Raw genomic sequence first — 57036 nt, 5'->3', positions numbered from 1 at the left:
CCGAGTGGCTGAGTCACGGCAAGGCCAGCGTACTGGGCATCGCGACCGGCGCAGTTGCCGGCTTGGTCGCCATCACCCCGGCATCCGGGACGGCCGGTCCGATCGGCGCACTGGCGATCGGCGCGGCGTCGGGCATCATCTGCTTCTTCGCCTCGACCAAGCTGAAGCGGGCCCTTGGCTACGACGACGCGCTTGATGTCTTCGGCGTGCATGCCGTGGGCGGGATTGTCGGGGCACTCCTGACCGGCGTCTTCGCCGCCGCGACTTTGGGCGGTGCCGGCCTGGCCGAGGGCACGACCATCGGCGGCCAGCTTTGGATCCAAACCAAAGGCGTCCTGGTGACTCTGGTCTACACGGCGGTTGCGAGCTACATCATCCTCAAGCTGGTTGATCTGACGATCGGTCTACGTGTAACGGAGGAGCAGGAAACCGAGGGCCTCGATCTCTCCCAACACGACGAGCGCGGTTACATCCTCTAACCTCGCCGACGACCGAGGCGGGTCCACCCGCTTCGGTCGTCCCTGTGCGCTCGAACCTCTTGGAGTTTCTCCCGTGGAAGAAATCACTCAGTTAAGCTACGCGCTCGATACCTTTTATTTTCTCATCTCCGGCGCGCTGGTCATGTGGATGGCCGCCGGCTTCGCGATGCTCGAGGCCGGGATGGTCCGAGCCAAGAACACCGCCGAAATCTTGACCAAGAACATCGCGCTCTTCGCGATCGCCTCGATCATGTACATGCTGGTGGGATACGGCATCATGTATCCGGCCGACGGCAATGGCTTCATTCCCGCCATCGATTGGGGCTTCATGTTCGGCGGCGACAACAGCGTCGAAGAGGTGATGGGAAGCGACGGCGAGACGTACTATTCGAAAATGGCCGATTTCTTCTTCCAGGTCGTCTTCGTCGCCACCGCCATGTCGATCGTTTCGGGTGCCGTGGCCGAGCGGATGAAGCTCTGGGCCTTCCTTCTGTTTGCGGTCGTGATGACCGGCTTCATTTACCCGATGCAAGGCTACTGGAAGTGGGGCGGCGGGTTCCTCGACGAGCTCGGCTTCCTCGACTTCGCAGGCTCCGGCCTCGTGCATCTGGCCGGCGCCTCGGCCGCACTCGCAGGCGTTCTTCTGCTGGGTGCACGCAAGGGCAAATACGGCAAAGACGGATCGATCAACGCCATCCCGGGTGCGAATATGCCGATCGCTACACTCGGCACCTTCATCCTTTGGCTTGGCTGGTTCGGCTTCAACGGCGGGTCGCAGCTAGTGATCTCGAATATCGAGGATGCCAATGCGGTAGCGGCAGTCTTCGTCAACACCAACATGTCCGCGGCCGGCGGTACCATCTTCGGTCTGATCACGGCCCGGCTGTTGTTCGGCAAGGCCGATCTCACGATGGCCCTCAACGGTGCCCTCGCCGGGCTGGTCGCCATCACGGCCGAGCCGCTCACCCCCTCGCCCTTGCTCGCGACCATGATCGGGGCGATCGGCGGCGTGATCGTCGTCTTTGCCATCGTGACCATGGACAAGCTGCGGGTCGATGATCCGGTCGGCGCCATCTCCGTGCATGGGGTGGTTGGAATGTGGGGTCTGATGGCGGTGCCCATCACAAACAGCGAGGCCAGCTTCGCCGCTCAGGGAATCGGCCTCGGCACCATTCTGGGCTGGGTCTTCGTGACCTCCTTCATTGTCTGGCTGATCCTCAAGCTCGTCATGGGCATCCGAGTCAGCGAGGAAGAGGAGTACGAGGGTGTCGACATAGGGGAGTGCGGCCTGGAGGCCTATCCCGAGTTCGTCGGGGCCCGCGGAGCCTCCTGATCGTCTGCTTTGCGCTGTTGTGAATTCTTCGGGGCCCGCTGGGCCCCATTTTTTTGGCTTGGAGCTCGCGCTCTGCCCAAGCGACGCGGTTTAGTCGGCGGTCAGCGCCAAGGCCCGACGGAAGAACTCGGGTTGCGCCAAGGCGGCGCGATGGATCTCGGCGTTGTAATAGTGTGTGTCGAAGGCCTTCCGAGCAGCGTCTTCGGCACGAAAATCCCCGAGCGACAGGTCGGTGCCCGCCATCGTCGCGCTCCACCAGCCCGAGGGATAGATCGCTTGGGGGAAAAAGAGCGTGCGGGTGTCGCGGAAGCCGGCACTGCGCATCGCGGTGTGCATCTCGGTCAGGATGCGCATGTGATACAGCGGGGATTCGCTCTGCTGAACCAGGATGCCGCCCGAGCCCAAGGCACGGCGGCAGTCTGCATAGAAGTCGCTGGTGAAGAGACCGACCGCGGGCCCGACGGGGTCAGTACTGTCGACGATGATGATGTCCAGACTGCCGGGATCCGCCTCCTGGATCCAGCGCACCCCGTCTTCGAACAAGAGGTGCGCGCGCGCATCTCCGTTGGAGGCCGTGAGCTCCGGAAAAAACATCTCGGCGAGACGCGTCACCCGCTCGTCGATGTCGATCTGAACCGCCTGCTCCACACCGGGGTGCTTCAACACCTCGCGTAAGGTACCGCAGTCACCGCCCCCGATGATGCAGACGCGCTTGGGATCCGGATGCGTAAAGAGCGCCGGGTGCGACATCATCTCGTGATAGAGAAAGTTGTCGCGGCTCGAGAGCATGGTGCAGCCGTCGATCACCATGAGATGGCCGAAGCCCTCGGTCTCGTAGATCTCGATGTGCTGATAGGGGCTTTGCTCCTCGTGGAGCTTCGAGGAGATCCGCAGCGAGAAGGCCGCGCCGTCCGCGGCGGCGACCTCGGAGAACCAGGTGTTGGGATCGAGCATGGGGGGAGCGTCCTGAGTGGGATGGGCGGCCATTATCTTAAACACGGCCCCGGGCCGCGAGTCCCGATTCAGCCCGGCATCCACGCAGACCTGTTGCTCGGCGCGGACGCCACGCAGGATACGCGGCCTATTTGGGGAATCGGTCGTCCAGGTTCGCCGGGCACAGGACGTCGCGCATGATGCCGATGAGGTCGAGCAGCTGATCGTTGCGGATCCGATAATAGATCCGGTTGGCCTCTTTGCGGGCGACGACGATATTCTTGTTGCGCAGTTGTTCCAGGTGCTGGGAGATGTTGCTTTGCGAGGTCCCGGTGCGATCGACGATCTCGCCGACGGAGAGCTCCTTGTCGCCGAGCGAGCAGAGGATCTTCCATCGCAGGGGATGGGCCATCGCCTTCAGGGCGTTGGCGGTCAGGGTCGTGTTTTCATCGTCTTCGGGGGTCTCGGGGACCATCGGTTCAATCATGCTTGCTCCTCCCTAGGGGCTTCAATCTTATCGTCTCGTTGCTTATCCCCCTGTCGGCAGGGCACTCGCGCTCCCGTTCTTCTCGACCCGCACGTAGCCGGTCATATCCTTGGCGATACAGATGATATCGCTGATCCGCCCTTCCGTATCCTTGACTGCGGTTCGCGAGAAGAGGATCGGGACCCGGCGCCCGTCGCGAGCGATGAAGCGCGCCTCGATCCGGCTCAGGGCGCCTGTGCGGATCAGCGCCTCCAGCCAGGTCCCCATGAAGGCGCCGGCCTCGGCGTCGCCTTCCTCTTCGAAGACGTCTCCGATCGACATACCGCGTAGATCCTCCCCGCGGTAACCGAGCATCTTCCACGCCGCCGGATTGGTGTGCTTGATGGTGCCGCTCGGATCCAAGACCAAGAGCGCTTCGCCCATATGGGTGATGATGTTCTCCAGGTATTGCCGTGCCTCGGCGAGCTCCCTCGTGCGCTCCGCGACCGTCTGCTCCAGTGTGCGGTTGAGCTCGCGCTCCTTTTCGATCAGCCTGAAATAGGTGCTGATCTTGTTGATCAGAAGGTTGTCGTCGATCGGTTTGAGCAGATAGTCGACGGCGCCGACGGCGAATCCGCGTTGCTGAAACTCTTCGGATTTGAAGGCCGCCGTCAGGAAGATGATCGGGATATCGCGCGTGCGCTTGCGCAATTTGAGCATGGACGCGGTCTCGAAACCGTCCATCTCGGGCATCTGCACGTCCAGGATGATGAGGTCGATGTCCGGATATCGGTGGGTCAGGTCGATGGCGTCCTGCCCCGAGGTTGCCTCGAGAACCTCGACATCCATCTCGCTCTCGATCAGGGTGCGGAGCGTGAAGAGATTGTGAGCGTGGTCGTCGACGATCAGCAGTTTGAAGCCGGCGTAGCGGGTCATGTCGTCTGCCCTTGTGCGCCCGGAGCCGCAGCGAGCTGGACTCGGCGGCTCAAACGATCGGTTCGCGGATCGCTGCGGATGTTTCCGGGGGGCGTCTGTCCGGAAGCACCTCGGCGAGCAGCGCCGTGAGTTGATCGGGATCGATGGGTTTGGATAGAAACTCGACGGCACCCGCACCCAAGCAGTCGGCAACCCGGGTCTTGGCCGATCGATCGCCGAGCACGGCAACGGCCGGGTGAGGCCCCGTACTGCGGCTCAACAGTGTCCGAATCGTAGCACAGGTCATTTCGTCGGACATCCCGGCGGCCAGCAGCACCAGCTCGCAGCCTTCGCCCTCCTCCTGCAGGGTCTCGAGCGCCTCGTCGAGATCGGCTGCCGTTTGAACGCGCAGGTTGCGCCGAGACAGCTCGGAGGCGAGCTGAACGAGGGTCTTGACATCGCGCTCGACGATCAGCACCCAGCCGCCGCTCGCGCCTGCGCCGGCACCCCGTGCCGAGGTCGGGCGGAGCGCGCCGGGCGAGTCCTCGGGCGGAAGCGGCGTGACGTGTGCGCTCGCGGGTGCGGCCGGGGAGACCCCTTCCGGCTCGACGGCAACGGCGGCGACGGGCATGAAGAGGGTGAAGCAGGCGCCGGCTCCGGGTGCGCTCTCGACTTCGATCCGTCCGCCGAGCAACAGCGCAAGCTCGCGGCTGATCGAAAGCCCCAGGCCGGTGCCGCCGTAGCGGCGACGCGTCGACCCGTCGGCCTGCTGGAAGGCCTCGAAGATGATCTCTTGTTTGTCGTGCGGGATCCCGATTCCGGTGTCGGCGACGCTCAGCACAACCTGCCGTTGTGGATCCTCTCCCGCTTCGACCGCCAGGGCGATGCGACCCTGCTCGGTGAACTTCACGGCATTGGAGAGAAAGTTCTTGAGGATCTGCCGCAGCTTGTCGCGATCCGTGTAGACCCGCGTTGCGGCACGCGGGTCGATCTCGAGATCGAGCACGACCGGTTTCTCCACCACCATCGGTTGGACCAGCTCGATCAGCTCTTCCAGCATCGGACGCAGCTCGACCCAGTCGGACGTCACGGCGACATGCCCGGCCTCGATCCGCGAGATGTCCAGGATGTTGTCGATCATGGTTCGCAGGTCGCGCCCGGCCTCGTGGATGACCTGTGCCTGGCGTCGCTGCCCCGGATTGAGTCCGCTGGTCTCGGCGGCCAACATCTTCGAGAGCAGGAGGATCGAGTTCAGCGGTGTGCGCAGCTCATGGCTGACGTTGGCCAGGAACTCGGATTTGTAGCGGTTGGATCGCTCCAGCTCGCGGGTATGGGCTTGCGCCGCCTGCAGGTGCTCGGCGTGGGTCTGCGCCAGCGCGGTGAGCTGCTCGCCGAGCTCGCGAATCTCGCGCGGCCCGCGCCAACTGAAGCGCAACGGCCGACCGTCGCGGAGGACCTTGCCGATCCCGCCCCTGAGCTCCTCGCCGAAATGCTCGGCACGGGCCGCGATCCATCGCGCCAGCACCATCACCACCAGGACCAGAAGGAAGATAATCGAAAGGACGCGCACGATCAGGGCGTCGCGAAACTCCTCGATCGGCGAGGGATCCACTGCCCGACCCACCCAGAGCGGCACCCCGTCTTCGGTCAGAAACATGGGCACCCAGAGCAGCTGGCGGCCCTGACGGCCCTTCCAGACGGCGAGGGTGCCGCCGGCAAAGATCTCGGCCAAGCCGGGGAAGGCGTCGAACGCCTCGGGCTGGCCGCTTGCCGGCTGACCGGGACGCAGATAGCTGCCGTCGTGATTCACCCAAAGCGTGTCTCGATAGAACTGGGCCAGTCCGCCGACATCGATGGTCATGACGACCACCCCCCGCGGGTCTTCCGGCGTCTCCCCGCCGATCCGGCTGACCAGGCTCAGGGTCATGAGCTGGCGCGGATCCTCGACGCCCGCCAAAGGGTCGATGCGGATTCGGCTCACCATCACGGCGCCGGATTGCAGATCGCTGCCGGCCGTCAGGAATTTCCGATTCGGGACCTGCGGGGGCGAAGCAGTCGGTCGCCATTCCTGCGTGCGGGCATCGCGAGCCAGCCAGAAACGCTCCTGACCGTCGTCGCCGACGAAGAGGATCTGGATGATGTCGCGTTGATCGGCGACGATTTGATTGATCCAGGCGGTGTAGCGGGCGCGTGCGACATCGATCTGATCCGCATCGCCCTGCTCGCCCAGGATCAGGCCGGGCTCGGGGAGCTTCGAGAGCAGCCGGATCATCTCGTGTCGACTGGCCAGATGTTGGTCGAGATCACGAAAGTCGGCACGCAGGTTCTGCAGATACGCGCGCTGGTAGAACATCGCGGTGCGATCCAGCACCAGCGGGAGGTTGATCAGCACGGCCAACACCAGCGGGGTCAGGCCGAAGATCAGGAGGAAGATCAGGATATAGGCTCGCAGCTTCACGCTTCGCGAGGTCTCCGAGCGCGACTCGGGGTCGAGCGTCGGCGAGGGTGAGGCCGCGCCGGAACACGAACCGGACGCGGATCCCGGCTCGACCGATGAGATCGGGCTTGTCTCTTCGGTCGGCGGCGAGAGCATTTCGACTGCCGCTCCCGGTGGCGTATCAGAGGGCCTGGACCAGTTCCAGAATCTGGGCGGCATGACCCTTGGGCTTGACGTCGTAGAGTGCATGTCGGATGACGCCGCTCTTGTCGACGACGAAGGTCGAGCGAACGATCCCCATGCGCTTCTCGCCGTGTGCCTCCTTCTCGCGCCACACGCCGTAAGCCTCGCACGCCTCGCCCTCGGTATCGGCGAGCAGTTGGACGGTCAAACCGTATTTGTCGCGGAAGGCGCCGTGACTGGTGCAGGTGTCGCGGCTGATGCCCACGACATCGGTCTCGGCGGCGTCGAAGTCGGCTTGCAGGTCGGTGAAGTCGAGCGCCTCCATCGTGCAGCCCGGTGTGTCGTCCTTCGGGTAAAAGTAGATCACCAGGTTGCGTTGCCCGAGGAGCCGATCGAGGCTCACCCGCCCCATGTCCGCGTTGGGGAGTGTGAAGACGGGCGCGTGATCGCCAGGTTGCAGCATCGCGAAGGGCTCCGGGTGGTCGAGCGGATTGATGGATGTCAGGGCGGAATTTAGGCACCCTCGCACGGCGCGTCAACCGCCTTGCCGTTGCGAAGCGCAAGGGCGGGCTCGAGCTCGAGCGGCGGCAAGCGAACGCTCGCGACGGTGCCGCCGCCGCGACGCGTGCCCAAATGAAGTTCCATCTGGTTCGACAAGGCGAGCTGGTAAGCCACGGCAAGACCCAATCCCGTGCCGCCGGTCAGGCGGCTGCGCGAGGTTTCCAGGCGGTAATAGGGACGAAAGACGGCCTCGCGCTCGGCTTCCGGGATCCCCGGCCCGCGATCGAGCACGAAGATCACGGGCGTTGCCGTCTTGCAGTCGATATGGATCTCGACCAGATCCTGGCTGTAGCGCAGTGCGTTTTCGAGCAGATTGCTCAGGATGCGGCGCAAGGCCAAGACGTCGACTCGATAGCGGCACGACCGACTGCGCTGCCAGATGACCCGCGGCCGACCGGCGACCAAATCGTCGATCAAGGCGGTGAGGTCGACCTCCTCGCGATTTCCTGTTTCGAGGCTCTTTCCGAAATCGATCGCCTGGGTGATGAGCGCGTTCATCTCCTCGATGTCGCGCTCCATCCGGGCGACGAGCGCCGGCGCGGTGCCGCGCGGCAGCATCTCCACGGCGAGACGCAGGCGCGTGAGCGGCGTGCGCAGATCGTGCGAGATCCCGGCGAGCAGGAGGGTGCGGTTGGCGATCAGCTCGCGAATGCGTCGACTGGCGGCATTGAACTGACGCGCGAGGTTCGCGAGCTCTCTGGGGCCGCTTTCGGACAAGACGGCGGGCGAGTAGCCCAGCGCGACCTGCTCGGCGGCCTTGGAGAGGCGGTTGAGCGGCTGGGTGACGCGCCCCGCCAGGATCAGCGCGCTGCCGACGATCAAGAGCACCGCAACGCCGATGATGACGGACAGGCCCTCGATCGGGCGACTCTCGACCCGGCTGCGAGGGAACCCCGCCCAGACCGTTTCCCCGCTCGCATCGAGGGCGACCCAGAACCACCGCTCGCTGTTGGCGACACTGGTCACGATCTCCACCTCGCCGCCGAGTCGCTCTTCCAAGGCGAGTTTGAGCTGGCCGATGTAAGGGAAGAAAAACTGGTTGACGTCCGTGAGCGGCCGTTCCTCGGCCAGTCGGATCTGGTACTCCCGCGCCAGCCTGGTGCGATAGTCGTCACGCATCTCCGCGGGGAGCTGACGCAGGGTCCGAGCGGACAGCACCATGATGCTCGCCAGGTCCGAGGCGGAGCGCTGCGCGACCGGCGTCAGCGCGTAGGAGACGATCACCCAGAAGGTGATGAGGCCGAACAGTCCGAAGGTGACGACCAAGGTGAGCAGTGCACGCCCGAACAGGCTTGCCGGAACCAGCTTGGCAAAGAGCCTCATGCGTCCCCGGCGGGCGTGAACATGTAGCCCTTGCCCCAGATGGTGCGGATGTAGCGGGGACGCTTCGTATCCGGCTCGATCTTGGCGCGCAGGCGCGCGATTTGCACGTCGATGCTGCGATCGAACGGCGAGCGCTCGTAGCCCTTGAGCAGGTCGAGCAGTAGATCGCGATCCAGGACGCGGTCCGGATGCTCGGCAAGGATCCGCAGCAGCTCGAGCTCCCCCGAGGTGAGCACGACCGACTCATCGCCGCGTCGCAGCTCGCGTTGGCCGAGGTCGAGTCGATAGGGTCCGAAGCGGATGACGCCGTCGTCCTCGCGGGGCTCGGGTGGCGCGCTCGGGGCTCGGCGGCGCAACACCGCACGGATTCGCGCCAGAAGCTCCCGCGGATTGAAGGGTTTGGGCATGTAGTCGTCGGCTCCGACCTCCAGGCCGACGATACGATCGATATCGCCGCCGCGGGCCGACAGCATGATGATCGGGGTATTCGCACGCGCGCGCAGTCGGCGCGCCAGGCTCAATCCATCCTCGCCGGGGAGCATCAGGTCGAGAATCACCAGGTCCGTTTCGTGCTCCGCCAGCCAGGCATCCATTGCCACGCCGTCCTCGGCTCCGGCCACGCTGAAGCCCTCCCCGGCGAGATAGTCCCCGAGCAGGGCGCGCAAGGCCGAATCGTCGTCGACAACCAGGATTTGGATCGGTGTATCGGGCATCTCGGCAGTGTCTCGTTCGGCCTGGGTCAAGGGGCCGTAACAACTTGTAACAACATTAGGGCCAAGTAGAAATACTCTGTCGATCACACGCGTGCATGATAGCGCCGTACTCGGAGGCTCGAGATGGATGCGATCTCCGGGTCTGCGAATCCTTGGAGCAGTCGTCCGATGGAGACAGGAGACCACGCATGAGCTTCGATGCACTCACGATCACGGGTCTGATCGCCGCCGTCCTTTGCGCCGGCTTTCTGATCGCACTCATCAACCGCGACGATGCCGACGCGCCTCGTCGTTCACCGATATCCGGTGCCGGGCAGACCGATGGATCCGACCGTCGGTCCTGAGTCGGAACCGCAAACGAGCAGCAAGCCAGTAGTTAGGTCGCCACGGCAGCTACACACCCTGCCGTCGCGACCTTTTTTTGTCCGCGACTCGGCCACGGGACCCACTGCGCGGACCGATACTTTCCGCCTCAAGCATACGCAAGGCCGCCTCTGCGCGCGAGGATGACCGTCTGCGTGCTCGGCGATCTGCCCGCAGTGACCTCGCCGTTTCGGCGTGCGCCGATTGGCCCGGTTTGACAGGCATCGCACGTCTTCCTAGGATCGCGCGACCTCTTCCTCCTCACCGCGCCTCGAATCCCATGCCCAGACTCTCGCCGCTGCAGTGGCTGCTCTTTGCCGTGTTCTTGTTCTTCTACGGTTTCACGGTCTTTGCCGTCACGCGCGATTACTACATCCGCCACGCCGCGCGCCCTGCCGTCGCCGCCGCGCCGGCCACTCCCCACGGGATGCCGCCTCAGACCGCTCCGCGCCCGGCGCCGACCGCGATCCCTCAGACCATCACCGAGACCAACCCCGATCTCCTGGCGCAACAGGCCGACGCGCTCTTCGTGGAGCGCCGTTACAGCGAGGCCGTGCCCGTCTATCGCCGTCTTCTCGAGCTCAGGCCGGACGATGTCGAGGCCCACAACGATCTCGGATTGGCGCTGCATTACATGGGCGATACCGACGGCGCTCTGACGCAATTGCGAGCCGGTGCGGCCAAAGATGCGGCGCACCAGCGCATCTGGCTGACCCTCGGCTTCGTAAGCCTGCAAGCCGGCGATGCGGCGGAGGCGCGCAGCTCGCTCGAGCACGCTCGTGATCTCGGTGCCGACACGGGTGTCGGTCAGGAGGCGACCCGGTTGCTGGACCTGATCGAGGCGCAGTGATCCGGATCGACGCTCTTCGGCGTGGCGGCCAAGGTCAGCTGTCGGACCCGACCCCGCCACGCGGATGAGCCCGCTCGGCGAGCGCAACCGTGTAATGCGCCCCTTGCTTGAGCTTGTCGTAATTGCCGAAGACTTCGGTCAGATTGCGTTTCATGTATTGGCGCAGCCCGTTGATGGTCACCAGATAGAGACGACCGCCCGGACGTAGGCGGGCGTGCGCATCGTGCAGCAGGAGCGCAAGCAGCTCCTTGCCCACCTTCGCCGGGATATTGCTCGCGATTAGGTCGAACCGCAGCTCGGGATCGACCTGATCGAATCCGTTGCTGAGCTGCGCGCGTGCGTTCTCCAGACGGTTGAGCTTAAGGTTGCGCGCGGCGTAATCCACCGCCACGAAATCCTTGTCGACCATCAGGGTTCGGCCCTGCGGGGCGAGCGTCGCCATCGCCAAGCCGATTGCACCGTAGCCGCAGCCGAGATCGAAGCAGTCGTCGGCCGGTCGAACCTGCAGATGCGCCAGCAGTAGGCGGGTGCCTTCGTCGATCTCGCGCGGCGAGAAGAGACCCCACGTGCTGTGAAGCGTCAGGTCGCGTCCGCCGAGCTCGGCATTGAAGACGATGTCTCGGCGAAGGGCAGCGAGTTGTTCGGGCGTCAGCACGTGGGGTTGGCCTGCTGGGATGTGGCATGGTTGGGCGATCGACGCTATTGCGCCGGGAACGACATGGGCTGCGGCGGGGCGAAGCAAACGGCTTTCGACGCATCGGCCGTCGAGGTAAAACCTAACCCGGCAGACCCGGAACCCGGAGACGTGGTCGAAGGCTCTGATCGTTGTCGTTGTCGTTGTCGTTGTCGTAATCTTAATCGGATTCCGGACGAGCACGACAACGACAAATTCTGCGACGGTTCGTTTAAGACTTGCGGCGTGAGGGGCTAAGGTATCAACCCAATCGCTTTTCACATCCTTAAACCGCGCCAGCTCCAAGTCATCCGGGCTGCACCGGGCGTCGTGTCTCACGCCACTGTCCCGCCCGCACCTCGCACGCGGTTTAAGCTATCCTGAAGCCCGATCGGCTACACTGCAAGTCTTGCATCGCCAATCCGGAGGTCCGCGAGCCGCATGTCCGATCCGGGTGGAAGTCTCGACATCCAATTGACGCCGTCCTCGGGTGGTCTGCTCTGCACGATCGCCTCGACGCGTCCGGTCGCTGCCGCGTCGGCCTTCGCCGGGCGCACGCCCGAGGAGACGACGGCGCGCCTGCCGCTGCTTTTCTCGATCTGCGCCCGCGCTCAAGCCGGCGCCTGTGCGGCGGCATTCGAGCAGGCATCCGGGGTGTTGCCGAGCCTGCTCATCCGAGGACGGCGCGAGGCGGCGATCGCAGTGGAGACGATCCGCGAACACCTATGGCGCGTCCTGCTCGATTGGCCACCGATCTTGAACGAGCCGCCATGCCGTGACGACATGGCGGCGGTCCTTGCCCTGTCGAATCGCATCCTCGCGCGGCTCGACCCCGCCGGCGATTTGTTCAGCGTCGGTGCCGGTGCGGCGGCGGGTCAAGCCCCCGGCCTCGATGTCCTGCTCGGCGATCTGACCGATCTGCTGACGCGCAGGATTTTCGGGATTGCCCCCGAGCACTGGTTGAACCTGATCGGCGACCCGTCCGGCTTCGAGCGCTGGTGTCGCAAGACGGAGACGGTGGCCGCTCGGCTGTTGCGCTCCCTGCTGGAATCGGGAGAGGCATCGCTCGGACAGACCCCGATCACCGCGCTGCCGAGGCTCTCGGACGAGGATCTGATCGCGCGGATGAGCGCGCCGGATTGGGCCGAATTCGTCGCCCGTCCGACCTGGCAGGGCCAACCCCGCGAGACCAGCCCCTTCACGCGTGTGCATCCCTTGCCCCTGATCGAGGTCTACGGGGCTGGCCTCCTGGTGCGTCTTGCCGCTCAACTCACGGAGGTCGCGACCGGCTTGCGGCTGCTGAGCCGCGGATCCGCCGGGAGCGCCGCCACGCAGGCGACGCTCGGGAGCGCCAACGGGATCGGGCTGGGGCGCGTCTTCGCGGCGCGCGGCATGCTGGCTCATCTGGTCCGCATCGAGGACGGCCGCGTCCGCGACTATCGAATCCTTGCGCCGACCGAGTGGAACTTCCACCCGCGCGGCGTCGTTGCCCGAGCACTGGAGAGTCTGCCGCCCGGTCCCGAGGACCAGGTGCGTCGACAGGCCGAGCTTCTGATTACGGCGATCGATCCCTGCGTGGCCTTCAAGCTCACCTGTTAAAACGCGCCCCCGAGCGCGATGCGAGGTCGTCACTCGGGCGCAGGGTGGGAGCGAGTCTGATGCCCTCGTAGATAGCGCGTTTTAAGATTTTTAATTTATTGATATAAAACGCGTCTCGTCAAGGTTTCGGTTGGCGACCAGGTTCGTCCCGATCTGACCGCTTCATTGATCACCCCGGACGCGTTTTATCCTGCGAGGTCTTTTGTCCATGTGTCTTGCCATTCCCGCACGCATCACCTCCATCGATGTCGCCGCCGATACCGCGAAGGTTGCGCTCGGGCCCGTCTGCAAGGAGATCTCGTTGGCCCTGATCGAGGACGCGGCCGTCGGCGATTATGTCTTGGTCCATGTCGGCTACGCCCTGAACAAGATCAGTGAAGAGGAGGCGCAGCGCACACTCGAGATCATCGCCGAGATGGGGCTGCTCGAGGAAGAGCTGGAGCGCGAGCCCGGGCCGACGTCGAGCGTCGAGGGAACCGGGGGCCAACATTGAAATACATCGATGAGTTCCGCGACAAAGGCCTCGCCCGCCGGCTCGCCGAGACGATCGCCGCCGAGGCGCACCCCGGGCGCGACTATCGACTGATGGAGTTTTGCGGCGGTCACACACACGCCATCTTCCGCTACGGCGTGCAGCACCTGATGCCGCCGAACCTGCGTTTCATCCATGGTCCGGGCTGTCCGGTCTGCGTGCTGCCGATGGCCCGGATCGACCACGCGATCGCGCTCGCCACGCAGCACGATGTTACGCTCTGCACCTACGGCGACCTGATGCGCGTGCCCGCGAGCGAGCGCAGGAGTCTGCTCAAGGCCAAGGCCGATGGCGCGGATATCCGCATGATCTACTCGACCCAAGACGTGCTGCGGATCGCGCGCGAGAACCCCGAGCGGCAGGTTGTCTTCTTCGCCATCGGCTTCGAGACCACCACGCCGCCGACCGCCGTCGCCGTGAAGACGGCGCGCGCCGAGGGGCTGACCAACTTCTCGGTCTTCTGCAACCATGTGCTGACCCCGTCGGCGCTGCAGACGATCCTGAGTACCGCCGGCCCGGACGGTGTGCAGCTCGACGGTATCCTCGGCCCCTCCCATGTGAGCACGCTCATCGGCAGCCGACCCTATCGCTTCGTGCCCGAGCGGTTCGGCGTGCCTGTCGTGATCGCCGGTTTCGAGCCCCTGGATGTGATGCAGTCCGCCTTGATGCTCGTCAGGCAGCTCAACGAAGGGCGTTGCGAGGTCGAGAACCAGTACACCCGTGCCGTGAGCGAGGAGGGCAACCGCAAGGCGCAGGCCCTGATCGAGGAGGTCTTCCGGATCCGCCCGGAGTTCGAATGGCGCGGGCTCGGCTTCTTGCCGAACAGCGCCTTGGCGCTGGCCGACGCCTACGCGGATCTGGATGCCGAGCAGCGCTTTCCGGTCGAGATCGCCCCGGCCAAAGAGATCAAGGGCTGCGAGTGCCCGGCCATCCTGCGCGGCGTGAAGACACCGACCGAGTGCAAGCTCTTCGGCAACCCCTGCACCCCCGACAACCCCATGGGCTCCTGCATGGTGTCCTCCGAGGGCGCCTGTGCGGCTTATTGGAGCTACGGCCGGTTCAGGGATGCCGGCGCGGCCAGCCGCCAGCCACCAGCCGCCAGCCACCAGCCGCCAGCCAGAGGTTGAAAGCCGAAGCTGATAGCTGATAGCTGATAGCTGATAGCAGGAGGCAGGAGGCTTCCCCTGGCTGACCCAGTCGTCTCACAACGAGGTCTCAGAATGACATCCGATCGGCGCTTTCCCGTGCGACTCGATCTCAAGAAGGGCGCCGTGGATATGAGTCACGGCTCCGGCGGGCGCGCCATGGCACAGCTCATCGGCGAGCTGTTTCAGCGGTATCTCGACCATGCGCTGCTGACGCTGGGCAACGACCAGGCGCTCTTCACGCCGCCGCCCGGTCGTTTGGTGATGAGCACCGACGGTCATGTGATCTCCCCGCTCTTCTTCCCCGGCGGCGACATCGGCTCGCTCTCCGTGCATGGCACCATCAACGATGTCGCCATGTCCGGCGCTCGACCGCTCTATCTGGCCGCCGGTTTCATCCTGGAGGAAGGCTTCCCGCTCGCCGATCTGGCCCGCATCGTCGAGAGCATGGCGCAAGCCGCCAATGCCGCGGGCGTGCCGGTGGTGACGGGCGACACCAAGGTGGTGGAGCGCGGCAAGGGCGACGGGGTCTTCATCACCACCACCGGGATCGGCGTGGTGCCCGAGGGCATCCTGATCTCGGGTGATCGCGCCGAGCCGGGGGATGTGATCCTGGTCAGCGGAAGCATGGGTGACCACGGCGTGGCTATCCTCTCGAAACGCGAGAACCTCGGCTTCGAGACCGAGATCCGCTCCGACAGCGCCGCACTACATGAGCTGGTCGCCGCCATGATCGTGGCTGTTCCGGACATCCACTGTCTGCGCGACCCCACCCGCGGCGGCTTGGCGACGACGCTCAACGAGCTGGCCCATCAATCCGGCGTCGGCATGCAGATCCGCGAAGACGCCATTCCGGTTCGTCCCGAGGTAGCCGCCGCCTGCGAGCTGCTCGGGCTCGATCCGCTCTATGTCGCCAATGAGGGTAAGCTGATCGCCATCTGCCCGCCCGATCAGGCCGTGCGTCTGCTCGATGCCATGCAAGCCCATCCGCTCGGGATGGAATCGGCCATCATCGGCGAGGTGGTCGAGGACCCGCATCGCTTCGTGCAGATGGAGACCGGCTTCGGCGGAAGCCGGATCGTCGATTGGCTTGCAGGCGAGCAATTGCCGCGGATCTGCTGATCCGCGGCCTGTCCACTGTCCGCATGTGATTCCCGGACTTTAGGCCGATCACCGATTCGGCCCTGTCCGGTCACCTCGATCGGGATCACTGAGAGCCAGACGCCGACTCACGTCTCCGTTCCCCGAACCGCGCCGGCGGAGCATCGGACGCTCGTGTGAACCGCCCCCCGTTCACGTCGGCAAAGACGTCGATGACCATCTCGCGTGCATTGCCTCCAGTCGGTACGACAAAGGTCACGAGGATCTCGGAATCGGACTCGGCGGGCATGTCCGGCATGAGGCCCGTGAAGGTGTTTCCGCTGAAGGAGACGAGCGGGACATCGAGCTGTTTCGGACCCATGACGGCATGCAGTGCATTCTCGACGACGCTTACCGTGATTTGTCCGTAGGCCGGATTGGAGTAGGTTCCTGCGTAGCGCTCCAACGGCAGGCTGAGCTGCGGACTAATCGCCGTCGTCGCCTCGGTACGCGCCGGTCTCGGGAAAAAGAGACCCGGACCGGTCATGGGCGCGTCGCTGCTCGAGGAGGCGTGGCTGTCGAGCAGGACACTCGTCTCGTTTTCGGGATGGAAGGCAAGCGCATAGGCCTTGGCCAGCATCAGCTCCGGGACACTGTTCGGAACCTTATTGGTCAGGACAACCAACCCGATATTGGCCTTCGGAATCAGCGCGACGATGGAGTGCATCCCGCTGGTTTCGCCGTTGTGCCACACGACCGGATAGGGCGAGAAGGAGTTGTAGATCCAAGCCGAGGCGTAGGACGCAACCTCGCCGAACACCTGATTGCCTGCGAAGATCTTCGGGTCGTGCATCGCGGCGATGTTTTCCGCGCTGACAAGCTGATTCCCTTCGAAGGTACCGCGACCCAACTGCATGCGGATCCACTTGGTCATGTCCAGCACATTGGAGCGGATTCCGCCGGCCGGTCCGTAGGTATCGATCCAATCCCCGTAGGTCCAGTCGTCCGGAATCGGCCAGGGCTCTCCCGAGGCGGTGCCGATGTGCCCTCGGGCGATATTGGTCAGGGTCGCGACGACCTCCGGGTTGGCCGTGGTCTCGGTCATGCCCAGCGGGCCGAAGATGGAGACATCCAGATTGTCTTCCCAGCTCAGCCCGGTTTTGTCCTCGACGACATGGGCGGCCGCCAAGAATAGGCTGTTGACGTAGCCGAAGGTCGAACGAAAACTGCTGATGGGCTCGACGAATCGTACGGCCCGCACGATGTCTTCGCGGTTGAAGCCCAGAAAGGCCATGAGGTCGAGCGAATAGGGCGTCATGCCGCTGCGCTGGGAGACGAGATCCGCGATCTGAAACTCGCGCGTCACCCAAGGATCCATCATGGCGAATTCGGGCAGATGCTCGAGAACGGGATCCTTCCAGTCGATGCGATCCTCGTCGTCGAGCATCGCGAGCAGGGCGGTGGTAAACGCCTTGGATGTGGAGCCGATCTCGAAGACCGTGTGGACATCGACGGGCGCGCCGGTTGCCGCATCCTTGACCCCGAAGCCCTTGGAGTAGATCACCTCGTCGTCCTTGACGATCGCGTACGCCATGCCGAGGACTTGCTGCTCCTGCATGATCCGAACGGCGTAGGCCTCCAATTCGTCCAAGAAGCTGCCGGTTTCGGCGCGTGCAGCGCCCGCAAAGATCGCCGATGACATGCAGATCGCCAGAACCAGGCCCGTCGCGCCCGTTCCTCTGAAGCGGATGTTCATTTGATTTTTCCTCGTTGGTGTGGTGTCTTCGCAACGAGGCTTGAGCCTGGTCTCCGACCGTCCAAGCGTTCCCGCGTCGCTTTTCAAGCATAGACGGCAATGGGCGGCCCGACTGGATCGCGAAAGGCGAGGTTTGTGACACGGGTCTCGTTTTACATCCGGAGCGCGCCGCACAGGTCGGCGCCCGGGAGCCGCACTCGAATAAGAGCCCGCCGAGGGTCCGGGAGGCGAGGGTGATGATCGACATGAATTGGATCGAGGCTCATCAGGGCCTGCTGCTGTCGTTGGCCGGACTTTCAATCCTGATGTTCGTAGGATCCCTGATCTCCTTGCCGTTTCTCTTGGCGCGGATCCCGGAGGATTATTTCGTGGACCCGCAACGGCATTCAGCGCGGATGAAGAGCCTCCATCCGGTCGCCTATGTGAGCCTTCGGTTGCTCAAGAATCTGGTCGGCTGGGTCTTGGTACTAGCCGGCATCCTGATGCTGGTGCTCCCCGGTCAGGGAATCCTCACCATCATTATGGGCCTGGTGCTGAGCGACTTTCCCGGTAAGTACACGCTCGAACGCCGAATCGCGAGCAACCGGCGCGTCCTGAACGGAATCAATTGGATTCGCCGACGCGGCGGTCACGCCCCGATCGTTCCGCCGCGAATATCAAACCCACTTCCTTGACTTTATTGCTTTTGACACCCTAAGCCGCGTCAGCGCGAAGGATATTTGTCGCGGTAACGACGCTGTCCTCCGCCAACGCGAGCATGGCGCACAAACGACGCGGTTTAGGCAGAGAACTTGTACATCACATCGGTCACGCGACCGCGCCAGTAGGGCGTGCGTCCCTCCGGCAGGATCCAGGCGACCTCGGCCCGCACCGGGATCCGCATCTCGCTGCGGTCCTTGTAATCCGAGAAGCTGGCCTCCCAGGGGGTTTGGACCATCTTGCCGTCCAGTGCGCGGTAACGCCCGCTTGCGCGCACGCCGCCGATCAAGCCTGCCTCGTCGAAGTCGAAGACGAGCGACACGCTCAGATCGCCGTCGGCGAGCGTGGCGCGGGCGGAGTGATCGTCGATCGGCTCCCAAACGACACCTTGGCTCGGCAGGAGCTTGGTCGGGTACAGAGGTGCCTCGGCGAGGAAGCGCATCAGCTCGGCATGCGTCAGCTCCGGGCTGCTCGCGACCTTGACGACAGGAAAGAGGCCGAAGAGCGCGGCTTTCATCACGCCCGCACCGGCGATATAGGCATCGAGCACGAAGATCTTCGTCGCCGGGGCGATGCGCACCCGGGCGTCCCAATGGAATCCGGGGCGCTGCATCACCACCGATTGGGTCGCCGTCGTACGGGACCATTTGCCCTGAGCGCGCCCGAGGTCGATCTCGCCTTCGAGCCCCAGCTCGGCGGCGGAGATGATGGGTTGGCCGTCCTTCAAGCTCGCGAGAAAATAGCGTTGCACGGGCGCGGGTAGACCTTCGAGCTCGCTCGAGTCATAGGTGTTGGGGATGATCCTGCCGCGCCCGGCCTCGAGGCGCGATTGCAGGCGTGTCGTGCCGGCTTGCCAGCGCGAGATCCCCAGGAGCAGAACGGCCGTGGGCATGATGATCAGGGCGAGCAACAACAGGAAAACCAGGTTCAGCCACATGTTCGAATCTCTGCTATGGGGGTCTGCAACGGTAGGACCCGCTCGGTGCGGGGGTCGGGACGATTCCCCGACATTATTCAAGGTGATCGTCGATCCGTCCACCGTCCGATAGGGAGCGGTTTGGCAATGCCGCACGCACAGGGTATCGTTCCGTCGCCATGGACACACTCGCCCGCGTCACCGATCTCAGTCGCCGCTTCGGAGCCCGTCGGGCCTTGTGCGGCCTCGATCTCGAGCTGCGGCAGGGCGAGGTGCTGGGCCTGCTCGGGCCGAACGGGGCCGGCAAGACGACCTGTCTGCGCCTGCTGAGCGGGACACTTGCGCCGAGCGGTGGCCGGGTCGAAATCCTGGACATCGATCTTGCGCGGCACCCGGTCGCGGCCAAGCGGCATCTGGGCTATCTACCCGAGCGCCCGCCGCTGTATCCCGAGCTGCGCGTCGACGAGTATCTGCGCCACTGCGCCCGCTTGCATCGCATCCCGCGCGCCGATGTGGCCGATGCCGTGGATCGGGCGAAGCAGCGCTGCGGGCTCGATTCCGTCGGTCGCACGCTTATCGCCAAGCTCTCCAAGGGTTTTCGCCAGCGGCTCGGGATTGCCCAAGCGATCCTGCATCGCCCGAAGCTCCTGATCCTCGACGAGCCGACCGAGGGGCTCGATCCGTTCCAGATTCGCGAGGTCCGCGGCCTGATCCGCGAACTGTCGCGCGACTGCGGGATCATCCTCTCGAGCCATATCCTGTCGGAGGTCCAAGCGGTCTGCGATCGTGTCCTGGTGCTCCATCAGGGCCGGATGCTGCGCAGCGACCGGTTCGGCGCGCTCGGTCCGACCACGCTTTGGCGGGTGCGCCTGCGCCCGAGCGTCGATTCCGGTGCCTGTTCGGGGGCCGAGCGACTCGAGCGTCTGGCCTGCGTCGAGGCCGCGATCGCACTGGATACGGATCGATTTCGGGTGATCTTGACCGAGGGCGCCGAGTCCGCCGATCTGGCCCGCCAGATCCTGAGCGCCGATTTGGGTCTCTGCGAGCTGGGTCCGGAGCGCCCGGATCTGGAACGCGTCTTCTTCGATCTGATCGGCGCGGGAGGCACGGCATGATCGGCGTGATCGCGGGTCGCGAGCTGCGCAGTGCGCTGGTGTCGCCCTTGCCCTGGATCCTGCTAGGCGGCGGTCAGGTGGTACTCGCCTGGATCTTTCTGCAAGTGGTCGACGACTTCACGGGTCTGGGGGCCGACGAGCGGGTCGCGAGCCTGACGGTGGAGCTGGCCCTGAACCTGTTCGGGTTCGCCGCGGTGATCCTCATGCTCGCGGTGCCCTTGGTGGCCATGCGGATGCTCAGCGGCGAGTTTCGCGACGGCAGCTTCGAGCTGGTGGCCGCCGCGCCGGTGCGCATCGGCGAGCTGGTGGCGGGGAAGTTTCTCGCGCTGACGATCCTGATGACGCCGCTCTGTCTGCTGCCGGTTCTGAACATCGCGCTGCTCGCCGGCAGCGCCGCGCTCGACCCGGGTCAGATCGCCGCCGCCACGCTCGGGCTCTGGCTGGTCGGCACGATGTTCTGCGCCGTGGCGCTCTATGCCTCGAGTCTGACCGCTCAAACGGGTGCCTCCGTGATCGCCGCATTCGCGATCCTGCTGGTCTTCTCCGTCATCGGCCGGGTCGAGGCGCTGGGCGCCCATGATCTCTCTCTGTTCGGTTGGCTTTCTTGGAACGAGCATCTCTTCTGGTTTCTGCTCGGGGCGGTGCGTTTGAGCGACCTGGCCTATCTGCTCGGATTCACGGGTCTCTTTCTGGCCCTGACCCACCGCCGACTCGCGAACCGGGTTCTGCAGTGAAAAGCAGCCTGACCTTTGCGAGGGCGCAGCTTCGACGGCTCAACCGGCCGCTCGCGGATGCGCTGTTTCTCGTCCTTCTGCTGGCCGTCCTGATCGCGGGCGGCTGGTTGACTGCACGCCATGACCACTATTGGGATTGGACCGCCGTCGGCGCCAACAGCCTGACGCCCGAGAGTTCGGCTATCCTCGGTCGACTCGACGGCCCGCTGCGCGCCACCGTCTTTGCCGACCCCGCGAGCCCGCTCGGCAAGGGGATCGAGCGGCTGCTCATGCGCTATCGGCAGGCGCAACCCGACATGCGCATCGAGGTCGTGGACCCGCAGCTCTTCCCGGAGCGCACGCGCGATGCCGGGGTGACGCTGATCGGCCAGATCCTGCTCGACTATCGCGGGCGGCGCGAGATCGTCGCGGAGGTCGGCGAGCGTGCGATCAGTGCGGCCATCGCCCGACTCGGCGCCGGCCGCGTCCCCTGGGTCGCCGTGATCGAAGGTCACGGCGAGCGCGCCATCCAGGGCGAAGCGGGTGCGGACCTCGGGCGTCTCGGTCGGGAGCTCTCCGAGCGTGGATTTCTGGCCCGCCCGCTCGACTTGGGTCGGGTCGAGGAGGTGCCGATCAACACCCGGATCTTAGTACTCTCCGTGCCGCGCATCCCGCTCTTTCCGGGCGTGGTCGAGCGCCTGATCCAGTATCTGGATCGGGGCGGCAATCTGCTCTGGCTCCTCGACCCCGGCCCGCTCAACGGACTCGAGCCCTTGGTCGAATACCTGGGCCTGACCATCCTGCCCGGCACGATCGTCGACGCGGACGCTGCCGCCTTGGGTGTGGCGACACCGGCCGTCGCGGTGGTCGCCGAGTATCCGGATCACCCCTTCTCGGCCGATCTCGACGTCCCGGCCCTGCTGCCCGGCAGCCTCGGCTTCGGGACCGAGCCCGCACCCGGATGGCTCCTGGAGACCTATCTGGCGACCGGCGCGCGGAGCTGGAACGAGATCGGTCGGCTCGACGGCCTGATCGACCGCGACGAGGTCATCGGGGAGCAGGCCGGTCCACTTCCGGTCGTCTTGGCCCTGAATCGCCCGATGCCGGAGGACGGTCGCGAGCAGCGCGTCCTGGTGGTCGGCGACGGCGACTTCGCGAGCAACGCCCAGATCGGTGCCTACGGAAATCGGGCGCTCGCGCTCGCCCTGCTGGCTTGGCTGAGCGACCCGGGCGATCTCACCGTGCTCCCGCCCGACCCGCTCGCGCCGGACGCGCTCGTCCTCGACGAGCAGCAACGGCTGCGCATCGGGCTGGGGTCGCTGGTCATCTTGCCCGCGCTCTTCCTCTTGATCGGGCTCGGTATCCGCTGGCTGCGCTGGAGAGGGACATGAGGTCGCGCTGGATCCTCAACCTGGTCCTGATCCTCGTCCTCTCGGCACTCGGCTGGGCGATTCGTCACGAGCTCGCCGTCACGCAAGCCCCGGCGACATTGGCCGGCTCGGGCGCGCCCGAGCCGCACCTGATCGAGATCGCCCGCGAGGGCGAGCCGACCATCGCGCTCGAGCGTCTCGCCTCCGGCTGGCGTATGCGCTCTCCCTGGGACGTGGATGCGGACCCGGAGCGGGTCGCTGCCTTGTTGGCGATTCGCGATGCGCCGCTCCTGCGCAGCGTCCCGGCGCAGGCTGCCGCGCTGGGGGAGCTGGGTCTGGATCCGGTCAAGCTGCGTCTGCGCCTGGACACGACCGACATCGCGATGGGCGGGCTGGACCCGATCGAGCTATGGCGCTACGTCGCGAGCGACGACTTGGTCCACCTCATCCCGGACCGCTTTCAGTATCTGCTGATCGCGCCGCCGATCGACTATGTGGCGCGCATGCCGCTCCCGCGCGACCTCGGGCCTGTCTTCGCCACGCACGACAGCGTTCCCCTGAGCGGCGAGACCTTGGCCCGTCTCACGGGGCTGGTCGCCGAGCGCATCGAGCCCTTGATCGGTGAGCCGACTGGTACGCTGCTTGAACTCAGCGCATCGGACGGGACACGGGTGCGCTATCGCGTGTCGGAGGACGGTCGACGTTGGACGCGACCGGATCTGAGGCTCACCTACGTGCTCGGCGAGCCCCCCGAGCTGATCGAGGATCCGAGCGCGGTCGACCCGACCCCGCCGGTCTCGGTTGCGGCTCCTGTCTCCGAGCAGGACGCCGTGACGACGAACTCCACCTGGCCCGAGCCCGCATCGGTTCCGGAAGCAGACGTCTTCGCCCCGGACCCCGAGTGGCGCGAATCGCCGGGCACGCTGGATTCCCTGATGGACCCCGACGCCCCGCTCTCCGGCGAGCTCCCGCTCGGCTCGCCGCCCGAGGTCCGGCTGCGCCCGCATGATGTGCTTCGCGAGGAGGTGCTGACTCGGGACGGTGTCGAGCAGGAGGGTTTCGGGGTCGAGGCGGGCCGAGACCTCCCCGAGGGCTTCGGTCTGGATCCCTTCGCCCCGGATCCTGCCGATGCGGACTCCGCGCCTGCGGATCCCGATCCGCCGAGGGATCAACCCTGATGCCCGAGCTTCCGGAGGTCGAGACCACGCTCCGCGGCATCCGCCCCTACTTGGAGGGCGGTCGCATCGAGCAACTGATCGTGCGCGACCCGAGGCTGCGCCGGCCGATTCCGTCCGAGACCGCAGAGCGGGTCGCCGGTCAGACGGTGCGGTCCTTGTCGAGACGCAGCAAATATCTCCTGATCGGCTTGGATCAGGGCAGTTTGCTCATCCATCTGGGGATGTCCGGCAGCCTGCGGGTCGTCCCCGCGGACAGTCCGCCGAAAAAGCACGACCACCTCGACCTGGTGCTCTCCGACGGGCGTTGTCTTCGGTTTCACGACCCGCGCCGCTTCGGTCTCTTTCTGTGGCTCCCGGAGACGCCCGGGCTTGCCGAGAGCCGCCATCCGTTGCTGCGCGACCTGGGTCCCGAGCCGCTGGGGACGGCGTTCGACGGCGATCATCTCCATCGTTTGAGCCGCGAACGACGGGTCGCCGTGAAGATCTTCCTGATGGATGCCTCGGTGGTGGTCGGGGTCGGGAACATCTATGCGAACGAGTCGCTCTTCCTCGCCGGCATCCATCCCGCTCGCGCCTGCCATCGGATCGGCCTGGAGCGCTACCGTCGTCTCGCCGAGGTGATCCGCGGCGTGCTTGAAGCCTCCATCACCCAGGGCGGCACCACCCTACGCGACTTCGTCCAGGAGGACGGCAACCCCGGCTATTTCGCCCAATCGCTAAGGGTCTACGGCCGCACCGGCGAGCCCTGCGTCGCCTGCGGCGCACCATTACGCCAACGGCGTATCGGACAGCGGTCGAGCTTTTATTGCGTGCACTGCCAGCACTGAAATCAAGCCAACGTGCACCGCGGTGTCTGGGGCGCGCATCGGCGGAGCGCTTATCCCCGGACGATCCCGGCCCGAATCGCGTACTTCACCAATCCGGCCAAGCTCTCGATGCGTAGCTTGTGGCTGATACGGCTGCGGTAGGTCTCGACCGTTTTGGGGCTGATCCCCATGTCCGTGGCGATATCTTTAGTGCGCCGACCCTCGGCGAGAAGACGCAGCACATCGCGCTCCCGGCCGGTGAGCTCGATCTCTTCGGGGTCGGTGGCGGTCGGGTCGGACCGAGCGGCCGGATCGGCCAGGGCCGGGCTAAGGTAGGTCTCGCCTCGCAACGCGGCGTCGATGGCTGCCAAGAGGTCCGCGGCCGCCTTGTTCTTCAGCACATAGGCCAGGGCTCCGGCCTCGAACATGCCACGCCGATACATGGCGTCGCCGAACATGGATAGGGCGACGATCCGCGTGGCCGGCGCTGCCTCGCGGATGGCCGCGGCTGCTTCCGTGCCCGACATCCGGGGCATGGCCACGTCCAGCACCGCCACGTCCGGCTGCAGCCGGGCGGCCAGCTCCACGGCCTCTCGGCCATCGGCCGCCTCCGCGACCACGGTCCAGTCGGTGCGTTGGCGCAGCAGCGCCGCAAGTCCCTCGCGGACCAGGGTGTGATCGTCGCACAGTAGGATGGTCGCGGGCATGGCCGGGATGATTATCGCGTGAGGCACCGTTCCGCGATCCTAGCCGCTTTCGCGCTCGATCGGAATCCACAACCGTACCCGCGCCCCCGGGCGCAGATCCTCCATAGCGAGTCCGCCGTCGACCAGTGCCAGCCGCTCGCACAGGCCCTGCAGCCCGTAGCCATGCCCGGAGTCCAGCCCGGAGTGGCGGCCCCGAGCCGCGTGGCTGGCTGCGAAGCCGATCCCGTCGTCCTCCACCCGCAGCTCGACACACCGGTCCAGTCGTGTCAGTCGGAGGTCCCCTCGGTTGGCCCGGGCATGTTTCACCATGTTCATCACCAGCTCCCGGCCGCATTGGAAGAGGATCAGCTTGTGGGCCCGATCCAGGTTCGGTGCGCTCCCTTCCAAGCGGTAGCTCATGGTCAGGCCCCAGCGGCTCTGGGTGCTCTCCGCCAGCCAGGCAAGCGCTGCGGAGATCCCGCCGCGCTCCAGCACCGGCGGGCTGAGCTCGAACTGCAGGCTGCGCAGCTCCATCGTCGCCTCGGAGAGCAGCTCCAGGCCAGCCGAGAGCCGCTCCGGCGACTCCTCGTCTTGCTCCCGGCTGCCCGCTTCGAGCTGGATCTGGGCCAATGCGAGCTTCTGCAAGGGGCCATCGTGCAACTCGGCCGCCAACCGTGCCTTCTCGGTCTCCTCCTGCATGGCGAGGTCCAAGGCCAGGTCGCGCAGCTTGTCGTTCGCGTTGTCCAGGGTCCGGCTCTGACGGGAAAGCTCGGACTCGCGCTCCTCCAGGCCTTGCAGCACGGCATTGAAGCCTTCCACCAGGGTACCGATCTCCCGACCCGCGTCCGGGTTCGGCAGTCGAACCGAGAAGTCCCGCTCGGCCGAAATGGCCCGGCTGTGTTCCGCGAGTTGCAGGATGGGTTCTGCAATGCGCTGCCGAAGGCGCAAGGCCGCCAGCAGTGCTGCGCCCAAGGTGAGCAGGCCGACCAGGCCGGCGAGCGGAAGATAGATCCGGAACTGGCGCGCCAACTCAACCAGCTCCGCATCAATCACCAGGCGTCCCACGGGATGGCCGTCGAACGCAATCGGGTAAATGATCTCCAGGGAGGGGCTCAGCCCCTTGATGACCGACGGCAGCGTGGGCTCCGTGTCATCGGCGGGTTCGCGGAGCCACCGAGCAAAGTCCCGGCCACCGGCGTCCAGGAGTAAGGCCGAGCGGATCTGATACTCCCTTTCGAGGGTCGCCAAATGACGCTCGGCGGTCTCGGGATCATCGAAGACCAAGGCGGAGACGCAGTTCTCCCCCACGACCGCCGCCAACACCTCCAGGTCGCGGATCATATGGTCGCGAAAGAGCTTGATATCCAGGACCGCCGAGAGCAGCGTGCTGAGAGCCAGCGTGAGCAGGGTGACCAGTGTCAGTGCAACCAGCAGTCGCGTGCGGATGGAGCGGCCGGCACCGCGGGCGGTGCGTCTCATCGCACCACCTCCGCCACATCGTAGAGTCGGGCCGACGCCGCCAGACCCCGGTCTTTGAGTGCCGCCGCATTGATGCGCAGTCGCAGCCGCTCGGTCTTACGGAAGATATCCGGCTTGCGATAGATCTCGATCGCCAAACCGCGCTCCGCATCACCGGGGGTGTCCCCGACCAGGAGCGTCGGCTGGCCGGCGGTGCGCCGCAGAATAGCGGCGAGCTGCTCTTGAGCCTCCGTGCCGACGAACAGGATCTCGCTTGGCCCGATGGCCTCCGGGGACGGATAGGCCCGGATCTCGATCGGCCGATCCTCGACCCGCTTCGCCTCTTGCTCCAGCGCCCGCAGATGTCTTGCCATCACCGGGTCGCCGATGACGCCGATGACGAAGGGACGCTCGGCCGGCACGGCAGGCCACTCGATGAAGCGGGTGAGGTTGTAGATGTAGGCCACCTTGAGCTCGGTCAGTAGGTTGTCGTCCCGCTGATCTTGGGCAGCGGCTACCGACAACCAGCACGGGAGGAGCGCGATCAGCAGTGCGAAAAGGCGTCCGCTGCCGCGCGGAAGGAACGCCGAGGCAAGCATGGCGGCGAGGCCCCGCGTGCGCGGGTTCGCAAGCACGCCTCGGCCGATGGCTGTCCGTGGCGCCGGAGGCGGACGTCCGCTCAAAATGCCCAGCCGATCGTCGCGGTGATCACCCGTCCGGGACCGATCATGCCAAGGTTGAAATCCGTCAGCTCGTTGGCCGGATAGCGGATCTCGGTGTCCAGCAGGTTCGAGACGTTGAGTGCCGCATAGGGTCCCGTCGCCCCGGGTGCCCAGCGCAGATTCACCCCCAGGTCCCAATAACCGGCGACCGGCTCGCCGATGCGCGAAACCGCGCCCTGCTCGGGACCCGCGACGAAGTCCCAGTCCGCCTCCATGCCGTCCACATAGCGGGCGTAGGCGGCGTAGGTCATGGGTCCTCGCCGCCAGTCGGCCTTGAGCGTCGCGAGCAGGGTCGGCGAATAACCCGGATCGATACCGGTCACGAGATCCTCGGTCTGCTGCGCCGTGAGACTGGCGCTGAGATGAAGCGTCTGCAGCGGCTGGACCTCGGCGATCAGCTCCAGGCCCCGCGTACGCCAGCGCCCGGAGTTGTCGTCAAGGGTGGTGTAGATTCCGGTCCGGGGGTCGAATTGCTGGATGGTGCGCACCAACTGGCTCAGACGGTTCTGAAACAGTCCCGCGGTGAGCATCCAGCGCGGTCGGGTGAGGGTGTAATTGGCCTCCAGGGTCTCGATCCGCTCGGCCTCGGGCAGGTTGAACTGGTCCGAGTCCTGTGACGCCGTCCCCCAAGCGAGCTTCAGCACCTGGTCCGGAGTCGGAGTCCACAGCAGCGCAATCTGGCCGTTGACCGGAGCGGAGGCTCCGACGGGCACCGATTCCGCAACGGGCACCCTGTCCCTGCGCAGCCGACGAATGCGCTGGTACTCGTCCGGCAGAAAGCTGATGCGCACGCCGCCGACCAGGCGCAGGGGCGCGGTAACCTGCCAGCTCGCCTGCGTGAACAGATCGTGGGTTGTCACGGGCTCCAGTTGGACCCGGGCGTCCAACAGAGGCGGTGCATCCACGCGGTTCCCTACCCCGTCGATACGCAGCAGGCGGTAGCCGGCGATGGTGTCGAGGGCCGCGGTCGGCCGCCAATGCAGGTCGAGCTCGAGCTCGGCCCGCCGCGAGTCCTGGCGCTGATTGCCTTCGAGCTCGGGGAGGACTAAGTCGAGCTGGTAGGCGTCATAATGCTCCGCGCTGTAGATGCCTGTGACCCGCAGGCCCAAGTCATCGCTGAAGCGGTGGGCATAGCCCAATGAAGCGTGCAAGGTATCGAGCCGGATACGGGTACCCTCGTCGAATGGCGGCGTGAAGCCATAGATCCCGTAGTCGCGACGATTCAGACGCAGATTGCCCTCCCAACCGCGCCATCCGGCGGAGAGATCGAGGCTGCCCCATCCCTGATCCAGGTCGCCGTCCATGTCCGGGTGCGTGCCCGGGATCAGGGCGGCGAGCTCCGCGGGGCTGAACATGTCCGCATAGGCGCCCGTCAGGCCCTCCGTCCGGTAGCCGCCGGCATTGAGCACGATGAAACCGTCGTCAAACACCCTGCCCGCCCGCCCGAAGAGGCGTCCGCTCTCCCCTGTGCCTAAACTGGCCGAGGCCCTCGGGCCGCTCCCCTCGATCGCGTTGGTCACGACATTGATGACGCCCTGGAAGGCATTGTTGCCGTAGATCACCGACATGGGTCCGCGGATGATCTCGACCCGGTCGATGGATTCGACCGGGATGTCCAGGCGCGCGATCTCGGTGCCCGTGATGGTCTTCTGCAGCGAGGGGTGCTGCGCAATCCCGTTGACCAGGAGCTGCACCCCGCCGCCCACCGCGCCGCGGGTCCCGATGAAGCGGTCCTCGGTATTGTCCAGGAGGTAGAAGCCGGGGACGTTGCGCAGCAGCTCCTCGAAGGTGATCCAGCCGTAACGCGCGATCTCCTCGCGGGTCAGGATGGTCACGCTCGCCGGGATGTCGCGGATCTCCTCATCGCGCTTACCCGCGGAGCGGATTTCCACCTCCAGCAGCTCCTCGAAGGGCACATCCAGCAGGTCGGGACCCTGCGGCCTCGCCGCGAGGGCAGTCGGTACGTCGACGACCAGATTCAGGACCAGGGTCCCGGCAAGGGCGAGGGTAGCGCTCGGCGACCGACCGCGGCGTTGCAGGCCGGTGGTTGTCTCGGTGCGAACGCGCGCGCACCAGACCCGGAACCTGGCACGTCGCAGAACTGAAACCGGAATGGGCAACAAGGACACGGTCTGATCCACCTGACTCTGCGGGCTCCGCGCGGGGACCAAGAACCCGTTCTCGACCTTGAGTCACAGCATACCCCGAGCTGCCCGTTCGTCACGAATTCCATTGCCGAGTGTAGGGTTGCGGGCAGGATCGGGGAGCGCAACCGACCGAACGGTTTAAACCATGGCGTCGGAGCCTGAATCATGTGCCCTGAGCGGATTCGGTAAGATGCTCGAGCGGTTCGCGCACCGCTCAATGAGTCAAGGAGCTGATCTTGAACGTCACCAGTCTCGTCGTCGGCCTGTTGCTTGCGTTCCTGCTCATCGGCGCCTTCGCAGGCGTGGTCGCCGGACGGCTCATGCCCCGCGGCGGCCCGGGCCTGTCGGGCCGGATGGCAATCGGCATCTTGGGCGCCTTCATCGGCGGGTTTCTCTTCGGCCTGGTCCCCGCGGATCTCGAGGTCGGCTTGGTCGGAGCCCCGATCACCGCCGCCATCGGCGCAGCCCTCCTCCTATTCGCCGTCGCCAAGATCAAAAAGCACTGATACCACCTCAAGACCGATGGTCAAAGCGTAGGATGGGTAGAGCGAAGCGAAACCCATCTTCCCCGTCAATACAAGAGCGGCTCCGTAGGACGGGTAGAGCGAAGCGAAACCCATCTCCCTCTGTTCATGCAAGCGCATCAAAACAGAAGAACAAACCCGCTCACCCATCACGACCCCTCGTAATCCACCCCCTCCATCCCATCCCCGCCCCAATCCACCGGATACACCCCCAACTGCACGGACCGATGGAACGACGACCAAGGCCAATCCCGCACTCGCGTCACCCAACCATGCTTGACCGGGTTGAAATGGATGTAATCGAACCGCGCAGCAAAGCCGGCCTCGTCGCGAACGGTGTGCTCCCAAAAGCGCCGCTGCCAGATGCCGCGCTCATTTCGACGCGCGCGGCTTGCCGATACGGCCTCGGCCTTGGGCAAGGTCCTGGAAAAGGCCGATTTGATCTGACGCCAGCGGGTGCTGTAATCGCGGTCCCCCGGCGGCAGTTCCAACAGGCAGTGAATATGCTCGGGCAGGATGATGATGGCGTGGATGGTGAAAGGATGCGCATGCATGACCTCGCGGAATGCGCCGCGCAGGTCGTCGATGTGGTCGGTCAGGAGCCGTCGCCGGCGATCGGCCAGGTTCACCGTAAAGAAGTACGTTTGGCCGGGGAAGCGGTAGCGGCGGTAGTCGGTCATGGGCGCGGCGTGGGTCGCGGGCGATTCCGGTGCGGATGGGTTTTGGTTTGGTGTTGTCGGGGATGATGGGTTTGGGATGAGGGGTTTCGCTTCGCTCTAGCCATCCTACGCTCTACCCATCCCCGCGCCGTGGCTGCTCCGCAAGCGATGAACGCCTCGATCAGTGTCTACCTGATGGATGAATGAAATTGGAAACGCGTCAGGGGTTTTCCGTCAGGAGTTTCCCGACAGACAGGGCGTTCGCCATGGACTACCCTCACGCCGGTTGTGTCCGAGCGACACGATCATTGGCTCACACTGTTTGCGAATCCGAACCTCGATCACGGGAGTACCGACCATGCAGACGAAAGACGAGTACGTGGCGAAACTCAAGGCGCAACTCGATGAGTGGGAGTCGGATCTGGCGCAATTGCGCGATAAGGCGTCGGATGCCTCGGATGACGTCAAGGAAAAGGTCGATCATCAGATCGCCGAGTTGAAGCTGAAGTGGGACGAGCTCGCCGTGCGTCGTGACCGGATCGCGGACGCCGCCGACGAGAAATGGGAGTCGCTCAAGGACGAGGCGGAAGAGACCTGGGCGGAGGTGAAGGTCGGCGTCAAGGACTCGATCGACCGCATCAAATCGATGTTCAGTTGAGCTGTCCATTGCGGCGCGCCCGGCTGCCCGCAGGGTCATACCGAGGCTCGCCGCTCTGGATCAAACGCCGCAGCGACGCAATGAGTTACACGTGGCAACCGAATCGGCATACGGGAGAAAACCGACGATGAAGCTTCATCCCCTTGGCGCACTCTGCATCTCCGTCATCATCGCCGGTTGCGCCGCCGGATCGGACAGCACGACCGCGCCCGCGGGTTCCACGGCCGCCGGGAGCGACGGACGGTTCGAATACCGCTGCACGCTCGAGGTCAAGAACGAGCCTGCTCCACGCGACATGGGTTGCGACTTCTCGCAGCGACAGGGCTTCGTGCGCATCGTACTCGAAGACGGCGCGGAGTACGCGCTGGAGCCCGTCGGCAGTCAGCCCGGCAACTTCCGCGATACCGTGCGCAACGTGCCCGTTTATCGCAAGTCCGGCCTCGGCGACAAGGGCGTGATCTTCGACTTCCCGACCGAGACCATCAGCATCCACTACTAAGCGATAGGAGCCTGATCCGTGAACCACAGCATCCGCATCGGCGCGCTCGGCGCCGCCGCGTCCTGCCTCCTCGTCTCGCTCGCCGGCTGCGTGGAGGAGCCAAGCGTGAAGCCGGACATGGGCCCATCGACGTACGATGCCTCCGGGACCATGCCCTGTTCCGCCGGCGCCCCGACCTTCGATCAGGCCTGTGGCTGGCGCGTGGTCCGCAAGCCCGGCGGCGGGGCCGAGATCTGGATCTCCAACATCGCCGTGCGCGACCGTCCCGCCTACCGCGTGCTGACCTTCTCGCAGGGAGAGTTCAGTGCCTGCGACGGTACCCCGCTGCGGGTCACGAAGGACGCGGACCAGTGGACGATCACCGCCAACGGCCAAGAGCATTATCGCTTCGCCGATGCGCTGATCACCGGCGGCTGATCCCCTGCGGCTAATCCCGGCAGCGAAGCGCGCTCGGCCAATCCGCCTCCCGGCGAGGCAACAGTGGCTCTGGATCGGGTCTGCCGAGAGGCGACGACGCGATCCGCGGGCCATTCATCCAATCGGAGGGTTCGATGATGAAAAACCTGCTCATGGCGCTCGGCGTCGCCCTACTGGTCAGCGCTGCGGCGGTGGCCGACGACACCCGAACCGAGCGCGTCCACTTCAAGAAGGGTGCAACCAGCGCAACGGTGGAGGACACCATCAAGGGCTACCAGAGCGTGGACTATGTCCTGGGCGCACGGGCAGGCCAGTCCATGAACGTGAGCATGGCCACCGACAATTCGGCCAATTACTTCAACATCCTGGCACCCGGAAAAAACGACGAGGCGATGTTCATCGGCTCCACATCGGGCAACCAATTCGAGGGTGCGCTGCCTGCGAACGGAGATTACAAGATCCGTGTCTATCTCATGCGCAGCGCCGCACGCCGGGGAGAGGCGGCCAACTATCGGCTGGAGATGATCATCAACGACTGATCCGAACCGGATCCCGGGGCATTCCCGCTGCCGGTCTGCACACCAAGCGCTCGAACGGGATCGGCTCAGGGTCCGGCGATCGCAAGCGCACGTGGCAGCCTGGGCACGGAAGGGGTGGTCGCGCTTGCACGATGAAGCAGGGCCGTCGCGCAGCGTCATGACTTTACGGATGTTGCCGCGCTTCTTGCCGCTATGACCACCAAGCTCCGGGCTCGGACTGCCGTCGCCTTCTTCGGGATCTGGATCGGCATCTTGTATGCCGGCTCCGATCATCCGCCCCCCACCGGTTTTTGGTGGCTCGCCGCATTGGTTTTCGTCTGCGCCGTCGCCGTCTACATGCGAATGCCGGTCTATGCATCCTGGTCCAGCCGGCGGAGCCCGGGACGAGCCCGTCGCGTTCTGCGCGATGGGTTGCTTGCCGGGCTCGTGGTGGGGCTCGTCCCGCTCATGCTGCCTTTCACCGGAGAACCGACGACAGCACTCGCAAGCGTCACCCCGATCTTGATCTGGCTGGCGACGCTGTCGGCCCTGGGGATCCTCAACGCGGTCCTTGTCTACGTCATCGCTGCCGTTGTCCCATCCGAATCCCGAGCGACGACCAAACCCTGAAGCACCCGAGTGACGCTTCAACAACAAGGTGAACACCTTTGAGTCACGGGTAGGATGGGTAGAGCGCAGCGAAACCCATCTTTTCAGCGGCGCCACCCGGATTGGGCGTCTGAGCGTTGGGGATGGCTAGAGCACAGCGAAACCCATCTTGTCCGCGCCCCCACCCGGATTAGGCGTCTGAGCGGGGTGGATGGGTTTCGCTGCGCTCTACCCATCCTACGTGTTTCGGTTGTTTTTAGGTCGTTCGCTGTTGACGGAGCCGATGATGAGTCGCCGACCTACGACGTGACTCCGGATCAGCGGATTCAGTCCATCAGAAAGATCAGGAATCCGGCCTCGCCGCTGGGCCCGCGCCGAGCCGCGATCAATAACCCGGACATCGCCGCGCCGTCCCCCAGGTTAAAGACGCGAAGCTCTGTCACCGCCGAGTCGTCGAAGGCGGCGGACAAGGCGGCGCGGGCCGCGTCGGGACCGTCGATGGCGTCCAGGATCATGGGTACGGACAACCGGGCGTCGGGGTCGGTGATGGCCCGCAGCTCGGCGACGATGTCCGGCGTTGCGCCGGCGTTTCTGACATAGACCTCTCTCCAGGGCCCCATCCACGCCGGCGCGCCGAAGCGGTCCCAGAGCGGCCCCACGAAGGTCTTGTAGGTCGACAGCGCCGCTTGCGTCAGGTCGTCGCTGCTGTGCAAGGTCTCTTGGAATACGGCACTGCCGAAGCCGCTTTGGCTCGGTCCGCCGTAGGCCGCTTCCAACTGGATCATGGACTGTCCTCCCAGGGCGGGACCTTGAAGGCCCGTGCCGCGTCGGCGCCACCCGGCGCCATGAAGTCGTGGATCGATTCATCGGTGAAGTACCGCCAGAACCCATCCGCCAGGGCAGGATCTTGGATCCCGAACGCCCCTTCGGCCTGGCGCTGCTCGAGGAATTTCCGATAGGCGTCCAGCGGCTCGGGGCCGAGCTGCTGGTAGCTGATGCGGCCCCCGTACTGCGCATACAGCGCCTTGTTGATCTTCCACTGCCGTATGATTGCGCGCGCCATGTCGTTCCGCAGGCCGTCGATCTCGGCGGTTTCCTCCGGCGTCAGCCCCTCTTCCGCGGTCAGTCCATCGGCCGCCAGACCCTGCCGCAGGTGCTCGACAAAGGCATCGATCTCGGCTGGCTCGGCCTCGATCCCGTGCTCGGCTGCATAACGACCGAGCAGCGGTGTGAGGATGGCCTGCTGCAGCGTCTCGGGGTCCGTCGTGTGCACGTCCTCGCCCAAGACGGTGGCTGCCGGTGATGCGCCGTCGGTCGGCGCCGAGGTCACTTGAGCGCCTGCGAGCGCTCCGCAAGTGAACAAAGCGACTGCGTAGAAAGGCACGACGAGGCGAATGCGCATGATGTCGGTGCTCCGGGCTTGGCGAGGCATCGGCCCCCCCTTCGATGGCGGCAAGCGGTACCTCGTCGATATCCCCCTCGTCGAAGGTAAGGGTCCAGGTGTCGCCTGCGGGAATCTCGATGCCAACCCTATTCGCCGTCGCCGGGATCGGCAAGCCTTGAATTCGGGCCCGCATGCGCGGCAACACGAAAGGACACGACTCGACCGGCGGCACCTCCCGGCCAAGAAACGCAAACGCCGAGGTTGTCGTCTGTCGCCTTCACCCACCGGGAGATCATCGCCTACGCAGCGCACCCTGGACCTTGGCGAAGGCCTCTGTCAGGAATTTCCTTACGGAGAATGCCCGACTGTCATGGTGTCGGATCCGGGTCATAATCACGAATCATCAATAGGAATTGCAGAAGAAATCATGCATCGGGCCTCTTGCCGCTCATGTCGGTCCCATCGCGGACCGCGGAGTCGAGGCGGCAGAGATGCCTATCGTGTGCGCACGCGTCGACGATCTCCCGCGACCCGTAAGTTCGAGGGTTAAAGCAACACAGTAAGAGACGATGAACACCATCACTAGAAAAGAATGTAAAACGCTTGCTTCTCGTAGAGTTGAAAGAACCCGGAAAAGGGGGGGCGGCATGTCCTGTGTGTTGCACGGGTTGAGGGGGCTTGCAGCGGCGAGTCTGGTGCTCGGAACCGGGGCGGTCCAGGCGGCGCTGAGCGTGCAGGCCAACGGCACGGTTTACGACGATGTGCAGGACATCTCCTGGGATCGGGATGCTCATGCGGTCGGGACGCTTTGCAAGGCGAATGACCCGATTTGGACCTCGTTCAGCCCGACCAGTGGTCGCTCTTTGGGCGACATTTGCGCGAGTGACGGTGACTTGTATTGGCAAGAGGCCGTAGAGTGGATCGCGCATCTCAACGACAAATCCTATAAAGGAATCACCGATTGGCGGCTGTGGACGACGACTCAGCCGGATCCAACTTGCAGCAGCCAGACGACCGACAATCCCCCGCAGGGCTTCAACTGGGGCTGCACCGGCAGTGAGCTGGGGCACATGTTCTACGTGGCACCCCCGGCCGGTTTGGGAAATCCCAGAGGTGACGACAACCCGACGTGCGCCCCGTCGTGTTTTCAGAACACGGGTCCTTTCGTGAATATCCTGCAAGACAGATATTGGTCGGGCACCTCTTTTGCCCCTAATTCAAGCAACGCGTGGGACTTCAGCACCGGAACGGGTAGCCAGAAAGCTTGGGACAAGGAGTCGATTACAGCCTTCGCATGGGCGGTGCGTCCGGGTCAAGTCGAGCCGGTACCGACTAAAACCGACACCATTACATCGGTGACCTGCCAGACCCCGATCATGCTCGGGTCGACGAGCAACTGTGAGGCGACCGTCACGCGTGACTCGGGCGTCAATACCCCGAGCGGAACCGTTTTCTGGGGCAGGACCGATACCGGAGGCAGCTTTGGAATGCAAACCTGCAGCCAGGACACCGAGTCGGGCACCTTGACCTGCACCATCGGCTACACCCCGGGCGAAGTCGGGAGTCATGATGTCCTCGCCGTCTTCGGGGGTGATGGGAGTTTCAACAGCAGCAGTGCCGAGACGGAGGTCAGCGTGAACCAAGCGCCGAATCCTGGAGAGCCACAACCCATCCCGGCGGTAGGTCCGTTGGGACTGCTGCTTTCAGGGCTCGGTCTCGGCTTGCTCGGCATCCGGCGGGTCCGCCGAAAGGGCTAGGCGTGTCTTTCACCCGGGCCCGGCCAGCGCAGAGGTAGCGATGGCCGGGTTCACCTGCCTCAACAGCAGCATCGGTCCCGACTGACAGGCGCGGTCGCGCCTGTCAGTGCCGATGATCTCCACTCTCGCGCCTGAGGCCAGCGAGGCCCGGCGGGCTGACGAGGGGAGGTGCCGCGCCGATCCCGCAGTCGCGTCGGCGGCCATGGCGCTGTTCCCTCGTGAACTGCTTGCATTGCGCGGTGCTGCCGACGATCAAGCCGGTGAGGATTTGAAACATAAAGGTCGTTCTTCGTTCGGAGGGTGCCGCGGGGCCCCGCCCGTCGCCGGTGTCAGGGATTTCCTGACGGAATTTACCCGACAGACAGCGCGATGTGCTTGTGTCTATCCTTCCCGCCACTTTGGATTGGCCGGTTTCCTCATTCGGGTTCCGGGCGCCGGCTCGGGTTTTCACCAATCCCGGTCGATCAATCAAGGCATGCCACACACCGGAGAACACCATGGGGCTCTTCAACTTTGCGAAAGAGGTCGGCAAGCATCTATTCGGCAAAGAGGCCGAGGCCAGCGAGAAGATCAAGGAAGAGATCGAACGGGACAATCCGGGAATCAATGACCTCATGGTCGACTACAAGGACGGTGTCGTGTCGCTCAGCGGACACGCCGACAGCCCCGAGGCGATGGAGAAGGCGGTACTGATGGCCGGCAACGTCAAGGGTGTCTGGGAGGTCAAGGCCGATTAGCTCGACGCTCCGGCATAGACTGTCAAGGTTGAGTTCTACGTCATCGAGAAGGGCGACACGCTCTCCGCCATTGCAAAGCGGTTCTATGACGATGCCAACGCCTATCCGCGCATCTTCGAAGCGAACCGCGAGGTGATCAAGGATGCCGATCTGATCTACCCGGGCCAGAAGATTCGCATCCCACTGTAGGGCGACTAGCGTCGGCAAGGCAGCAGACCGGCTCGGAGCGGTTTGCCTGTAGCCGACCAGCCAACGCAGCGTCCACGACAGTAACGACAAGCCACAACGAGAACGACCACATGATGCAATCCCCAGCGTGTCCTGCCCAGCGGGCTCAAGCGCCAGAGGTCGCGCCTGCGGCCACACCACACCAACGCTTTCAGCTCGCCAGTCGAGCGCTGGCGCTAGGCTCGCTCCTGCTGCTGGCCTCGGGCGCACCGCCCGCCTTCGCGGCCTGTGGCGGTGTCACCACGGTGAGCGATGAGGCGCAGCTCAACGACGCCATCGCCGCGTTCAATGCGGACACGACATCGGACAGCTGCGTCTTCACCATCCGGTTGGATGCTGACATCGCCCTGAACGAAAGCACAACGCCCATCCGGAACGTCATCAGCGGTAAGAGCATGATCATCGAGGGTGACGGCCACCAGGTAGACGGGCAGGATGGCGTCAACGTGCAGGGCTTCGACGGCATGCAGCCCTTCGCCATCGAGTCCGGCACGGTCGTGACCATGAACGACCTGACCGTAACCCGCGGCAAGCCGGTCGGCGATGGTGCGCTCAAGCGCGGCGGTGGCATCCGCAACGAAGGCACCCTCACGCTGAACCGATGCACCATCGCCGGGAATTCCGTGGATCGCCGCGGCGGCGGCATCGCCAACCGCGGTACCCTGGTGATCGATTCGAGCACCATCTCGGGCAACGTTGCCGGAACGACGACCGGTGGGTCTGCCCTGGGCGGCGGCATCTATAGCGAAGGCGGCTCGGTGACGATCACCAACAGCACCATCTCGGGCAACGACGCCGACAGCGGGGGGCTCCAAGACTGGGGTGGCGGCATCTTCGCCACCGGCAGTCTGACGCTCGACAGCGTCACCATCACCGACAATTTCTCGACCGAGGGCCGCGGTATCTACGTCGATACGGTCGACGGCGTCTTGACGATCGGCAACACCATCCTTTCCGGCAACGTTGCAGATGCCGATTGTTATTTCGACGCCTCCGGCACCGGCTCGGTCCAGGATCAGGGCCACAACCTCTTCGTTGACTCGGAAGGTTGCGGCTTCGTTGACGGTGTCAACAACAATATCCTGTCGCGCCCGTTTCTCGAGGACCTGGCCGATAACGGCGGCCCGACCCAGACCCATGCACCTCAGCTGCTGGTCAGCCCCGCCATCGACGCCGGCAGCACCGGTCTAACGGTCGATCAGCGCGGGGCCGCGCGCCCGTCCGGCGCAGCTGCCGATATCGGTGCCTACGAAAGCCAGGAGGGATGTGGCGACGCACCCTGGTCCGTGACCAACCAGGTCGAGCTGAGCGCTGCGATCGAGTGCTTCAACGGCAAGATCGATCCCGGCGTCTACACCATCTCCATCGACCACGGCATCTCAGCAACTGCGAGCACCGCGCCCATCGACAACGCCACCGCGGGGGTGGAACTGGTGATCGAAGGCAACGGCAACAGCGGCGATTGGAACGGCAGTCTCTTCCCCGGTGTCGATGTGCGGCCCTTCCTTATCCAGGCCGGCACCACGGTGACCATCAATGACTTCTCCATCACCGGCGGCAAGGTGGAGGGCACCGAGCGGGGCGGCGGTATCCGCAACCTCGGCAACCTGACGATCAACCGGTGCACCATCACCGGCAACCGCAGCGAGCTGAATGGGGGTGGCATCAACAATGCCCCTGGGGCGGTGATGGAGATCAACGATAGTACGATCTCGGGTAATCAGCTCGTCGGCGATGACAGCGGCGAGACGGGTGGCGGTATCGAAAATGAGGGCTCCCTGACCATCAAAAACAGCACCATCTCCGGCAACACCAGCAGCAATGACGGCGGTGGTATCGCCACGTCCAGGGCGCTCGTCCTCGATAGCGTGACCGTGACCGGCAACTCGGTCTCGGGCGCCGGCGCTGCGGGCGCCGGAGTCTATGTGGGAGGCTTTGGTACGCTGACGGCCCGGAACAGCATTCTGGCCGGCAACTCGGGCGCAGAGGACTGTACGAGCTTCATCTCTCCCGCGACAGACGCCGGCCATAACCTGGTTCAAACCCAGTACAGTTGCGGCTTCACCAATGGCGTCAACGGCACCATCGTTGGCCAGAACCCGCTACTCGGCGTTCTACGCAACAACGGCGGCCCGACCCGGACCCACGCCCTGCTGAGCGGCAGCCCGGCCATCGATGCCGGCGCCACCGCCCTGACCACCGACCAGCGCGGCTATGCCCGGCCTTCGGGCGCGGCTGACGACATCGGTGCCTTCGAGGAGGCTCAGGTCGGCTCCATCACCATCGTGAAGGAGACCCCTGTCGAGTCGACCACCGACTACAACTTCACCCTGGACGGCGGGCAGCTTGTGTCGCCAATCGATTTCCCGCTGGACACCAGCCAGAACGATGACGATGGCGTCTACTTCAGCGCGACATTCGATCTGGAGGCGGGCCACTACAGCCTGACCGAGGAAGTGCTCGACGATCAGGAATTAGGGCCGGTCGCCATCGCCTGCGAGGACAACGCTGGCTCCCTCGGAAACTTCACTGGCCCCACCGCTGACATTTCCTTGGGTGTTTATCAGGACATCCGCTGCACCTTCACCAATGACAGCATCTATTGGGTCAGCGCCGTCGCAGTGGGCAGCGGTTCGGTGAGCTGCTCGCCGGTCTTCGTCGGACAGGGCGAGAGCAGTACCTGCACCGCCGTGCCGGCTTCTGGCTTCCAGGTCAGGGAATGGTCCGGTGCTTGCGCCGGCGTGGGCAGCAGCACCGAGTGTGTCCTCAGTGAGATCAGAGAAGACCAGACCTCGACGGTCGTCTTCGAGAGCCTTCCAGTCGAGTCGGTGCTCAGTGTCGGCGATATCACGGTCGACGAGGAGGCGGGCAACGCCGTCTTCACCGCCACGCTCAGCCCGGCGCCGAGTGCGCCCGTCACGGTCAGCTACGCCACCGCCGACGGCAGTGCGCAGGCAGGCCTCGACTACAGGGCCGCCAGCGGCACGCTCAGCTTCGCCGCCGGGCAGACGCAGCAGACGATCACGGTGCCCATCCTCGAGGACAGCCTGGTCGAAGGCACCGAGAGCTTCACGCTGGCGCTCGGCGCGGCGGGGATCAATAGCGCCAGCGCCACCGGGCGTATCAGCGACAACGACAGCGGCGGCGCGGGTCCGACCTGCGGCGTGCCGGCGATGGACCGCACCAACGACCGCGGGGTGTTCCTCTACTATGACTGTGCCGATCCCCGGCAATGGCACTTGCGGATGTATGCCGGCGGCAGTGCCAGTCAACTGCTCTACAAGGGTAAACTGACTGCCAGCGCGGCTTTTGCCAGTACCAGAGGTGTTGCACTGGAACCGCCATGGGACGTTCTCGACACCAGTGTCGCGGCGCGCATCGCCTACCAGCTCAAGGTCGACGGAAAGGGCATTGACGGTATCGACTTCCGACTAGCCGCGGGCAGTACGGTCTGCTTCGCGCCCAGTACTCTGACCGAGCTGCCGGTGTGGGTCGGCGCCGACCGTGAGGTCGTCATCACACCCATCGAACTCACCACTCTCGGCGCCTGCGGCGACACGCCCCCACCCACCCCGGTGCTCAGTGTCGGCGATATCACGGTCGAGGAGGGGGCGGGCAACGCCGTCTTCACCGCCACGCTCAGCCCGGCGCCGAGTGCGCCCGTCACGGTCAGCTACGCCACCGCCGACGGCAGTGCGCAGGCAGGCCTCGACTACAGGGCCACCAGCGGCACGCTCAGCTTCGCCGCCGGGCAGACGCAGCAGACGATCACGGTGCCCATCCTCGAGGACAGCCTGGTCGAAGGCACCGAGAGCTTCACGCTGGCGCTCGGCGCGGCGGGGATCAATAGCGCCAGCGCCACCGGGCGTATCAGCGACAACGACAGCGGCGGCGCGGGTCCGACCTGCGGCGTGCCGGCGATGGACCGCACCAACGACCGCGGGGTGTTCCTCTACTATGACTGTGCCGATCCCCGGCAATGGCACTTGCGGATGTATGCCGGCGGCAGTGCCAGTCAACTGCTCTACAAGGGTAAACTGACTGCCAGCGCGGCTTTTGCCAGTACCAGAGGTGTTGCACTGGAACTGCCATGGGACGTTCTCGACACCAGTGTCGCGGCGCGCATCGCCTACCAGCTCAAGGTCGCCGGAAAGGGCATTGACGGTATCGACTTCCGACTAGCCGCGGGCAGTACGGTCTGCTTCGCGCCCAGTACTCTGACCGAGCTGCCGGTGTGGGTCGGCGCTGAGCGGATCTCCGCGACGACACCGGTCAACCCGGTGACTTTGGGGAGCTGTAGTCCCTGATACCGGTATTCCGGCGGGCCAGGCACGGTCCGCTGGGATATGCCGGGGATTGCACAAAGCGAGCTGTCTTGGCGACAGATAAGCGCCTTAACGCTTCAAGAACAATTGACGGCTCGGGTGGCGAGACCGTGGCCTCCCGGGAGGATCTGGACGGCGACGGCCGCCCGGACCTCTGGGTGGGTAAGGATCACCTCGCCGGGGCAGCTCAGCGGGGTGCAGAGAAACGGCCGCGTATGCGGTGAGCGTGCGAACCGCATCCTCTTGATTCGTGCCTGGACGGCTTTTTCGCATGCTAAGGCGCCAAAGCCCGGTGCGCCGCGGCCCTGGAGGCGTGGCGGTGCCCGCAGGGGTTCATCTGTCCGCATTGCGTGGCCGCCTTGCATAGCCGCTTCCACGCCGACGGGTGCAGCTACTGGCAGTCTGCGCTTGCAGACCTCGCTGACCGTGCGGAACCTGTTACGAGAGCCCCAGCTACCGCTGACGATATGGTTCCAAGCCATATACCTAACGACTCAGAACAAGAACAACCTATCGCCACTGTCGCACAAACGTCGACTCGACGTGTGTTGTCGCATCGCCTGGAAGCTCGAGCAGCAAAAAAGCGAGTTAACCTCCCGGCGCGCTACACGCCGGATTGCTGACGTCACCACTGGCCGAGAGCCGATGTCGTCACAACCTTTCACCTGCCGTTTCAATAGGTAGGCGAGAAACGGGCCTACTGCTCCCGGAGGCCCCCACTTCTCCTTGTCGGGCGCTGTTGTCAGGGATTTCCTGACGGACTTTACCCGACAGACAACGCGATGACCTTATGGCTAAACTTCCAACTACTCTTGACCGGACGGCCCCCTCGCCGGTGTTTCGGGTACGGGGTTGGGTCTTCGCCGACCCCAGTCCATCAATCACGGCCCGCGACACGCCGGAGAACACCACGGGGCTCTTCAACTTTGCGAGAGAGATCGGCAAGCATCTGTTCGGCAAAGAGGCCGAGGCCAGCGACAGAGGTCGTGCCGGCGGCCAAGCCAAACCGACGCTTTCAGCTTGCCAGTCGAGCGCTGGCGCTGGGCTCGCTTCTGCTGCCGGCAGTGGGGGCGCAGCCCGCCTTCGCGGCGTGCGGCGGCGTCACCTTTGTCGCATTCGTTCGTGCCGGGCTCATCGACGCGAGTGATAAAGGGAGCGATCGTAGCCGAGGCCGCCCGGTCTCAGTGCGGAAGATAGCCGAAGATGAGGGCCGAAGGATGTGGTGAGCGTGCGAACCACTTCCTTCGCGCCCGATGCGGTTCGTTTCTCGCCGCATTCGACAAGCTTGAAGGCCCCAGACGCGACGCGGCATGGCCGCGAGGGTGTTGCCCACATCGCCAATTGTCCGACCGACCGACCGACCGCGCCGCGTTTATACCGTTTCCATTGACCACGATTGGATCATCATCATGACGAGACACCTGACCGCCCTTTCCCTGCTCCTAATCGCCGGCGCCGCACAAGCGGGCCTGCCGACGCTCAACTACAGCTGCCCCGGCAACATCCATCTGCACACCGACGAGGGCGGGCCGGCCTACATCAACGGCAACGAGGCCAAGCTCAAGAAGATCAGCGATACCACATACGATGTCGTCGGTGGCGGCGTAACCGTCTCCATCGGCATCAACCCGGATGGCACGGCCTCCGTCATGTACACCGGCAAGCACGGCGCCAACGGCATCTGCCACGAGGAATAACTCCAAGACTGTAGGGCGGATTCCCGATAGCGCCAATGAGTCCTGCAATCATGCATTGCGTGATTGCAGGGCTTGATAAGCGGCGATTCCGAAATAGGGGAAACACGTTGTTTCACTGTTGTTTTTGAATCGTTTCTAAGGCAGCAGAACGGCTCGGCACGGCTCGCCTGAGGCCGACCAGCCAACGCAGCGTCCAGGACACTGGACACAAACCACAACGAGAACGACCACATGCCGATGATGAAAAAGATTCCAACCGCGATTGTCACCGCCGCAACCATTCTGCTGAGCGCCTGTGCCACCTCGGACTATGATTCCGGCCAGGGCAGCAGCACGCTGCGCCAGGCAACCGGCGCCGCGGAAAGTGCTTGCATGGCGGCGGTCAACGGCAACTACGGCGGGAACGTTCGCTCGGTGCGGGTGGCCAGCTCCGAGTATTCGGAAGCCAATTCGGTGGTCATGGTGGACGCGGCCGGGGTGCGCGGTGGCTCCACGACCGAGCGCTGGCGCTGCCTCGTCTCCAATGACGGCACGGTCCAGGAGCTGACTGTCGTCCAGTGATGCCTAGCTGCGCCTGATGGGTGTCCGGGGGCGAGGATCCGGACGCGTCAGGTCCCGGATGCGGACGGATCTCGGACCAGGTCGACGTCGATTCTTAGTGACGATTCAGGAACAAAGTGAACACCTTGCTGCAGGGATGGGTAGAGCGCAGCGAAACCCATCTTCTCCGGGGCGCCAACCGGATTGGGGGGATGAGGCGTCTGAGCGGGGTGGATGGGTTTCGCTGCGCTCTACCCATCCTACAGGTTCGGTTGTTTTTGAATCGTTCCTGAGCGTCTCGGTAGGCCCTCTGCCGGACGTTGCACTCGGAGTGTTTGGTGTCGAGATCGATCGCGCTGCCGGGAGGCCGCTTTCCGGCGAGCATTCTGCAAACAACCTGAAGGTTTTCAGCATGGCATTGATGCGAACCTTCGTCTCGGCTCTACGAATGCCGAGGGCTGCCGGGTTGACCCGGGGCCCGGGCCAATCGGATCGGAGAGCCGGATTGCTGTCGTGTTGTCCCGGTCACGCCGCCCTTGCCCTCGGGCTCGCGACGAGCCTCGCGGCCGGGGCGCTCAGGGCCGAAGCGGACGGGCCCGATTTCTATGCCGCTAGGGACGTTGCCCGAAACGACGTGCTGAATATTCGGGCAGAGCCGAGCGCGAGCGCACGGAAGATCGGCGAGATCCCGCCGGATGGCTCCTGCATTCGCAATCTGGGCTGCAAAGGCGGGCTCACCTTCGAGGAGTTCACCAACCTGTCCCCAGAGGAGAAAGCGCTTCGCGCAAGGGAGAATCCACGTTGGTGCAAGGTCGAGTACCGGGGCGTCACCGGTTGGGTTGCAGGGCGCTACCTCACCGAAGGCGACTGCCGCCGTTGAATCCCGTGCGCCCGGGGAACCGGGCATCTTGCTGCGACCGCAATCCTTAGCCGACGCTACGGTGAGCTCAGCGCCGCGAAAGAGAACGATCTTCACCTCATCCGGGTCGGCGACGAACGTTACGAGATCCCGGACGCCATCCCTTTCGGCGGATGACGACAGAGGCGCCGGGACGCCGCGCCCCGGGGTCGACAGGATCCCGAAGCAAGCACGACCATCCACCCACACGCGAGGATATCGATCATGGATCTCATTAGCCTTGGCATCTTCTTGCTCATCGGCGCCGTGGCAGGCTGGCTCGCCGGACTGCTCATGCGGGGGGGCGGCTTCGGCCTGCTCGGCAACATCCTTGTCGGCATCGTCGGCGCCGTCATCGGCGGATTCCTCTTCGGCTTGGCCGGCATCTCCTTGGGGGGCGGGATGATCGGCTCCTTGATCACGGCCGTCATCGGCGCTGCCGTCCTTCTGCTGATCGTCGGCTTGATCAAGAAGGCCTGATACCAGTCATACGGGGACCGGGCAAAGGCCCGGTCTCCAGTTCCATCCGCTGCCCGTGAACAGCGCATCGGGCTGCGCTCGATCACCTCATCCACCGGAGACGTTCTCGATGACCAAGATCGCACTGACCCTCCTTGCCGCCGGCTGCCTGACCGCCCCCTTGGCGCAGGCGGCGCAGCCCAGCTTCGATTGCAGCAAGGCCACACACGAGGCCGAGCTGCTGATCTGCAAAGACGCGGACCTCGCCGCGCTGGACCGCAGCCTCGCCGAGCTCTATGCGACCCTGCTGAAGAACACCCCGGCCAGCAAGCAGGGCGCGCTCAAGACGGAGCAGCGCGGCTGGGTGAAGGGGCGTGACGAATGCTGGAAGTCCGCCGACCAGCACGGCTGCATCAAGGCCGAATACCAGGCACGGATCAACGAGCTCAAGGACCGCTAAACCGCGCCCGGTGCGGTATGCGTCGTTTGTCGGATTGGATTGGCCGCTTCAGCTCCGAGAACCGTCGGAGCCGGCGCAGTCTAGTGATGAGCCGGCGCGCCTCCACAAGTGATGCGTCATGGGGCCGCATTGATTCGCCTCATCATTAACCGGAGATCCCGATATGTCTGAGACTGTGAAAAGCGAGATCGCTGAATCTAAGGAGAATCCAATGAAGTTGATGAAAGTACTCGCCGGTCTCGCGCTTGCGATGTCCTTCGCAAGCGGTGCAAGTGCGCAAAATCTGGCGGAGACGGCGACCTGCAAGCTTACGAATACCGCCCATTCCGCCACCCTCTACGAGGGTTCCTGCACGGTCACGCAATCCATGAGCGGCAACAACACGGTTTTCTCGGTCAAGATGGGCGAGGCAGAGCCATTCATGTTCGCTGGTGTTCGCGGGCAAAAGGATTGGATGCATGGCCCCGACGAAGCCCAGTTCACCGATCTACCCAATGGCGGCATTTTTCGCTGGTCGACATTCGCGCTCGCAATCGCCGAGTAGGCAGGATCGCTTAAAGCCCTTGCCATTGCACTGCAATCGCATTCCCTAGCCTACCGAGAGTCGCAGAGATCCCTCGGGCGGAGACGGCGAACGGCGAGGGTGATCGCGTCCTCGTCGATTCGCTCTTGTGCGCGACATCGGCCGATCGAATCGATCGAAGCTGTGGACGGCGGGATGATTGGCTTCCAAAACGATTCGAATGGTGGATTTAGAATGCGCCTTGTAAATCTTCTTGCCGCCCTTCCTCTGATGGCGGCCCTCGATTGCGCGGCCACCCCCTTCTGGGGCGCCAAGTACTCTGCACCAGCCGATACACCCATCGAGGTTCTCCAGCCGGGCGAATTCATCTGGGAGGGGGAGCTGGAGCCCCAAGGTCCAGTGGTGGTGGTCGTGAGCCTCCCCGAGCAGATGGCCTATGTGTATCGCAACGGTGTGCGCATCGGTGTGGCCACCGCAAGCACCGGAAAACCGGGCCACGGCACACCGACCGGCGTGTTCACCATCCTGAACAAGGACAAGGACCACCATTCAAAGACCTACGGCAATGCGCCCATGCCCTATTCCGAGCGGCTGACGGTGGATGGCGTGGCCCTGCATGCTGGCGGCCTGCCGGGCTATCCATCCTCCCACGGCTGTGTCCATTTGCCTTCCGCATTCGCCCGATTGCTCTTCGGAATCACCCACCGGGGGACGACCGTGGTCATCGCCGGGGAATCGACGGCTCCGCGCTCCGTGGTCCACCCGGCGGTGCTGACGCCGGTGGATGCCGCGACCGGGGCGCCTGAGTCGGAGCATGCGCTGGGCCTGCTCGAGGACTTCCGCTGGGAGCCCGAGGCATCGCCCGAGGGTCCGTTGACACTGGTCGCCAGCGCCGCCGACCGACGTCTCATCGTGTTGCGCGACGGGGTGGAGATCGGTCGCGCCCGCATCAAGGTCGACAATGCGAACGTGCCCTTGGGGACCCATGCCTACACGGTGCTCGCGGGATCAAACAGCGGGCATCCGCGCTGGAGTGCCGTCGGCCTCCCGGGCCACGCCGCCGAGAGCCGAGACAGCCACGACGAGAACGCGGTCGAGCGCCTGCACATGCCGAAGGACATGAGCCGCCGTCTCTACCCCTTGTTGGAGCCGGGTACGACCCTCCTCCTCACGGATGCCCCCATCCTGGAGCATAGTACCGGTCCCACCCTCGCCGTCATGCGCTCGGGTCTGCCCGAGGGTGAGTCGGCCGGGGCGGCGGTGAATACCGGCAACCGGCGGAGCCCCGCCCCGATCGAGTCGGTTCGCATCAACTGAGACGGGTCGGAGGGTCCGGGAGGAAAGGAATCGACTTCCCGTCCTCAGGCTGAGGATCCGTGTGTCGGTCATAGGCGCCGCCGTAGCGGTCTGGCACGGTCGCGCGCGATCTTTGGTCGGACGGGTTAGTCGCGGGGCGGGTCGAGCTTCCGGAAAGAGCTACCCGGCCGGAGACGGTCGGCACGTCACCGCAACGTCTGCAGGAAGTGCATGTGCCGCTCGTACTGGTCGAGGACGTCGCCGATGATGTCCTGCGCGCTCCAGCCCATGAGGTCGTAGTCTTGACCGCCTTCGCGCAAATGGACCTCGGCGCGGAAATACTCGAGCGCCTTCGCCCGGCTGGCGCGGGTGTCGCGCAGCACGAAGCTGGGTGCCTCGTAGGGGCGCGGTCGGACCGAATAGAGGAAATCGATCTCGGTTCCATGGCGGACCTCGACCTAGACCCGGCCATCCTCGCCTTCCACGAGCCCGGCTTGATTGCGTCGAGGCGCAGCGCATTGAGCAATCCCCGGCGCATGAGGATCATTACAACCGCAAAGGGCAGTCCCAGGTCTGAGTTCAACCCGGGGCATCCGATTCCTCGGCGGTGCCGAAACCACGCCGTATCGACCTTGGGTCCGGTCGAGAACGCCCGGCTCAGTGGATCAGGAGGCGATGTTCGGCGTGTCCAGCGACAGGCGCTCCAACGGCTCCGGCCGCCCGAAGAAATAGCCCTGATACGCATGGCAGCCATGAGCGGCCAGCCAGTCGCGCTGCGCTTCGGTCTCCACGCCTTCGGCGATCACGGCCAGCTCCAACGTTCGGCCGAGCGCGATGATGGTTCGGGCAATCGCGGCGGCGTTGGCGTCCGTCAGGACATCCAGGACGAAGGAACGATCGATCTTGAGCTGATCGAAGGGCAGGCGTTTGAGGTAAGACAGGGACGAGTAGCCGGTGCCGAAGTCGTCCAGCGCGAAACCCACACCTCGGGCCTTCAGGGCGATCATCTTGCCGACGGTGTCCTCGACGTCGTCGAGCAGGAGGCTCTCGGTGATCTCGAGCTTGAGTCGGGACGGATTCGCGCCCGTGCCTTCGATGCAGGCCAAGACCTGGTCGACGAAGTCCGTCCGGCGAAATTGACGTGCGCTGATGTTTACGGCGAGGGTGAGTTGCGCGGTCTCGGTCCGAACGGACCACGCCGCCAACTGCGTGCAGGCGGTCTGCAGAACCCAGTGCCCGATCGGCAGAATCAGGCCGCTCTGCTCGGCGAGCGGAATGAACACCGCCGGCGAGATCAAGCAGCCCTGCTGGTCCTGCCAGCGCAGCAGACATTCGGCACCGATGATTCCCCCGTCGCGATCGACCTGAACCTGGTAGTAAAGCATGAACCGCTCGTCGCGCAGACCGCAGCGCAGCTGTGCCTCGAGGGTTGCACGGGCGCTGATCTCCGACTGCATGCTCGGGTCGAAGAAGCGCATGGTGTTGCGCCCGGCGGCCTTGGCCCGGTACATCGCCATGTCGCCTTGCTTCATCAGCTCTTCCACACGCATCGGCTGCGGATCGAAGAGTGTGATCCCGATGCTGGCCGCGCTGTAGTGGGTCTGCCCGTCCAGGTCGTAGGGCAGGCGCAGCACGCCGAGAAGCCCGTTGCCGAGCGTTTCGGCTTGCTGCGCCGCCTCCAGCGGGTTCGGACTCAAATGCTCGATCATCACCACGAACTCGTCGCCGCCGAGACGGGCAAGCGTGTCGGACTCGCGAATTCGCTCCGTCAGACGCAGCGCCACCTGCTGCAGCAGGCGATCGCCTTGGTCGTGACCCAGGGTGTCGTTGAGTGTCTTGAAGTCGTCCAGGTCGATGTAGAAGAGCGCGCCGCAGTCGCCGTGGCGGCGGCTGCTCGCGAGGGCGAGATTCAGTCGGTCGAGCAGGAGACGACGGTTGGGCAGACGCGTGAGGGGGTCGAAGAAGGCCAGCTCGCGGATTTCCTCCTCGGCGGCCTTTCGTTGAGTGATGTCCGACAGGGTTCCGACGTAATGTGTGATCCTGCCGTCGGGGCCGGGAACGGCCGTGACCGTGAGCCATTGGGGATAGATCTCGCCGCATTTACGACGGTTCCAGACCTCGCCTTCCCAGGAACCGGTCTCCAGAATGCTTGACCACATCGCCTTGTAGAACGCGGCGTCGTGGCGTGCGGACTTGAGCAGTCGGGGGGTCTGCCCGACCGCCTCCTCGGCGCTGTAGCCGGTGATCCGCGTGAAGGTGCCGTTGACCCGCAGGATGACCCCTGAGGCGTCGGTGACGACCATGCCCTCCTGGGCCTCGAAGGCGATTGCGGCGATGCGCAGCTGCTCTTGGGTCTCTCTCTGCTCGGTGACGTCGCGCGCGATCCCCTGGAAGCCGACGATCGTGCCGTTCTCGTCGCGAAACGGCATGGCGCTTGAGCTGTGCCAGCGCCAGGTGCCGTCACCGTGCCGGACGCGATATTCGATATTTCGACGCATCTCGCCGGTCTCGACGACGGCGCTGAATGCCTCGTTGCAGATGTGCAGGTCCTCTGGATGGACATACACCGAGAAGTGAGTGGCAAGGGTCTCCTCGACCGAATACCCCATCAGTCGCGACCAGCTCGGCGAGACAAAGATGAAGCTGCCGTCGGTTGCGAAGAGGTAGATGATGTCGTAGCTGTACTCGAGCAGGAACCGGTACTTCTCCTCGGAGCGCTTGATCGCCGCCTCGGCCCCTTTGCGTGCGCCGATATCGCGGGCCACCATCTGCAGGAGCGTCGAGCCGTCGAGCTGCACCGAGGTGAGCAGCACCTCGACCTCGACCGGATCGCAGGTATCTCGACGGCGCAAGCACCAGTCGAAGCCGCTGTTCTCCCCCGTAGGTCCCGCCTGCGCAGCGGGCGCGAGGACATGGGCGCCGACGGGCAAGGGTGTCGTCGACAGGTCGCTCGGCCGTGAGCCGAGCAGCGCTTCGCGATCGCAGCCGAGCAGGCGCAGCGCGGCGGGATTGCAGTCGAACAGCCCATGGTCCCGATCGAACAGCATCACCGCATCCGTGGTCGCCTCGAACAGGATCCGGTACTTCGATGTCGCGATGCGCTCGAGGTCGGCCTTCGCATCACGCAAGGCGGACTCGCGTTGCCCGAGCGCGTCGGCCATGCGGTTGAAGGAGACGGCCAAGCGGCCGATCTCGTCGTCGCCGGTTTCGTCGAGACGGCGACCGAGATTACCTTCCGCGATCGCCCGCGCAGCGGCATCCAGGTGCCCGAGTCGACGGCTGGCCCAGAAGGCGAGCGGGACGATGACGAGTAGGAGCCCACCCAGCCCGATCATGCCGTTGCGCAGGCTCTGCTCGATCAAGCCCTGTCGCGTTTCGGCGAAGATATCGGTGGAGATACCGACATGGAGGGTGCCGTAGGTTTGGCCGATGAGCTGCAGCGGGATCGCCGTCTCCCACTGGGCCGCGTCCTGCGGAACCGGATGAGGGTCGAGGTCTCCGCCGATGGGAAACCTCGATGGATGCGGATGGGTGAACTCGGCCAGGCGCCTTCCCCGTGCGTCGTCGACCTCGAGATACCGCACCTCCGGCAGATCGCCGAACCGGTCGAGTGACTCCTGTAGGGCCGCGATGTCGCGCTGCACGAGCAAAGGGGTCAAGGACTCGCTCAGGAGCGCGGTCAGGACGGTCAGTCGCGTCTCGTGCAGCTGAGTCAGGGCGGCATTGCTCAGACGCTGGTTGTCGTGGACAACCCAGGCGATCAAGGCGGCCTGGGTCATCAGGATCACCAGCCCGAATCGCAAGCCGATCGGGACACGCGCGAGAAGACTCCTCATGGCGCAGCCAAGACCTCTCGTGTTGCCGGCAGGAAGAGGTCGATCACCTGTCGGTCCGCCTCCGCGACCTCGCGCAACCCCACATGTCCCAGGGTCAGCATCATGGCGCGCCCTGCCGGGGTGTCGTTGGCGAAGTGAAGTAGCTCGCGTGTCAATAAGGCGTGGTCCGCGCCCTCGTGGCCGGGGCCGATCTGATAGACGATCGAGGGAATCCCGCCGAAATCTGCGCCGTCGGCGAGGATTCGCAGGCGTGCGCGCATGCCCTCGTCGAGGGTCGTAAAGGCCCGGTTGGAGACGATGGCCGCACGGATCGACTCGTCGCCGAGCAAGAGCATCAAGGCATTGTTGTGGGTGTCGGTCGTCGGCATCTCGACGTCCGTCCACGGCCTCAGGCCCGCCTCCCTGAGCATCCGATGGCCCATCAGGGTGATGAGCGCCAGAGGATCCGGGGTCACGATCCTGGTGCCCCGCAGATCCGCGACCTCGGTAACGGGATCTTCGGCTCGGACCATCACCAGCGCGTAGAGAGGATTGGTGGTCTGAACGATCGAACGGTAACCGGAATCCACCTCCGCGAGTCGTGCCATATGGGCCGCGTTCAGGACGAGCGGATAGTCGCCTTGCGCCGTGTCCGCGACGAAGCTCCGATAATCGGGGGATGTGACGATCCGGACCGGCCGATCCAGGGTCTCTTGGAGATGACGGCGCAGCGGTTCGTAAAGTGTCAAAAGGCGCTCGGTGCTGAGGTAGGGGAGCACCGGGATCTCGATGTCGTCCGGGCCGGGAGCGGCGCCGGACGCCGCCGCGCAGACCCAGAGCAGCCAGCCGAGACCTCGAGTCAATGTCTTCATCGGGTTCTTCCGTGCCATGCTCGTCGACCTTGATCTGAATCTCCCCATCTGCTCCCTGTCCCAAGCGGCTTCCGCGGTGCTCCGAGCGGTCGCGGGCCGGATTCAATCGGCGTGCTGCACGCTGCGTGGCTATTCTAGTCTCACTCCGAGCCGATCGGGCATCGTGTATAACCTTGGCCTGACCATGGTCGGCGACTCGAAGACCGGGCCAATCTCCCCCATCTGCCTCCCATGGATGCCTTCAGCCCCGCCACCCGCCGCTGGTTCGCACAGAACTTCGACGCACCGACCGAGGTCCAGCTCCGGGGCTGGGCGGTGATCGCCTCGGGTCGGCACGCGCTGATCACGGCCCCGACCGGCAGCGGCAAGACCCTGGCGGCCTTCCTCTGGGCGATCGATCGGCTGATGCAGGGCGGGCCGATCGCCGATGCCGAGTCGGCTCCCGCCGGCATCCAGGTGCTCTACGTCTCTCCGCTCAAGGCCCTGGTCTACGACATCGAGCGCAACCTGCGCGCCCCGCTCGCCGGGATTGCCCGCGCCGCGGAGGCGATGGGCGTGCCGGTGCGTCTGCCACGGGTCGGCATCCGCACCGGCGATACCCCGGCGAAGGAGCGGCAGCAGCAGCTCAAGGAGCCGCCCGAGATCCTGGTGACCACGCCCGAGTCGCTCTACCTGCTGCTCGGCTCAAAGGCGGCAGCCAACCTCGCGCGGGTGCATACGCTCATCATCGACGAGGTCCACGCGCTCGCGCCGACCAAGCGAGGCGCCCATCTCGCCCTCTCGCTGGAGCGTCTGGCCGAGCGCTGTACGATCGACCCGCAGCGCATCGGGCTCTCCGCCACCGTGCGTCCGCTGACCGAGGCCGCGCTCTATCTCGGCGGCGATCGGCCGGTCGAGATCGTCGACGCCGCCGCCCCGCCGAATCTCGATCTGCGCGTTCAGGTCCCGGTCCCCGATATGGAGCGCCCGCCCGAGATCCGCGTGCCCCAACCCGAAGGTGGCTCCATCCTCGGCGAGCTCTATCGCCAAGCAAGGCCCCAAGCGCCCGCCGAGAAGGGCCTCTGGTCGGCCATCCATCCGGCCATCCTTGCCGAGATTCGCGCACATCGTTCGACCATCGTCTTCGTCAACAGCCGCGGGCTCTGCGAGCGGCTGTGCCAGCGATTGAACGCGCTTGCCGAGGCGGACCTGGATCCGGATGAGCCGGCATCGACCGACCGTCCCGAGCTGGTCCGCGCCCACCACGGCAGCGTCAGTCTCGAGCAGCGCACCCAGATCGAGGAAGGGCTCAAGCGTGGCGATCTCAAGGCCATCGTCGCCACCAGCTCGCTCGAGATGGGCATCGATATGGGCGGCGTGGACCAGGTGCTGCTGGTCGAGTCGCCCGGGTCGGTGGCGCGCGGGCTGCAGCGGGTCGGACGTGCCGGGCACGGGGTCGGGCAGGTCAGCACCGGGCGCATCTTTCCGAAGTTTCGGGGCGACCTGCTGGAGTGCGCCGTGATCGGGGCGCGGATGCTCACCGGCGAGCTGGAACCCTTTCGGATGCCGCGCAACGCACTCGACGTTTTGGCCCAGCAGATCGCGGCTCACTGTGTCGAGACCGAGCGCACGGTCGCCGATCTCCATCGTCTGGTGGCACGCGCCGGCCCCTATCGCGAGCTGTCGCGCTCCGCACTGGAGGCGGTGCTGGACATGCTCTCGGGCCGCTATCCGTCGAGCGATTTCGCCGACCTCAAGCCCCTTCTGGTGTGGGATCGCACCGCGGATACGCTCGGCGTGCGCAAGGGCACCGCCATGATCACCCGCCTGAACGCCGGCACCATCCCGGATCGCGGCAACTATGCGGTGCATCTCGGCGAGGAAGGGCCGCGCATCGGCGAGCTGGACGAGGAGATGGTCTTCGAGACCAAGGCGGGCGACTGCATCCTGCTCGGCGCCTCGACCTGGCGTGTCGAGGCGATCACGCGCGACCGGGTTCTGGTCTCGCCGGCACCGGGCGAGCCAGGCAGGTTGCCCTTCTGGCGCGGCGACGGTCCGGGGCGGCCGGTCGAGCTGGGTCGGGCGGTCGGCGCCTTCACGCGCGCGGTCGCGGCCATCCCCGCGGAGCGTGCCGCCGCTTGGATTCGGGAGCAGACCCCGCTGGACGCGCTCGCGGCGTCGAACCTGGCCGCCTACATCCAGGATCAACGCACCGCGACCGGCCAGGTGCCGAGCGACCGCACCATCCTCATCGAGCGTTTTCGCGACGAGCTGGGCGACTGGCGCATCTGCATCCTCACCCCGTTCGGCGCCCGCATCCACGCCCCCTGGGCCATGGCCCTGCAATGGCATCTGGGGCGTCGCGAGGGTTTCGAGATCCAGGTGATGTACACCGACGACGGCATCGTGCTGCGCTTCGCCGACGGCGAGGCGCTGCCGGAGCTGACGGACCTCTTGCCGGCGCCCGAGGAGCTGGAGGATCGGGTCACCGAGCAGCTCGCCGACACCGCGCTCTTCGCCTCGCTCTTCCGCGAGAACGCCGCCCGCGCGCTGCTCCTGCCGCGTCGCTCGGCCAAGGGCCGCCAGCCGCTCTGGGCGCAGCGGCTCAAGGCGCAGAACCTGCTCGCTGTGGTCCGCCGTTATCCGGCGTTTCCGATCGTGCTCGAGACCTATCGACAGGCGCTCGGCGATGTCTTCGATCTCGCCGGTCTCAAAGACGTCTTGACCGGCATCCGCAATCGCTCGATCCGCGTCCATGAGGTCGAGACCCGCAGCGCCTCGCCGTTCGCGCGCTCGCTGGTCTTCGCCTATGTGGCCGCCTACATCTACGAGCAGGACGCCCCGCTGGCCGAGCGCCGCGCCCAGGCACTCACGCTGGATCGCGGTCTCTTGGCCGAGCTGCTGGGACAGGCGGAGCTGCGCGAGCTGATCGATCCGGCGGTGCTGGATGATCTGGAGCGCGAGCTTCAACACACCGCCGAGGGTCGCAAGGCGCGTGATGCCGACGAGCTGCATGACCTGTTGCGACGGCTCGGCGACCTCTCCTCCGCCGAGCTGGACGAGCGTTCCGAGGGCGATCCCTCGCCCTGGCTCGCGACCTTGGCCGAGCAGCGCCGGGCGGTTGCGCTGCGGTTCATGGACGGACCCCGCTGGATCGCGGCCGAGGAAGCCGGTCTCTATCGCGACGCCTTGGGTCTGGTCCCGCCGCCCGGCTTGCCCGACGCCTTTCTGGTGTCCGCGGATGCGCCGTTGGAGCATCTGCTGCACCGCTATGCCCGAACGCACGGCCCCTTTCCGACGCGGGATCCCGCAGCTCGGTATGGTCTGAGGGCGACCCAGCTCGAACCCGTCCTGCGCCTCCTGGAGGCGCGCGACGAGCTGATCCGCGGCGAGATCCGACCGCTTGGGAGCGAGCCCGAATGGTGCGACCCCGAGGTCCTGCGCCGCCTGCGCCGCCGCACCCTGGCTAAAGCGCGCGATGCGGTCGCCCCGGTCGACGCGGCGACCCTCGGGCGATTTCTGCCCGCCTGGCACGGGATCGGCGAGGACATCAAGGGTCCGGATCGTCTGATGGAGGCTCTGCTCCAGCTCGAGGGACTGACGGTGACCTGGTCCCAGCTCGATCGCGTGCTCCTGCCGGCACGGGTACCGGGATATCGATCGGAGGATCTGGACATGCTCGCGGCTACCGGGCAGATCGTCTGGGTCGGTCGCGGAGCGGCAGGTCCGAAGGACGGGCGGATCGCGATCTATCGGCGGGGGAGTCCCGAGCTGGGTGTCTCCGACGAAGAGCCGAGTCGGCCGGATCAGCCAAGCGCACCCACCGACGCATCCTCGGCGCCGGTCGCGGATGGGCCAACGCGCGACACCGCCGCAGATGTGTCCGACGTCTGCCCGATCCTGCTCGATCACCTGCGCACCCGCGGGGCCTCCTTCCTGATGGAGCTGATGCAGGCCCTCGAGCGCGCCGGGCTGAAGCTCGGCAAGGACGCCTTCGAGTCCGCGCTTTGGGATCTGGTTTGGGCCGGCGAGATCACCAACGACACCTTCGCGCCCCTTCGCGCGCTCGGCGGCACGCGCGCACCCAAGCGCGGTCGCGGCACCGCACTGGCCGGCGGACGCTGGTCGCGTGTGGCCGATCTGCGCATCGAGGCAAGCGACACCGAGCGCCTGCTCGCCCGCGCGCGCATCCTGCTAGAGCGCTACGGCGTGGTCAGCCGCGAGGCGGTGCAGGCCGAGGGCATCCCGGGAGGCTTCGGTCCGCTCTATCGGGTCTTCAAACAGATGGAGGAGGGCGGACAAGTGCGCCGAGGCTATTTCGTCGAGGGGCTCTCCGGCGCCCAGTTCGCCCTGAACGGCGCGATCGATCGGCTGCGCAGCGCCCGGATCGAAGAGACCCCGATCGAGGGTTTCGCTGCGGACGCGGTCCGGATCCTCGCCGCGATCGACCCGGCCAATCCCTACGGCGCGCTCCTGCCCTGGCCGGAGCCGGGCTGCGGTCCGGTGCCCAAACGCATCAGCGGTGCTTACGTGATCTTGGTCGCGGGCAAACCGGTGCTCTATCTCGGCTCGGCCGGGCGCCAATTGACGCGCTTCCCGATCTCGATCAGCGAAGACGGCGGTGAGTTGGCCCTTGCACTCGCTGCCCTGCATCGCATCCCGCAGCGCGGGCGCAAACGCCTTGCCATCCAACAGATCGACGGCCTCCCGGCACTTGAGTCACCGCTGCGCGAGGCCCTTCTGCGTGCCGGCTTCGAAGCCGATTACGACGCGCTCGTCCCGCGCCGCGGTTACACCACCGGCGTCGCGGCTGTTTCCCGTCCTTTGGGGTGAGACGTTCTCGATGCCACAGAGATCCGTGTCTCTGATGTTAACTTATACGTAAGGGAATACATGTGGGCATACATCATGGAGCGATCTACGCTTCGATCTTCGGTGAGTGCGGTCAGCGATTTTGATGGTTTCGCGATCAAGTTGCGTGATAGGGGTCGGCGAAGCGCTCCCCCGGTCTCGCGCGGCCGGGGTGTGGGC

At 65.2% G+C, this 57036-nt stretch carries 51 protein-coding genes (1 of these 51 only partly in view); 31 read left to right on the top strand and 20 right to left on the bottom strand.

Features of this window, described 5'->3' with window-relative positions:
* On the top strand, positions 1-479 hold the 3' portion of the coding sequence (locus BLV04_RS07355) for an ammonium transporter (protein WP_217633673.1). Its footprint begins 859 nt before the window's first position; the window shows 479 of its 1338 coding nt (coding positions 860-1338); its start codon lies beyond the left edge, outside the window; the stop codon is at positions 477-479.
* A gap of 73 nt (positions 480-552) precedes the next feature.
* Complete coding sequence (locus BLV04_RS07350) at positions 553-1812, top strand: ammonium transporter AmtB (protein WP_093029598.1); 1260 nt, start codon at positions 553-555, stop codon at positions 1810-1812.
* 90 nt (positions 1813-1902) lie between these two features.
* On the opposite strand, the gene speE is transcribed toward BLV04_RS07350, so the two are convergent.
* The 7 genes from speE to BLV04_RS07315 all read right to left on the bottom strand — a co-directional run bounded on the left by speE (position 1903) and on the right by BLV04_RS07315 (position 9343).
* Positions 1903-2766 carry a polyamine aminopropyltransferase gene (speE, locus tag BLV04_RS07345; protein ID WP_093029596.1) on the bottom strand — a complete coding sequence of 288 codons (864 nt, stop codon included), beginning with the start codon at positions 2764-2766 and terminating at the stop codon, positions 1903-1905.
* A gap of 127 nt (positions 2767-2893) precedes the next feature.
* Positions 2894-3232 carry an ArsR/SmtB family transcription factor gene (locus BLV04_RS07340; protein ID WP_093029594.1) on the bottom strand — a complete coding sequence of 113 codons (339 nt, stop codon included), beginning with the start codon at positions 3230-3232 and terminating at the stop codon, positions 2894-2896.
* Between the two features lie 42 nt (positions 3233-3274).
* The gene (locus BLV04_RS07335) at positions 3275-4147 is read right to left on the bottom strand and encodes a response regulator (RefSeq protein WP_093029592.1); all 873 of its coding nucleotides are present in this window, start codon (positions 4145-4147) and stop codon (positions 3275-3277) included.
* A 49-nt stretch (positions 4148-4196) separates the two neighbouring features.
* The gene (locus BLV04_RS07330) at positions 4197-6584 is read right to left on the bottom strand and encodes an ATP-binding response regulator (protein ID WP_093029877.1); all 2388 of its coding nucleotides are present in this window, start codon (positions 6582-6584) and stop codon (positions 4197-4199) included.
* A gap of 160 nt (positions 6585-6744) precedes the next feature.
* Positions 6745-7209, bottom strand: coding sequence for a peroxiredoxin (locus BLV04_RS07325; protein WP_093029590.1), 465 nt, complete (start codon positions 7207-7209; stop codon positions 6745-6747).
* 50 nt (positions 7210-7259) lie between these two features.
* Entirely contained in the window at positions 7260-8630 is a 1371-nt protein-coding gene (locus BLV04_RS07320; RefSeq protein ID WP_093029588.1) for an ATP-binding protein, read from the bottom strand.
* The gene (locus BLV04_RS07315; RefSeq protein WP_093029586.1) at positions 8627-9343 is read right to left on the bottom strand and encodes a response regulator; all 717 of its coding nucleotides are present in this window, start codon (positions 9341-9343) and stop codon (positions 8627-8629) included. The genes BLV04_RS07320 and BLV04_RS07315 overlap by 4 nt, the downstream gene beginning before the upstream one ends.
* Before the next feature lie 188 nt (positions 9344-9531).
* On the opposite strand from BLV04_RS07315, the gene BLV04_RS24845 reads away from it, so the two are divergent.
* Both BLV04_RS24845 and BLV04_RS07310 read left to right on the top strand, forming a co-directional pair.
* Positions 9532-9687: a hypothetical protein gene (locus BLV04_RS24845; RefSeq protein WP_170164711.1), complete on the top strand. Its 156-nt coding sequence runs from the start codon at positions 9532-9534 to the stop codon at positions 9685-9687.
* 299 nt (positions 9688-9986) lie between these two features.
* Positions 9987-10556 (top strand): tetratricopeptide repeat protein, encoded by a 570-nt coding sequence (locus BLV04_RS07310; protein ID WP_093029584.1) that lies wholly within the window; start codon positions 9987-9989, stop codon positions 10554-10556.
* Positions 10557-10590: 34 nt separating this feature from the next.
* Here the strand turns inward: BLV04_RS07310 and BLV04_RS07305 are convergent, their stop codons facing one another.
* Positions 10591-11211, bottom strand: coding sequence for a class I SAM-dependent methyltransferase (locus tag BLV04_RS07305; protein WP_093029582.1), 621 nt, complete (start codon positions 11209-11211; stop codon positions 10591-10593).
* 459 nt (positions 11212-11670) lie between these two features.
* Between BLV04_RS07305 and BLV04_RS07300 the strand changes: the two genes are divergently transcribed.
* The 4 genes from BLV04_RS07300 (at position 11671) to hypE (ending at position 15627) form a co-directional block, all read left to right on the top strand.
* A complete protein-coding gene (locus BLV04_RS07300) occupies positions 11671-12828 on the top strand; it encodes a nickel-dependent hydrogenase large subunit (protein ID WP_093029581.1) in 1158 nt (385 codons plus the stop codon).
* Positions 12829-13036: 208 nt separating this feature from the next.
* Complete coding sequence (locus BLV04_RS07295; protein WP_093029579.1) at positions 13037-13321, top strand: HypC/HybG/HupF family hydrogenase formation chaperone; 285 nt, start codon at positions 13037-13039, stop codon at positions 13319-13321.
* Positions 13318-14487: a hydrogenase formation protein HypD gene (gene hypD / locus BLV04_RS07290; protein WP_093029577.1), complete on the top strand. Its 1170-nt coding sequence runs from the start codon at positions 13318-13320 to the stop codon at positions 14485-14487. Before BLV04_RS07295 ends, hypD begins: the two co-directional genes overlap by 4 nt.
* Positions 14488-14580: 93 nt before the next feature.
* Positions 14581-15627, top strand: a complete 1047-nt coding sequence (gene hypE, locus BLV04_RS07285) for a hydrogenase expression/formation protein HypE (RefSeq protein ID WP_093029575.1) — start codon at positions 14581-14583, stop codon at positions 15625-15627.
* An 85-nt stretch (positions 15628-15712) separates the two neighbouring features.
* Here hypE and BLV04_RS07280 read toward each other — a convergent pair whose 3' ends face one another.
* The gene (locus tag BLV04_RS07280) at positions 15713-17341 is read right to left on the bottom strand and encodes a serine hydrolase (RefSeq protein ID WP_093029573.1); all 1629 of its coding nucleotides are present in this window, start codon (positions 17339-17341) and stop codon (positions 15713-15715) included.
* A gap of 236 nt (positions 17342-17577) precedes the next feature.
* Here BLV04_RS07280 and BLV04_RS07275 point away from each other — a divergent pair, with 236 nt between their 5' ends.
* The gene (locus BLV04_RS07275) at positions 17578-18015 is read left to right on the top strand and encodes a PGPGW domain-containing protein (protein WP_093029571.1); all 438 of its coding nucleotides are present in this window, start codon (positions 17578-17580) and stop codon (positions 18013-18015) included.
* A gap of 104 nt (positions 18016-18119) precedes the next feature.
* Here BLV04_RS07275 and BLV04_RS07270 read toward each other — a convergent pair whose 3' ends face one another.
* On the bottom strand, positions 18120-18977 hold the full coding sequence (locus BLV04_RS07270; protein WP_093029569.1) for a DUF6920 family protein: 858 nt from the start codon (positions 18975-18977) through the stop codon (positions 18120-18122).
* 158 nt (positions 18978-19135) lie between these two features.
* Here BLV04_RS07270 and BLV04_RS07265 point away from each other — a divergent pair, with 158 nt between their 5' ends.
* From BLV04_RS07265 to mutM, 5 genes are read left to right on the top strand one after another with little or no spacing between them, the layout of a single operon-like run.
* Positions 19136-20071, top strand: a complete 936-nt coding sequence (locus tag BLV04_RS07265) for an ABC transporter ATP-binding protein (protein ID WP_093029567.1) — start codon at positions 19136-19138, stop codon at positions 20069-20071.
* Positions 20068-20805, top strand: coding sequence for an ABC transporter permease (locus tag BLV04_RS07260; RefSeq protein WP_093029565.1), 738 nt, complete (start codon positions 20068-20070; stop codon positions 20803-20805). The genes BLV04_RS07265 and BLV04_RS07260 overlap by 4 nt, the downstream gene beginning before the upstream one ends.
* Positions 20802-22175: a GldG family protein gene (locus BLV04_RS07255; RefSeq protein WP_093029563.1), complete on the top strand. Its 1374-nt coding sequence runs from the start codon at positions 20802-20804 to the stop codon at positions 22173-22175. Before BLV04_RS07260 ends, BLV04_RS07255 begins: the two co-directional genes overlap by 4 nt.
* On the top strand, positions 22172-23332 hold the full coding sequence (locus BLV04_RS07250) for a hypothetical protein (RefSeq protein ID WP_093029561.1): 1161 nt from the start codon (positions 22172-22174) through the stop codon (positions 23330-23332). The genes BLV04_RS07255 and BLV04_RS07250 overlap by 4 nt, the downstream gene beginning before the upstream one ends.
* Complete coding sequence (gene mutM, locus BLV04_RS07245; RefSeq protein ID WP_093029559.1) at positions 23332-24159, top strand: bifunctional DNA-formamidopyrimidine glycosylase/DNA-(apurinic or apyrimidinic site) lyase; 828 nt, start codon at positions 23332-23334, stop codon at positions 24157-24159. Before BLV04_RS07250 ends, mutM begins: the two co-directional genes overlap by 1 nt.
* 50 nt (positions 24160-24209) lie before the next feature.
* On the opposite strand, the gene BLV04_RS07240 is transcribed toward mutM, so the two are convergent.
* The 4 genes from BLV04_RS07240 to BLV04_RS07225 form a co-directional block, all read right to left on the bottom strand.
* Positions 24210-24872, bottom strand: a complete 663-nt coding sequence (locus BLV04_RS07240; RefSeq protein ID WP_175534531.1) for a response regulator — start codon at positions 24870-24872, stop codon at positions 24210-24212.
* 12 nt (positions 24873-24884) lie between these two features.
* On the bottom strand, positions 24885-26303 hold the full coding sequence (locus BLV04_RS07235; RefSeq protein ID WP_093029555.1) for a CHASE sensor domain-containing protein: 1419 nt from the start codon (positions 26301-26303) through the stop codon (positions 24885-24887).
* Positions 26300-26881 carry a YfiR family protein gene (locus tag BLV04_RS07230; RefSeq protein ID WP_139191874.1) on the bottom strand — a complete coding sequence of 194 codons (582 nt, stop codon included), beginning with the start codon at positions 26879-26881 and terminating at the stop codon, positions 26300-26302. The genes BLV04_RS07235 and BLV04_RS07230 overlap by 4 nt, the downstream gene beginning before the upstream one ends.
* An 80-nt stretch (positions 26882-26961) precedes the next feature.
* The gene (locus BLV04_RS07225) at positions 26962-29133 is read right to left on the bottom strand and encodes a TonB-dependent receptor plug domain-containing protein (protein WP_175534530.1); all 2172 of its coding nucleotides are present in this window, start codon (positions 29131-29133) and stop codon (positions 26962-26964) included.
* Positions 29134-29387: 254 nt separating this feature from the next.
* Here BLV04_RS07225 and BLV04_RS07220 point away from each other — a divergent pair, with 254 nt between their 5' ends.
* Positions 29388-29657: a GlsB/YeaQ/YmgE family stress response membrane protein gene (locus BLV04_RS07220; RefSeq protein WP_093029549.1), complete on the top strand. Its 270-nt coding sequence runs from the start codon at positions 29388-29390 to the stop codon at positions 29655-29657.
* Between the two features lie 167 nt (positions 29658-29824).
* Here the strand turns inward: BLV04_RS07220 and BLV04_RS07215 are convergent, their stop codons facing one another.
* Positions 29825-30355, bottom strand: coding sequence for an REP-associated tyrosine transposase (locus tag BLV04_RS07215; RefSeq protein ID WP_093029547.1), 531 nt, complete (start codon positions 30353-30355; stop codon positions 29825-29827).
* Between the two features lie 337 nt (positions 30356-30692).
* On the opposite strand from BLV04_RS07215, the gene BLV04_RS07210 reads away from it, so the two are divergent.
* From BLV04_RS07210 to BLV04_RS07190, 5 genes are all read left to right on the top strand, one after another.
* Positions 30693-30992 carry a sll1863 family stress response protein gene (locus BLV04_RS07210; RefSeq protein WP_093029545.1) on the top strand — a complete coding sequence of 100 codons (300 nt, stop codon included), beginning with the start codon at positions 30693-30695 and terminating at the stop codon, positions 30990-30992.
* Between the two features lie 127 nt (positions 30993-31119).
* Positions 31120-31491 (top strand): hypothetical protein, encoded by a 372-nt coding sequence (locus BLV04_RS07205; protein WP_093029543.1) that lies wholly within the window; start codon positions 31120-31122, stop codon positions 31489-31491.
* 18 nt (positions 31492-31509) lie between these two features.
* Entirely contained in the window at positions 31510-31908 is a 399-nt protein-coding gene (locus tag BLV04_RS07200) for a hypothetical protein (RefSeq protein ID WP_093029541.1), read from the top strand.
* A 134-nt stretch (positions 31909-32042) separates the two neighbouring features.
* A complete protein-coding gene (locus tag BLV04_RS07195) occupies positions 32043-32447 on the top strand; it encodes a hypothetical protein (RefSeq protein ID WP_093029539.1) in 405 nt (134 codons plus the stop codon).
* A 192-nt stretch (positions 32448-32639) separates the two neighbouring features.
* On the top strand, positions 32640-33056 hold the full coding sequence (locus BLV04_RS07190; RefSeq protein WP_093029537.1) for a hypothetical protein: 417 nt from the start codon (positions 32640-32642) through the stop codon (positions 33054-33056).
* A 305-nt stretch (positions 33057-33361) separates the two neighbouring features.
* Here the strand turns inward: BLV04_RS07190 and BLV04_RS07185 are convergent, their stop codons facing one another.
* The gene (locus BLV04_RS07185; protein WP_093029535.1) at positions 33362-33820 is read right to left on the bottom strand and encodes a hypothetical protein; all 459 of its coding nucleotides are present in this window, start codon (positions 33818-33820) and stop codon (positions 33362-33364) included.
* Entirely contained in the window at positions 33817-34437 is a 621-nt protein-coding gene (locus tag BLV04_RS07180) for a hypothetical protein (protein WP_139191873.1), read from the bottom strand. The genes BLV04_RS07185 and BLV04_RS07180 overlap by 4 nt, the downstream gene beginning before the upstream one ends.
* A gap of 629 nt (positions 34438-35066) precedes the next feature.
* Here BLV04_RS07180 and BLV04_RS07175 point away from each other — a divergent pair.
* From BLV04_RS07175 to BLV04_RS07125, 10 genes are all read left to right on the top strand, one after another.
* Complete coding sequence (locus BLV04_RS07175; protein WP_175534529.1) at positions 35067-36176, top strand: IPTL-CTERM sorting domain-containing protein; 1110 nt, start codon at positions 35067-35069, stop codon at positions 36174-36176.
* A gap of 497 nt (positions 36177-36673) precedes the next feature.
* The gene (locus BLV04_RS25550; RefSeq protein WP_245731782.1) at positions 36674-36913 is read left to right on the top strand and encodes a BON domain-containing protein; all 240 of its coding nucleotides are present in this window, start codon (positions 36674-36676) and stop codon (positions 36911-36913) included.
* Positions 36914-37212: 299 nt separating this feature from the next.
* Positions 37213-41448 (top strand): choice-of-anchor Q domain-containing protein, encoded by a 4236-nt coding sequence (locus tag BLV04_RS07160; protein ID WP_093029527.1) that lies wholly within the window; start codon positions 37213-37215, stop codon positions 41446-41448.
* Positions 41449-42875: 1427 nt separating this feature from the next.
* Positions 42876-43163, top strand: coding sequence for a hypothetical protein (locus BLV04_RS07155; RefSeq protein ID WP_093029525.1), 288 nt, complete (start codon positions 42876-42878; stop codon positions 43161-43163).
* A 231-nt stretch (positions 43164-43394) separates the two neighbouring features.
* Positions 43395-43724, top strand: coding sequence for a hypothetical protein (locus tag BLV04_RS07150; RefSeq protein ID WP_093029523.1), 330 nt, complete (start codon positions 43395-43397; stop codon positions 43722-43724).
* 484 nt (positions 43725-44208) lie between these two features.
* A complete protein-coding gene (locus BLV04_RS07145; protein WP_245731781.1) occupies positions 44209-44583 on the top strand; it encodes an SH3 domain-containing protein in 375 nt (124 codons plus the stop codon).
* Between the two features lie 243 nt (positions 44584-44826).
* Complete coding sequence (locus tag BLV04_RS07140) at positions 44827-45081, top strand: GlsB/YeaQ/YmgE family stress response membrane protein (protein ID WP_093029521.1); 255 nt, start codon at positions 44827-44829, stop codon at positions 45079-45081.
* A gap of 109 nt (positions 45082-45190) precedes the next feature.
* On the top strand, positions 45191-45520 hold the full coding sequence (locus BLV04_RS07135; RefSeq protein WP_093029519.1) for a lysozyme inhibitor LprI family protein: 330 nt from the start codon (positions 45191-45193) through the stop codon (positions 45518-45520).
* Between the two features lie 163 nt (positions 45521-45683).
* The gene (locus tag BLV04_RS07130; protein WP_139191872.1) at positions 45684-46064 is read left to right on the top strand and encodes a hypothetical protein; all 381 of its coding nucleotides are present in this window, start codon (positions 45684-45686) and stop codon (positions 46062-46064) included.
* A 213-nt stretch (positions 46065-46277) separates the two neighbouring features.
* Entirely contained in the window at positions 46278-47360 is a 1083-nt protein-coding gene (locus tag BLV04_RS07125; RefSeq protein WP_245731780.1) for a L,D-transpeptidase, read from the top strand.
* A 185-nt stretch (positions 47361-47545) separates the two neighbouring features.
* On the opposite strand, the gene BLV04_RS25540 is transcribed toward BLV04_RS07125, so the two are convergent.
* From BLV04_RS25540 to BLV04_RS07110, 3 genes are all read right to left on the bottom strand, one after another.
* A complete protein-coding gene (locus tag BLV04_RS25540; protein WP_245731779.1) occupies positions 47546-47722 on the bottom strand; it encodes a hypothetical protein in 177 nt (58 codons plus the stop codon).
* 282 nt (positions 47723-48004) lie between these two features.
* Positions 48005-51175, bottom strand: a complete 3171-nt coding sequence (locus BLV04_RS07115; RefSeq protein ID WP_093029515.1) for an EAL domain-containing protein — start codon at positions 51173-51175, stop codon at positions 48005-48007.
* Complete coding sequence (locus BLV04_RS07110) at positions 51172-52026, bottom strand: phosphate/phosphite/phosphonate ABC transporter substrate-binding protein (protein ID WP_175534528.1); 855 nt, start codon at positions 52024-52026, stop codon at positions 51172-51174. Before BLV04_RS07110 ends, BLV04_RS07115 begins: the two co-directional genes overlap by 4 nt.
* Before the next feature lie 231 nt (positions 52027-52257).
* Here BLV04_RS07110 and BLV04_RS07105 point away from each other — a divergent pair, with 231 nt between their 5' ends.
* Complete coding sequence (locus BLV04_RS07105) at positions 52258-56838, top strand: DNA glycosylase AlkZ-like family protein (RefSeq protein WP_093029511.1); 4581 nt, start codon at positions 52258-52260, stop codon at positions 56836-56838.
* The last annotated feature ends 198 nt before the right edge of the window (positions 56839-57036 follow it).

It is taken from the genome of Thiocapsa roseopersicina (assembly GCF_900106925.1).
Classification (GTDB): domain Bacteria; phylum Pseudomonadota; class Gammaproteobacteria; order Chromatiales; family Chromatiaceae; genus Thiocapsa; species Thiocapsa roseopersicina.
Note: the sequence above shows the minus strand (reverse complement) of the source record. Positions and strands in the feature narration are given on the sequence as shown.

Bases quoted from the DNA above. Each gene is read 5' to 3' on its own strand.
- BLV04_RS07250 (WP_093029561.1), top strand. From the start codon at position 22,172: ATGAGGTCGCGCTGGATCCTCAACCTGGTCCTGATCCTCGTCCTCTCG.
- BLV04_RS07195 (WP_093029539.1), top strand. From the start codon at position 32,043: ATGATGAAAAACCTGCTCATGGCGCTCGGCGTCGCCCTACTGGTCAGC.
- BLV04_RS07310 (WP_093029584.1), top strand. From the start codon at position 9,987: ATGCCCAGACTCTCGCCGCTGCAGTGGCTGCTCTTTGCCGTGTTCTTG.
- BLV04_RS07300 (WP_093029581.1), top strand. From the start codon at position 11,671: ATGTCCGATCCGGGTGGAAGTCTCGACATCCAATTGACGCCGTCCTCG.
- BLV04_RS07115 (WP_093029515.1), bottom strand. From the start codon at position 51,175: ATGAGGAGTCTTCTCGCGCGTGTCCCGATCGGCTTGCGATTCGGGCTG.
- BLV04_RS07210 (WP_093029545.1), top strand. From the start codon at position 30,693: ATGCAGACGAAAGACGAGTACGTGGCGAAACTCAAGGCGCAACTCGAT.
- BLV04_RS07235 (WP_093029555.1), bottom strand. From the start codon at position 26,303: ATGAGACGCACCGCCCGCGGTGCCGGCCGCTCCATCCGCACGCGACTG.
- BLV04_RS24845 (WP_170164711.1), top strand. From the start codon at position 9,532: ATGAGCTTCGATGCACTCACGATCACGGGTCTGATCGCCGCCGTCCTT.
- BLV04_RS07155 (WP_093029525.1), top strand. From the start codon at position 42,876: ATGACGAGACACCTGACCGCCCTTTCCCTGCTCCTAATCGCCGGCGCC.
- BLV04_RS07230 (WP_139191874.1), bottom strand. From the start codon at position 26,881: ATGCTTGCCTCGGCGTTCCTTCCGCGCGGCAGCGGACGCCTTTTCGCA.
- BLV04_RS07175 (WP_175534529.1), top strand. From the start codon at position 35,067: ATGTCCTGTGTGTTGCACGGGTTGAGGGGGCTTGCAGCGGCGAGTCTG.
- BLV04_RS07140 (WP_093029521.1), top strand. From the start codon at position 44,827: ATGGATCTCATTAGCCTTGGCATCTTCTTGCTCATCGGCGCCGTGGCA.
- BLV04_RS07315 (WP_093029586.1), bottom strand. From the start codon at position 9,343: ATGCCCGATACACCGATCCAAATCCTGGTTGTCGACGACGATTCGGCC.
- BLV04_RS07260 (WP_093029565.1), top strand. From the start codon at position 20,068: ATGATCGGCGTGATCGCGGGTCGCGAGCTGCGCAGTGCGCTGGTGTCG.
- BLV04_RS07185 (WP_093029535.1), bottom strand. From the start codon at position 33,820: ATGATCCAGTTGGAAGCGGCCTACGGCGGACCGAGCCAAAGCGGCTTC.
- BLV04_RS07265 (WP_093029567.1), top strand. From the start codon at position 19,136: ATGGACACACTCGCCCGCGTCACCGATCTCAGTCGCCGCTTCGGAGCC.
- BLV04_RS07335 (WP_093029592.1), bottom strand. From the start codon at position 4,147: ATGACCCGCTACGCCGGCTTCAAACTGCTGATCGTCGACGACCACGCT.
- BLV04_RS07325 (WP_093029590.1), bottom strand. From the start codon at position 7,209: ATGCTGCAACCTGGCGATCACGCGCCCGTCTTCACACTCCCCAACGCG.
- BLV04_RS25550 (WP_245731782.1), top strand. From the start codon at position 36,674: ATGGGGCTCTTCAACTTTGCGAAAGAGGTCGGCAAGCATCTATTCGGC.
- BLV04_RS07125 (WP_245731780.1), top strand. From the start codon at position 46,278: ATGCGCCTTGTAAATCTTCTTGCCGCCCTTCCTCTGATGGCGGCCCTC.
- BLV04_RS07190 (WP_093029537.1), top strand. From the start codon at position 32,640: ATGACCACCAAGCTCCGGGCTCGGACTGCCGTCGCCTTCTTCGGGATC.
- hypE (WP_093029575.1), top strand. From the start codon at position 14,581: ATGACATCCGATCGGCGCTTTCCCGTGCGACTCGATCTCAAGAAGGGC.
- BLV04_RS07270 (WP_093029569.1), bottom strand. From the start codon at position 18,977: ATGTGGCTGAACCTGGTTTTCCTGTTGTTGCTCGCCCTGATCATCATG.
- mutM (WP_093029559.1), top strand. From the start codon at position 23,332: ATGCCCGAGCTTCCGGAGGTCGAGACCACGCTCCGCGGCATCCGCCCC.
- BLV04_RS07130 (WP_139191872.1), top strand. From the start codon at position 45,684: ATGTCTGAGACTGTGAAAAGCGAGATCGCTGAATCTAAGGAGAATCCA.
- BLV04_RS07280 (WP_093029573.1), bottom strand. From the start codon at position 17,341: ATGAACATCCGCTTCAGAGGAACGGGCGCGACGGGCCTGGTTCTGGCG.
- BLV04_RS07215 (WP_093029547.1), bottom strand. From the start codon at position 30,355: ATGACCGACTACCGCCGCTACCGCTTCCCCGGCCAAACGTACTTCTTT.
- BLV04_RS07320 (WP_093029588.1), bottom strand. From the start codon at position 8,630: ATGAGGCTCTTTGCCAAGCTGGTTCCGGCAAGCCTGTTCGGGCGTGCA.
- BLV04_RS07105 (WP_093029511.1), top strand. From the start codon at position 52,258: ATGGATGCCTTCAGCCCCGCCACCCGCCGCTGGTTCGCACAGAACTTC.
- BLV04_RS07150 (WP_093029523.1), top strand. From the start codon at position 43,395: ATGCCGATGATGAAAAAGATTCCAACCGCGATTGTCACCGCCGCAACC.
- BLV04_RS07295 (WP_093029579.1), top strand. From the start codon at position 13,037: ATGTGTCTTGCCATTCCCGCACGCATCACCTCCATCGATGTCGCCGCC.
- BLV04_RS07110 (WP_175534528.1), bottom strand. From the start codon at position 52,026: ATGAAGACATTGACTCGAGGTCTCGGCTGGCTGCTCTGGGTCTGCGCG.
- speE (WP_093029596.1), bottom strand. From the start codon at position 2,766: ATGCTCGATCCCAACACCTGGTTCTCCGAGGTCGCCGCCGCGGACGGC.
- BLV04_RS07205 (WP_093029543.1), top strand. From the start codon at position 31,120: ATGAAGCTTCATCCCCTTGGCGCACTCTGCATCTCCGTCATCATCGCC.
- BLV04_RS07135 (WP_093029519.1), top strand. From the start codon at position 45,191: ATGACCAAGATCGCACTGACCCTCCTTGCCGCCGGCTGCCTGACCGCC.
- BLV04_RS07160 (WP_093029527.1), top strand. From the start codon at position 37,213: ATGATGCAATCCCCAGCGTGTCCTGCCCAGCGGGCTCAAGCGCCAGAG.
- BLV04_RS07275 (WP_093029571.1), top strand. From the start codon at position 17,578: ATGATCGACATGAATTGGATCGAGGCTCATCAGGGCCTGCTGCTGTCG.
- BLV04_RS07340 (WP_093029594.1), bottom strand. From the start codon at position 3,232: ATGATTGAACCGATGGTCCCCGAGACCCCCGAAGACGATGAAAACACG.
- BLV04_RS07180 (WP_139191873.1), bottom strand. From the start codon at position 34,437: ATGCGCATTCGCCTCGTCGTGCCTTTCTACGCAGTCGCTTTGTTCACT.